This is a genomic window from Serratia sp. BFP-2025 (assembly GCF_050880365.1).
Taxonomy (GTDB): domain Bacteria; phylum Pseudomonadota; class Gammaproteobacteria; order Enterobacterales; family Enterobacteriaceae; genus Serratia; species Serratia surfactantfaciens.
In genome coordinates this window covers 1,194,877-1,250,579 of record NZ_JBPAFV010000001.1, presented here as the reverse complement: position 1 = coordinate 1,250,579, position 55,703 = coordinate 1,194,877, and the positions used below count along the sequence as shown (strand labels likewise).

Here is a 55,703-nt window from a genome sequence, read left to right as displayed (position 1 = left end):
CGGCGGTGGCGACGTCACCGCCGGCCCCGGCGGTGATATCGACAAACTGGACGTGACGCAAATCACCCACCTCAACTATTCGTTTGGCCTGATCTACAACGGTGAGAAGGATGAAACCAATGCGGCGTTGAAAGATCCCGCGCGCCGGCACCAGATCTACCTGTCGCCGAAGGTAACGGCCGATCTGCAACGGCTGCCGGTGTTGCGTAAACAGAACCCCGAGTTGAAAGTCCTGTTGTCGGTCGGCGGCTGGGGGGCTCGCGGCTTCTCCGGCGCGGCCGCCACCGCAGAAAACCGGGCGATATTCATCCGCTCCGCGCTGCAGGTGATTGCACAGCATCAGTTGGATGGCATCGACCTGGACTGGGAATACCCGGTGAACGGCGCCTGGGGGCTGGTGGAAAGCCAGCCGGCAGACCGCGACAACTTCACCCTGCTGCTGAAAGAGCTTCACCAGGCGCTGGGTAAAGGTAAACTACTGACCATCGCCGTCGGTGCCAACGTCAAAAGCCCGCAGGAATGGGTCGATGTGAAAAGCATTGCCCCTCACCTCAACTACATCAATCTGATGACCTATGACATGGCTTACGGCACGCAGTACTTCAATGCCAACCTGTACGATTCAAAGCGCTGGCCAACCGTGGCCGCCGCCGACCGCTACAGCGCCGATTCCGTGGTAAAACATTATCTTGCCGCCGGATTAAAACCGGCGCAGATGAACCTCGGTATCGGTTTTTATGGCCGGGTGCCGAAACGAGCGACCGAAGCGGGCATCGACTGGGACAAGCCGGACGCCGCCAAACATCCGGTGACGCAGCCTTATTTCAGTGCGCGAGAAACCGCTCTGTTCAACGCGCTGGGGCTGGATCTCAGCAAAGACACTTACTTTAAATACCACGACATCGTCAGCAAACTGCTCAACGATCCGCAGCGCCGTTTCCGCGAGCACTGGGATGACGACGCCAAAGTGCCTTATCTGACGCTGCAATCCGCCACAGGCAAACCGCTGTTCGCTATCTCCTACGAGAACCCGCGTTCGGTGGCCATCAAAGCCGAATACATCAAAAGCCAGGGATTGGGCGGTGCGATGTTCTGGGAATACGGCGCGGACGACAACAACCGGCTGGCGCAACAGCTGGCGGAATCGCTGGGGATTAAGGGCGAGAAACGGTAAATCGACGGGGCGATGGCGACATCGCCCCGCTTTAGGAACAGCTTACTGCGGTTTGAGTTTGACCAGCGGCTCAGCAACGAACTGCTGCTTCAGTTCTTGCTTGCTCTTCATCACGATCTGCCCGTCGGTGCCGATGCTCATGTGCTGCGGATCGACGTTGTTCATCGACTGCCACAGCATCACCGCCTGCAGGCTGTTTTCCTTCTGCTCAGGCGTCAGCGCCACGCCGTCCGGCCACTTGCCCAGCTCAACCGCCTGCACCAGGCGCTGGTATATCTCGGGCGTCATCGCCGCAATCAGATCTTTCACGTCCATCAGAGCCCTTCTCGCTTACGGATGAATAATTAGCTGAATCGATTTTGTTGGTTAAATTACCACTTAACCGGCCGTTTGGTCGCCATTCTCACCGTCGGTGAAGCTCAGCGAAGCGGAGTTGACGCAGTAACGCTCGCCGGTCGGCTGCGGGCCGTCGGGGAAAACGTGCCCCAGGTGCGCGTCGCAGTGGCCGCAGCGGATTTCAACACGATGCATATTATGAGAGTTATCATCGAGATAACGAATCGCATCGGCGGAAACCGGCTCATAAAAGCTCGGCCAGCCGCAGCCGGAATCGTATTTGGTTTCGGAATAGAACAGCGGCTGGTTACAACACAGACAATGGTACACGCCCTCACGCTTATTGTGCAGCAATTTGCCGCTGAACGGCGCTTCGGTGCCGCGCTGTTGCGTCACATAACGTTGGATTTCATTCAGTTCCGTGACCGGATGACCGGGGGTTGTCTCTTTAGCCATTTGTGCTTATCTCTGAATGTGGATAATGTCAACGAAAACAATGATTAATAATAACAAAAAATTAACACCGCTGCAGGGTTTTTTGGCCTAAACTGTAGCCCATAAAGGCCACGTCACGATGATATGTGATAACGATCACACATCTTGCGCATGCTGACTTTATACTTGGCGGCTTGTCCCCATATAACGGATAAGGCCGAGCGCAAATGGACTGTGCAATAAGCGTGCAAAACCACCCTTCCGGTTTGACTTGCCGCAAGAATTGACACGATTCCGCTTGACGCTGGGTAAGGTTTTTGTAATTTTACAACCAACCTTTTATTCACTAACAAATAGCTGGTGGAATATATGACTATCAAAGTAGGTATCAACGGTTTTGGCCGTATCGGTCGCATTGTTTTCCGTGCTGCTCAAGAGCGTTCTGACATCGAGATCGTTGCAATCAACGACCTGTTGGATGCAGAGTACATGGCTTACATGCTGAAGTATGACTCTACTCACGGCCGTTTCAACGGTACTGTAGAAGTTAAAGACGGCCACCTGGTTGTTAACGGCAAAACCATCCGTGTTACCGCAGAGAAAGACCCGGCTAACCTGAAGTGGAACGAAGTGGGCGTTGACGTGGTTGCTGAAGCGACCGGTATCTTCCTGACCGACGAAACCGCACGTAAACACATCACCGCTGGCGCTAAGAAAGTCGTTCTGACTGGCCCATCCAAAGATGCGACCCCAATGTTCGTGCGCGGCGCTAACTTTGACAAATATGCCGGCCAGGACATCGTGTCCAACGCCTCTTGCACCACCAACTGCCTGGCGCCACTGGCTAAAGTCATCAACGACAACTTCGGTATCGTTGAAGGCCTGATGACCACCGTTCACGCGACCACCGCTACTCAGAAAACCGTTGATGGCCCGTCCCACAAAGACTGGCGCGGCGGCCGCGGCGCATCCCAGAACATCATCCCTTCTTCTACCGGCGCAGCGAAAGCGGTTGGCGTGGTTCTGCCAGAGCTGAAAGGCAAACTGACCGGTATGGCGTTCCGCGTACCAACTCCTAACGTATCCGTTGTTGACCTGACCGTGCGTCTGGAAAAAGCGGCTACCTACGAAGAAATCAAGAAAGCCATCAAAGACGCCGCTGAAGGCTCGATGAAAGGCGTTCTGGGCTATGTTGAAGACGACGTGGTTTCCACCGACTTCAACGGCGAAGTGCTGACTTCCGTATTCGATGCCAAAGCCGGTATCGCACTGAACGACAACTTCGTGAAACTGGTTTCCTGGTACGACAACGAAACCGGTTATTCCAACAAGGTTCTGGATCTGATCGCTCACATCTCCAAGTAATGGCATGATGTTAAGCTGATAATAAGGGCGACATTTTTGTCGCCCTTTTTTATTTGTCTCTCCGGCAAACAATAAGGTAATGAAATGAACGAGAAAATTTTCACCCTGCCCGTTTCCGAACAGATTTCTCCTTACATCAGCCAACGTCAACTCGACGAGCTGGGTGTGGTTGTGGTGTCGCATCCGAAAGTGCGCGCAGCCGTCGCGCTGCAGGGCGCCCATTTGCTAGCCTGGCAGCCCAGCGGCGAGCAGCCGGTGATTTGGCTCAGCAGCAATACCCCTTTCGCTAAAGGCAAGGCCATCCGCGGCGGCGTGCCGATCTGCTGGCCGTGGTTCGGCCCAGCCGGGCAACCTTCGCACGGTTTTGCCCGCAACCAGCCCTGGAGCCTGACGGCGCACGATGAAGATGACAACGGCGTCATCCTGACCTTTACGTTGAAAGACAACGAACAGACCCGCAAACTGTGGCCGCACGCCTTCACGCTGATCGCCCGCTTCAAGCTGGGTGCAGAGTGCGAGATCGAACTGGAATCGCACGGCGATTATCAAGCCACTGCGGCGCTGCACAGCTACTTCCAGGTCGGCGACATCGATCGAGTCAGCGTAGCGGGCCTGGGCGAGCCGTATATCGATAAGGTGGCGGGCGGCGCCGAAGCGCGCCAGACCGGTGAAGTGACCTTCGTCGGCCAAACCGACCGCGTCTATACCCGCCCCGAGGCCTTCAGCCTGATCCGCGATCCGGCGCTCGCTCGCACCATCGAGGTTCACCACCACCATATGAGCGACGTTATCGCCTGGAACCCCGGCGTAGAGCTCTCTTGCAGCATGGGGGACATGCCGAACGACGGTTATAAAACCATGGTTTGCGTAGAGACCGGGCGCGTGAGCAAACCGCTGATCGCCGCCGGCGAACAACCTGCTCGATTGGGCGTCACCTTCCGCAGCCGCAAGAAGGCCTAATACACCGAGCGCGGCGGCGCACTACAGATGTGCAAAAGGGGCGCCAGCGCCCCTTTTTGATGCACGCGATGCACGATAATCGTGCAATGCATGATTAGAAGGTGTAGCTCACACCCGTCATCAACAAACCGGTGTAGGATTTATCCACCATCGGGCTGTCTTTCACTTCATCCGACAACTTCACATAGCGACCGACGAAGAAGGCGTTCCAGCTCTTGTTGATCTGGTAATTGGCGCTCAGCTCGAGGTACGGCGCCCAGCTATCGCCCGGGGTGTAGCTGTCAAGGCCGCTGCGACGGGATTCATTGGCGCTGACGCCGTAGTAATATTTGTTCTGGTTCTTGCTGTTCCACATCACGCCTACGCCCGGTACCAGCGTCAGCGCGTCCAGATCAAACTTGTACAGATAGGCCACATCGCCCACCAGCCCGTTGCTGTTGTTCAGCGTGTCGCCGGTAAAGGTGGTGCGGAGGGTACCCCACTCGGCGTTGTGCGAATAGGCCAGGCCAGCCATCAGCGTGCCGCGGCGCTTGTCGAGACGCTTCATGCGATCGTCGTCGCTGTCGCCCGGACGGTAGCCCCATGGCGTGTAGTAGCCCATGATGCTCAGCTGGTTTTCCTGATCTTTCCACAGGTAGTAACCGGCGGTCAGCGTACGGAAGTAGAAGTCGTCACCTTCATAGTCGATGACGGGCACCGGATAAACGCGGTCCTGATAACCACGATACGCGTCCGGGCTAACCAGCGCGGCAGCGCCGAGTGACCAGGTTCCCGCCTGAGCACTTTGCGCACAAACCATTGCGGAAGCGATAATTGCTAGCGTTTTGAGTTTTGAAATCTTCACTGGTTCTTTTTCCATAAATTACAGGGTTAATAGCCGCAACAGTTTATGTGAAAATTTAGTTACGCGCCTAATCTTTACAATAGAAAACGACCAAGATCGAATAACTTATAGCGGAATTATGAATTAATCATGGCGGAACGATGACGATTCAAGCCGCAGGCCGCGCCAGACAAGGCATTTGGCTCCCAGAGTAATAACTGAGTCATTGATATGACTTAAAAAAAGCTTTTTCTACGGCAGGAAATTTTCCGGCAAGCAAACTAAGCTTAAATCAGAAGGTGAATTTATCCTGAGCCCAGTGGCATACAGCGCAACTCGCGATAATAAGCGCACCAAGTTGGCATACGGGTTGCTGTACTTAGGCGTATTCTCATCTTTCGGGAGCCAGAACACTATCACACGCTCTCTTTAACCTGTGCTAATAACGAAAGGACGGGCATCATGAACATATTTGACCACTATCGCCAGCGCTATGAAGCTGCCAAGGACGAAGAGTTCACACTGCAGGAATTTCTTACCATTTGCCGGCAAGATCGCAGTGCCTATGCCAACGCGGCCGAACGTCTGCTGATGGCTATCGGTGAACCTGTGATGGTCGACACTGCGCTAGAATCACGCCTGTCGCGCCTGTTCTCCAACCGCGTGATCGCACGCTATCCGGCCTTCGAAGAGTTCTACGGCATGGAAGAGGCTATCGAACAGATCGTCTCTTACCTGAAACACGCCGCGCAGGGCCTGGAAGAGAAGAAACAGATCCTTTATCTGCTGGGCCCGGTGGGCGGCGGTAAATCCTCGCTGGCGGAACGTCTGAAGGCGTTGATGCAGCGCGTGCCTATCTATACCCTTAGCGCCAATGGCGAACGCAGCCCGGTCAACGATCATCCGCTGTGCCTGTTCAATCCGCAGGAAGACGCCACGATCCTGGAAAAAGAGTTCAATATCCCCAGTCGCTACCTCGGCACCATCATGTCGCCGTGGGCGGCGAAACGTCTGCATGAGTTCGGCGGCGACATCACCAAGTTTAAAGTGGTGAAAGTGCGCCCTTCCATTCTGGAACAGATCGCCATCGCCAAAACTGAGCCGGGCGATGAAAACAACCAGGACATCTCGGCGCTGGTCGGTAAAGTGGATATCCGCAAACTGGAGAACCACGCGCAGAACGATCCGGACGCCTACGGTTACTCCGGCGCCCTGTGCCGCGCCAACCAGGGGATTATGGAATTCGTCGAGATGTTCAAGGCGCCTATCAAGGTGCTGCATCCGCTGCTGACCGCAACCCAGGAAGGCAACTACAACGGTACCGAAGGCATCTCCGCCCTGCCGTTCAACGGCATTATTCTGGCGCACTCCAACGAATCCGAGTGGGTGACCTTCCGCAACAACAAGAACAACGAAGCGTTCCTCGACCGCGTCTATATCGTCAAGGTGCCTTACTGCCTGCGCGTGTCGGAAGAGATCAAGATCTACGATAAGCTGCTGGATCACAGCGAGTTGACCCACGCGCCGTGCGCGCCGGGCACCCTGGAAACGCTGGCGCGCTTTAGCGTGCTGTCGCGGCTGAAAGAGCCTGAAAACTCGAGCATTTACTCGAAAATGCGCGTGTACGACGGCGAAAGCCTCAAAGACACCGATCCGAAAGCCAAGTCTTATCAAGAGTACCGCGACTATGCGGGGGTTGACGAAGGCATGAACGGCCTCTCCACCCGTTTTGCCTTTAAAATCCTCTCGCGGGTGTTCAACTTCGATCACGCCGAGGTGGCGGCTAACCCGGTTCACCTGTTCTATGTGCTGGAGCAGCAGATAGAACGCGAGCAGTTCCCGCAAGATTTGGCGGAGAAATACCTGGAACACCTGAAAGGCTATCTGATCCCGAAATACGCCGAGTTTATCGGCAAAGAGATCCAGACCGCCTATCTGGAATCCTACTCGGAATATGGCCAAAACATTTTTGACCGCTACGTGACCTACGCAGACTTCTGGATCCAGGATCAGGAGTATCGCGATCCCGACACCGGTCAACTGTTCGACCGCGAGTCCCTGAACGCCGAACTGGAAAAAATTGAAAAACCGGCCGGCATCAGCAACCCGAAAGATTTCCGCAACGAAATCGTGAACTTCGTGCTGCGCGCCCGCGCCAACAACAACGGCCGCAATCCGAACTGGACCAGCTACGAGAAGCTGCGCACCGTGATCGAGAAGAAAATGTTCTCCAATACCGAAGAGCTGTTGCCGGTGATCTCGTTCAACGCCAAAACCTCGACGGACGAGCAGAAAAAACACGACGACTTCGTCGATCGCATGATGGAGAAAGGTTATACCCGCAAGCAGGTGCGCCTGCTGTGTGAATGGTATCTGCGGGTCAGAAAATCCTCATAACGCCTCAGGTAAGCGGCATTATCAGGGCCATGTCCGCAGTCATGGCCGTAGCAGCGCAGCCCACGGAGGGGCTGCACATTACGCTGTCGCGGTCGGGACATGAAGAGTTGGCAACGTCGTTTGGGGGAAGTATGGCCTATTTCATTGACCGACGGCTGAACGGCAAAAACAAGAGCATGGTGAATCGCCAGCGCTTCTTGCGCCGTTACAAGTCGCAAATCAAACAGTCGATTGCCGAAGCCATCAACAAGCGTTCGGTCACCGACGTGGACAGCGGGGAGTCGGTATCCATCCCCACTGACGATATCAACGAACCGATGTTTCATCAGGGGCGCGGCGGCACGCGCCATCGGGTTCACCCGGGCAACGACCACTTTGTGCAGAACGATCGCGTCGAGCGGCCTCAGGGCGGATCGGGCGGTGGCGGCGGCCAGGGTAACGCCAGCCAGGACGGTGAAGGCCAGGATGAATTCGTTTTTCAGATCTCCAAAGATGAGTATCTCGATCTCTTGTTCGAAGATCTCGCCCTGCCCAACCTGAAAAAGAACCAGTACAAACAGCTGACCGAGTTCAAAACCCATCGCGCCGGTTATACCGCTAACGGTGTGCCGGCCAACATCAGCGTCGTACGTTCACTGCAAAATTCGCTGGCGCGGCGTACCGCCATGACCGCCGGCAAAAGACGCGCGTTGCACGAGCTGGAAGACGCGCTGACCCAGCTGGAAAACACCGAGCCGGTGCAACTGCTGGAAGAGGAGCGGCTGCGTAAAGAGATTGCCGAGCTGCGCAAGAAAATCGAAAGCGTGCCGTTTATCGACACCTTCGACCTGCGTTACAAAAACTACGAGCGCCGGCCGGAGCCCTCCAGCCAGGCGGTGATGTTCTGCCTGATGGACGTGTCCGGCTCGATGGATCAGGCCACCAAAGACATGGCGAAACGTTTTTACATTCTGCTCTATCTGTTCCTGAGCCGAACCTACAAAAACGTCGACGTGGTGTATATCCGCCATCACACTCAGGCGAAAGAAGTGGACGAGCAGGAGTTCTTTTATTCGCAGGAAACCGGCGGCACCATTGTCTCCAGCGCGCTGAAGCTGATGAGTGAAGTGGTCGAAGAGCGTTACGACCCGGCGCAGTGGAATATCTACGCCGCGCAGGCGTCTGACGGGGACAACTGGGCAGACGACTCACCGCTGTGCCATGAGCTGTTGGCGAAGAAGCTCCTGCCGATGGTGCGTTACTACAGCTACATCGAAATCACCCGTCGCGCCCACCAAACGCTGTGGCGCGAATACGAGGATCTACAGGCGAAATTCGACAACTTCGCCATGCAGCATATCCGTGAACCGGACGATATCTATCCGGTATTCCGCGAACTGTTTCGCAAACAGACCGTGTGAATAATCTGCAATAACGCCACCACAGCCGGAGAACCACGTTTTCCGGCTGTTTCTTTTTCGCCATGATATATCGCCGAGCCTGAGCGTATAATTTTTGACCGCCATCCGAGAAATAATAAGCCGCGTTATCCCGAATGGCGCTGCCTATTATTCTTTCTTCTGAGGTTATTCCTAAACATTCGCCGCCGCGTCCGCACGGCTTGATGGGAATATTCCCATTCAGTTATCGTTATCTTATCGCTTAAGCCCTTTCCTAAGCGAAATTTGCCTTACTTTATTTTTCTATGGCTTCTCTGTCCGCCGTGGCGGGCTTTTACCGGTCAGCAGGTTAGACATCATGATCGATTACACCCTCTATGGCCTCAACCAGCACGATGTTGACGAATACCATAAGCAAATATGCTGCCTGCTCGGCAAAAGCGTGTTGCTGGCGCTGATCGCCAACAAACCGATAACCAAACAGAACCTGCTCAGCTGTCTTGTTCAGGAGGCGGAAAAGCAACCCGATGATTATTTCCAGCGGTTGCACCGCGCAGCCATCGAAATGATCGGCGTTAACGGACGCTAGGGCGATATGCGCAAGGCGGAAATCTACGCCATTATTGCCACCGTCGTGGTGTTGATTGCGCTGTTAATAATTAGCTACGATAGCGATATCCCTGTTTATCCCTGACGGCCAACCTGCTTGCGCCGGTTTTTCACCCGGCGCAAGCAGGATGCGCAGAAACAATTTGCCACCAGAACCGCTTTACAGCCCGGATAACATTCCCGCCCTGGCGTTATTTCGAACCGGCCGCTTCGTCAATCAACCTCGCCACCTCATCGGCGTGGGAGGCCAGCGAGGCGTGACTGGCATTCAAGGTCAACACTTTCCTGGCCTGCAACCGCTGCGCCATTCGCCGCTGATTCTCCGGCGCTATCATGCGATCGTCGCTGGAGAGTTGATACCATGACGGTTTATGTTTCCAGGCGGGGTCGCCGATAGCGTTGCCAAAGGTGCCGGCCAGCGGAGCCTTCTGCGCCACCGCCATCACCAGCGCCTCGTCAGCAGTCAGATCCTGGCAAAAGCTTTCATGGAACTTGTCGGCCTTGATCCACAGGTAACCGTCGCTGTCCGGCGCCAAATTCGCGACTGCCGCCGGAGGATGTTCTTGCGTAATGCCGCCGGGACTTTCACCGGCATCCGGCGCAAACGCGGCGATATAGACCAGCCCAATCACGTTGGGCTGGTTGCCCATTTCCGTGATCACCGCCCCACCGTAAGAGTGCCCGACCAACAAGACCGGCCCCGCTTGTTGCGCGACCATCTTGCGCGTGCGCTCCGCATCTTCGGCCAGTGACGTTAGCGGCATTTCCACCGCATGGATCGCCGAATATCCCCTGCGCGACAACGCGATAATGACTTTACTCCAGTGCGCCGCACCGCCCCAGAATCCATGTACCAGCACGATAGTTGGTTTTAAGCTCATTGCCGACTCCTTTATCTCATAGGGAAGCGCGGTACACCGATAGGCAGGCGCCCTTTACGCAGGCGCCGTACTGCCAGCGACGCTGCGCGCACTCCCCATTTTATATAGTCAGCCTCGCGACGTTCGACAATAGCTACGACGGGTTAACACGCCCGATTTTCCGGCATCGCCGTGAACGGCCGCAGCGGCGCAGGCCGCAATGGCCGAGCGAAAGATGGGATTAAAACTAGGATTTTTACCCATGACGATCTAAAATCTCGCGCAAAAACAAAGAGAAGTAAATTTGAATCACCGGGAAAAGGAATGAAGTTGTGAAGGAAATGATCTCCATCGTATTGATGACGTGCCTGCTGGCGCTGCTGTTTTCGTGGCTGTTCGTCTACGGTCTTAACATTCATTAAACCTACGGCGGCTACCCACGCCCCTTCCTGACTGGCAGGCAGCGCATCCGCACGGTGCGCTCAAAACCGCCGAATCGCGTCATGCTTTCATCCAACAACACGCCCCCCTGCACCTGCAAGAACACGCGCCCACCGAACCCGGCTTCCTCTCACCCAAGCCCTTCGCAAATACATCATAAATTTTTATCAATTACAGTTTCACCGCGTTCCTCTGTGACTCACCACCCCTTTTCTTGCCTAACCGTGTCTCACTCTGGTGTAGGCTTGTTCACTCACCAATGTTACCGGTAACTATATTGTTGATTTCTTTTCGAAATAAACAGAAAGCCGTTAATAACCCTACGTTCTTTATAGAAATAAATTATGTATTCTTATGGATAAAGGTTTGAATTAACGGCCGTGGGTCATTGATTATCGTCCGCCAAGCTCCTAGAATTCGCGCGTAAAAATACAACTGGGATCGGGTTTCATGTCGTCGCTGTGGGTTGCAACGCAATACTGTTATTTTATTGGTCTGTTAGTTTCTATGGTTTTCACCTATCTGGTTAGCAGGGACACCGTCAAGATTCGATGCATCAGCGCATTGACCATCGGGTTGACCTGGCCGTTGAGTCTGCCGGTCGTGTTGCTGTTTTCGCTGTTCTAACGCCTCGCTGCGCTTTCGCTTTAAACAGCCTGCTCATGAAAATAGATTGATCGCCGCGGTTGCGGCTGCTGGCGTGGAATAAAAAAACGCCAGCACGAAGGCTGGCATGAAAAAATTGGAAGCAATGTGAGCAATGTCGTGCCGGCTTGGGGGGCACAGAAGGAGACAACCCTTTTCCCCTCACCGGCGAAACGGATGATAATACGTCTCATTATTAAATGTAAAGTCATTTCCCTGCGCAACTTTTTCCGTTTGGTAAAATATCAGCCGCGCGGCGTTCGCCAGCGCCGATACATCCGCACCGCCCCCCATACCAGCAACCACAGCAAAATATTCACCCCCAACCACAGCATCAGCAAGTAGCAGAAGGTCTGGTAACCGGGTATGCCCCGATCGGCCAAAAACGGGTTAAAGTGAAAAAATTTGACGATCGCGAACGGATTAAGATTGAAACGGTTGAATACGGCCGCCGTCAACAACGGTGGCAACAGGGTGTAAAACGCCAGGCTGAACAGCAGCAGGATCTTTGTACCCGAAGTGTTTTTATAATCTTTCATATCAATGTATTACGTCTTTCGCTGTGATGTAAAAACCGCCGAACATTCGCACGTCAATCGACCCCGAGCGCGAAAAAGAGTTCCCGGCCAACGCGGAAATAAAGCCGATCCTGTGTTTAATCGTCATTTAGCGCCCGGGTGATATATACCCTGTGGATTTTAAATTACGATGCCGGCGCACCGCCCTCATTCGCAACATTTGCGTGGCGTCATCAGGAGGCCTTAATGAAACCGGACGCACTCTCCCTGCCGCCGAACTCAAAAAAACTTAAAGTGATCTACGGCTGGTATATTTACGTAGTCTATATCCTGCTGGTTTTTAACATCTACATGGCGGTTTACAACGTCTGCGTTCGGCATCCGTTCGAAGCCCCGCTGCTGTCGCTGTTTCACAGCCTGTTCCTCGCGCTGATGCTGCAGCAGGTGCTCAAGAAAAACGTCATTTTCGCCTGGATCTTGCTGAGCTATTTTATTCTGATGCGTCTGTATTACGCCAATGTGCTGCATGTCGAGTTTACGCTGCTGAGCCGCAGCCTGGTACTGCTGATTCTGACGCTGTTGCTGACCGGCTCCGTGGCCGTCGGGCAACTGGCCACGCCCCCGCAGCGGCATGACTGGCTGGCGCGGTTGGGCTGGCGTCAGTGGGCTGCGCTCACGGCGCTGGCGGCGATTCTGACCCCGCTGATTACCACCGACTATCTGGGGTAAACAGGGCGTTATTTGGGGATATGAGGCTCGGATATGTCTACGATGCGGCATATTTTGGTGTAGTTACCCGCCTTCTCACAGATCTTGTCTGTGACGAACACGCTAAGGTAGCCCAGCAACAGCAAGTAGCCGACCATGCACAAAATAAAGATAAGCGTTCTCACCGATAGCGACCAACCAGACAAGAGTATCCCGAGCATCATAACCTGAACGCGGCGCTTTAAAAGGATTTCATGTGCGCACCAGCCGCATCAACGCACGTTCTGTAGTAAGATTAGGCAACCTCACCCACCACCGGAAACGCCGATGCACCATCTGATGTTAGACATTGAAACCCTGGATATAAAACCCAGCGCCGTCATTTTGGTGGTTGCGGCAGTGTTTTTCGATCCCCGCACCGGGGAACTGGGCGCCGAATTCGAAACCGCCGTCAGCAGTCAGAAAGACCAACCGGGCAGAACCATCAGCCTGGATACGGTCGCCTGGTGGGCGAAACAGTCCGATGAAGCGCGCAAGCAGGCCTTCGGCGGCACCGAGAGCCTGAAACGCGTGCTGAGCAGCCTCAGCCGCTTTATCCATATGAACAGCACCGACACGGTGAAAGTCTGGGGCAACGGCAAAGAGTTCGATTGCGCGATCCTCGAACACGCCTTCCAGCAGTTGGAAATGCCCTGCCCGTGGAAATTCTGGGATACACAGGACGTGCGCACAGTGATCACGCTGGCGGAACTGCACGGCTTTAACCCGAAAAAGAACCGCCCATTCGAAGGCATGCCGCATCGCGCGCTGGACGACGCCCGCCATCAGGCCCGCTACGTGGCCGACACCGTCTCGGCGCTCTATTACCGCCCGGCAGCGCAGCGTTGACCGCGCTTTGCCCCTTTTCATTTGCCGCCAGAATCTCTACTCTAGCCCTCTTTGTCACTCGGACGTGCCTTTCTTGTTATGCAAAAGTTTCTGTTTCTGCTTCTCAGCCTGGTGCTGCTTGGCCCATTAGGCATCGATCTTTATCTGCCGACCATTCCCGCCATCGCCGTCGGTCTGGGCAGCAGTGAAGCGCTGATACAATCCACCATTTCACTGTTTATTTTGGTGCTCGGCCTCGGCCAGGTCATCGCCGGTCCGTTGGTGGATAACTACGGCCGCAAACCGGTGGCGCTGGCCGGCATTATTCTCTACATGCTCGGTGCGGCGATGGCGGCGCTGGCCAGCAACCCGACCGTTTTCATCGCCTCGCGTCTGCTGCAAGGGGTAGCGGTCTGTTGCACCGCCGTCGTCGCCTTCAGCGGCGTACGCGATCGCCTGAATGGTGACGATGCCGCTCGCGCGTTCGGCTTCCTCAACGGCACGCTGAACATCATCCCGGCGCTGGCGCCGCTGCTCGGCGGTCTGCTCGCCGAGGCCTTCGGCTGGCGCGCGCCTTTCTGGTTCCTGGTCGGCTACGCGCTGCTGGTATTGGCGATCATCGCGCTGTATCTGCCTGAAACCCGCCCCGTCGATACCGTGCCGGTCAAAGGGCTGCCGGTGCGCCAATACGCACGCATCCTCAGCGAACGGCGTTTCTTCTCCTTTGCCGTGGTGAATTCCGGGGCGATGGGCATGGCGTTGACCTACGTTTCCCTGGCCCCCAACGTGCTGATGGGCACCGCCGGCCTGACCCCGCTGCAATTCTCGCTGGTGTTCGGCGCCAACGGCTTCTGGATCATGTTGGTCAGCTTCTTCGCCAACCGCATCATCCATAAAGTCGGCCGTCCGGTTTGCCTGGCGATCGGCGGCATGCTGATGGGATTGGGCTGTCTAGGGCTGCTGCTGGGCGTCATGCTGCTGCCTGCGGCGGCGCAAGCGCATTGGCTGGCATATATGCTGCCGGTCGCCAGCGCCTGCGCCGGATTGGCGTTCGTGATGGGCCCGGCCACCAGCTATGCGCTGGAACCCTACTCCAATGAGGCCGGCGTCGCGTCTGCGCTGGTCGGCTTCGTGCAGATGGCGGGCGGCGCCGCGCTGGGTCTGGTGGCGATGGCGTTGCCGCTGCAACCGAAACTGTCGCTGGCGTTGGTCATGCTGGTAGGCTGCCTGCTGGCGCTGCACGCGCGGCGTCTCAGCAAGCAGATTAAAGGACAGATCAGAAAAGTCGCCTGAGCCCGGCTCAGGCTTCGGTGACGACCGGCACCCGCGCCGCTAACGCCGACAACAGCTCATAACCTAACGTCCCTGCCGCCGTGGCTACTTCGTCCACCGGCAGGCGTTTCCCCCACAGCTCGACTTCGTCGCCCAATTCGGCTTGTGGACAGGGCGTTAAATCTACCGCCAGCATATCCATCGATACCGTTCCCAGGGTGCGCGTCAGTACGCCATCCACCCATACCGGCGTACCGGTCGGCGCATGACGCGGATAGCCGTCGGCATAACCGCAGGCCACCACGCCGATACGCTGCGCGCCGGCGGCGCTGTAACGGCCGCCATAGCCGACGCGATCGCCAGACTTCAATTGCTGAATGCCGATGATTTCACTGCTCAGCGTCATCGCCGGCTGCAACCCCGTCGACGCCACATCACTCCAGCAACCGCTCGGCGAGGCGCCATAGAGAATGATCCCAGGGCGCACCCAGCTGCCGTGGGTCGAAGGATACCACAGCGTGGCGGCCGAGTTGGCCAGGCAGCGCGGCAGCGGTATATCGGCGGCGGCCGCCTCGATGGTGGCCATCTGCCGGGTCACTCCTTCCGGGCCGTCGGCGGTGGCGAAATGGCTCATCAGCGTCAGCTCGGCGATGTTGGCAACCGCCTGCGCCCTGCGCCACACCTCGTGCAGCCGTTCGGGTGCGAATCCCAGCCGGTTCATGCCGCTATTCACTTTCAAATAGACGTCGAGCGGCGCGCTCAGCCTGGCGTCGGCGATCGCCGCCAACTGCCAGTCGCTGTGCACCGCCGTCGTCAGGTGATAACGGTCGAGCAGCGCCAGATCCTGCGGCTGGAAAAAGCCCTCCAGCAGCAGAATCGGCCCCTGCCAGCCGGACTCACGCAGCAGCACCGCTTCGGCCAGATCCAGCATGGCGAAACCGTCGGTTTGCGCCATGCTGCGCCAAACGTGTTTGATGCCGTGGCCATAGGCGTTGGCTTTAACCACCGCCCAGACTTTGGCGCCGGGGGCAAAACGGCGCACCACCTGCAGGTTGTTTTCAATCGCGCCGAGATGCATCGTGGCGGTTATCGGACGGGGCATCGTTTCTCCTTGGGGCAGCATACAGCGGCCACGCGCGCCTGCGCGTGGCCAGGAAAGTCTATAATCGAATCGGACGATTAGCGTGCGGGATGCACGTCGCTCAGCGGAACCGCGTGTTGCTGGCGAAACCCGGCGCTGTAGCGCGCCACCGCCAGATCATCGGAAGGGATCGCCGGTGTAATGCCGGACATCAGATCGGACAGCAACTGCCCGGAACCGCAGGCCATCGTCCAGCCCAACGTGCCATGCCCGGTGTTGAGGTACAGATTCTTCAGCGAAGTGCGGCCGACGATCGGCGTTCCGTCCGGCGTCATCGGGCGCAGCCCGGTCCAGAACGTCGCGTCCTCCACTCTGCCGCCGTTCGGATAGAGATCGCGCACCACCATCTCCAGCGTTTCGCGCCGTTTTTGCTCCAGCTGAGTATTGAAACCGACGATCTCCGCCATACCACCGACGCGAATACGCTGGTCGAAACGGGTAATGGCGATTTTGTACGTCTCATCCAGTACCGTAGAGAATGGCGCCGCCGTTTCATCAGCGATCGGGATGGTCAGCGAATAGCCCTTCAACGGGTAAACCGGGATAGACACCAGGCCGCGCAGCAGCGCCGTAGAGTACGACCCGAACGCCACCACGTAGCTATCGGCTTTGAACACCTCTTCACCGCACTGCACGCCGGCGATCTTGTCGCCCTCCACCAGCAGGCGATCGACGCTGCGGTTGAACAGGAAGGTCACGCCCGCCTGCTCTGCCATCTTCGTCAATTGCTGCGTGAACAGCTGACAATCGCCGGTTTCGTCGTTAGGCAACTGCAAACCGCCCGTCAGCTTGTGCGCCACCTGCGCCAGCGCCGGTTCGACGCTGGCGAGCTGGTTGGCCTCCAGCAACCGGTAAGGCACCCCGGCATCTTCCAATACCGCGATGTCTTTCGCCGCGTTTTCAAACTGTTGTTGGGTACGGAACAGCTGCAACGTGCCGCCCTGACGCCCTTCGTACTGGATGCCGGTTTCCTGGCGCAGCGCTTTGATGCAATCGCGGCTATATTCCGCCAGGCGCACCATGCGGCCTTTGTTGGTCATGTAGTGTTCGGTATTGCAGTTTTTCAGCATCTGCCACATCCAGCTCAGCTGGAAGCTGCTGCCGTCGAGGCGGACCGCCAACGGCGCATGGCGCTGGAACATCCACTTGATGGCTTTCAGCGGCACGCCCGGCGCCGCCCAGGGGGCAGCATAGCCCGGTGAGATCTGCCCGGCGTTCGCCGCGCTGGTCTCCAATGCCGGGCCGGGCTGACGATCGATCACCGTCACCTCATGCCCCGCTTTCGCCAAATACCAGGCACTGGCTACGCCCACCACTCCACTACCTAAAATTACCACTCGCATCGCTGACTCCAGCTCAAGGCTTCACAAAGCATAATCTTCTGCTCACAGGAAATTAACTCAGTGAAAAAATCCGTCCAACAACTTCATCATCAAACGTGACAATATTCACAATTAATTTATCGTCGATAGGCCAGGCATTTGCAATAGCCGCCAGTAAATAGCGATAAGATGCGGTTCATGGGGGATTATAACGTGAGGTCGACGCTGAATCGCTAGCAATGCTGTCACTGACAGCACCAAAAAAAGGCGTGATAAGCAACATGGTTTTAACAGAATATAAAAATATCAGCCAACACATAAACAGAATAAAACACCAACAAAACACATAAAACCAACACAACAGACAAACCCGGGTCATTGTCTTCACAGCAGAAAAGTCGCGTAAAATTTCAGCCAATAATAGCCCCATTATTGCTATTGAATTGAGCAGCCGCACACCCTGGCGCCAATCCCTCCTTTTCATCGCTCAGCACGATATGAACCGTTATGCCGTCGAGCAGATCCTAGAGTTCACATTATCGCTATTCTGGAGTGCCTGTTATGTTTATCGCTATCTACCGATTCTCAGTCAAAACCGGACACGAATCAGCCTTTCGCCAGGCCTGGCTTGAGTTGACTCAGGGTATCTATCTGCAGCGCGGCAGCCTCGGTTCGCGTTTGCATCGCGATGCGGGCGGGCAGTTTATCGGCTATGCGCAGTGGCCAAGCCGCGCCGCATGGGAAAGCGCCGGTGCCGTTCAATTGGAGGAACGCTATCGGCAAGCCCGGGAGCGAATGCGCGCAGCGTTGTTGACGGATGAAACGTTATTTGAACTGGAGGTTACGGATGATTATCTGCAAATCAGGCCGTTTGACTGAGCACAAGCCCACCCGTGCGGGCTTGTGACTGTGGGACAGACCGGCGTCAGTGATGCAGCATCTCGTCCACGACCTCTTTGGTCTGTAGCTGGAACGGGTAGTAGGTCGGCCAGTTATCCATTTCTTTCAGCAGCGCCTCCTGCGACGTGTTGCCCATAAAGATATGGAAATGCGCCGATTTGCGCGGGCCGATAATATGATCGCTGAACTGCACGAATTTCGGTGCCTGGCTGTCGGCATCCTGGCATTCGAACAGATAGCGCACGCCCTTTTTACCGGAGACATAAGTCAGGATCTTATGCCCGGCGTACTTATACTGACAGGCGCTGGATTGATCTCCGCGGTGAAACTCCATGACGCCGTTCTCAATGCCGATGGTATCCACATCAGTGGCGTACCCTTTGCGGTAATACGCCTTCACTTCGGCGAAGCTCTTGCTGTTATCCTGCGTCGCTTTCTTCTTGAACACCGGGTCAAGCTCCCCATTGAGCAAATAAGGATAGACGGATTGCCATACCCCCTCCCAGTCGGCCAAGTCGCGATCTTTGACGTCCTTATCGTCGAACACGCCCGCTTCCGCCCTTTTTTCCACTTCCGTCAGCGGTTTGCCATGTGAATGATGCCCGTGGGCGACCGCCTGTCCGCTTATGAACATCGCCGCCAGCGCCACCGCCAGTTTGCCAAAATGCCTCGCCAAAATGCGCTCCTTGTCCGTCATTGAGAATTAAGAAAACGAAAAGTTACAATATAACATAACACTTCAAATCTCAACGCTCATTGCAGGCGAGGCATTTTACTGTAACAAGCGACAAAGAAATGGCGGATGCGCGGGTGGCGAGAGGTATTGATAGACAGGAAGGTTTCTTGAGAACGTTATGCTAGAATCCCGGCCATTGATTTGCCAGTGATTGTCCGAGATAACATTAAAGCTTTATGAAAAAAACGCTAAACCCATGGCTTGACCTGTGCCGGTCCGCTGCAATTATCATGGTCATTTTCTCCCATGGCAGAACATTTCTACTTGCAGCGTTCCCGTCAGCACAAACCTTTAAGTTCGGTGGTTTCTTAGGGGTAGAACTGTTCTTTGTCTTATCCGGGTTTCTGATCGGCAGAATCATATTCGAGAAGGTGAAAGAATCCAGTACGCCACTTGGCTGGATCCCCGCTTTTTGGTTTCGTCGCTGGATGAGAACCTATCCCAGCTATCTGCTCTTTTTATTGCTGAATTTATTCTTAATTAACAATATCAGACCTGAAGCGCCGCCTAATATACTGGCCTTCTCCACGTTCACGCAAAGTTTGGTCCATCCACACCCGGCCTTCTTCGGTGAGGCCTGGAGCCTCGCTGTCGAGGAGGTTTTTTATTTCTTGTTCCCCATCGTGATCGCCGTTTTTTTATTCATAGTCAGAGATAAGAAAGTCAGCATCCTCTTGGCAATCGCCGCGATGATACTGTTTTCCTTCCTCTTTAGAGTGAACGCCACCATGAATGCGCAACAGACGTTTAACGAAATTCGTTCAACATCGTTGTACCGCCTCGACTCACTCATGATTGGCGTCATTTTTTCTTGGTTATTCGTATCAAATAAAATCAACAGACTCTCCTGGATAGGGTTATTACTCATCCCGATCGCGATAGCTATCGCTTCCCAACCTGACGTTTTCATGGATGAAAGCCGGTTCTTGAAGATCTTTCTGTTCGATATTGCCAATGTTGGTTTCGCTTGCCTGATAACCACGTTCTATCACGTCGACTTGCCCAACCTCATGAAAGCGGTAACAGCCAGAATTGCGCGCTGGTCGTACGCCGCCTATCTCACCAACCTGCCTGTTTTGATTGCCCTCAATCACTACTTGCCGAAACCCGACTCTACTGTCGGATGCCTGGCGATGTGGTCACTGTTTATCGCTTTGACAATGCTCAGCGCCAAGCTGGTTTATGAACTCTTTGAGGTGAAAATCCTACGGTTGAGGGATCGCCTGAAAAGCGCATGAAATCTCTGCGGCAAGTCCCGTCTTTTCCCATTGACGGCAGTCCGTTTGAATGCCAGAACGGCTCCGCCCTCGAGGCTCGTGCAACGCTTGTATCCAGGACTACGCTGTGTGTTTTCAGCTATTGCGCCCCCATGCCGCAGGGCTATACTCGGAGAAGAAGCGCGAGGCTTCAGCCGGGACGGACGCGGCACCAGATTGACCGCCGTTCGCTCCCTTGCGTACCGGCATTTTTATTTCACTGATTTGCAACGGTTAATTATGACTTGAACTATGCTTGTTACAGGGCCTGCCGTTTGAGCGAGGCCCGTGAATAATGAGGGTGCGCTGATGACTACTTCAACACATGAAAAGGTTAAGGATGATAAACGTCTGAGCGATGGACCGGACTGGACGTTCGAACTGCTGCAGGTGTATTTGGAGCAGATCGACCGCGTCGCCAAGCATTACCGGCTCGACACCTACCCCCATCAGATCGAGGTGATCACCTCCGAGCAGATGATGGACGCTTATTCGAGCGTCGGCATGCCGATCAACTATACCCACTGGTCCTTCGGCAAAAAGTTCATCGAAACCGAGCAGCGCTACAAGCAAGGCCAGCAAGGGCTGGCGTATGAAATCGTCATCAACTCCAATCCCTGCATCGCCTACCTGATGGAAGAGAACACCATCACCATGCAGGCGCTGGTGATGGCGCACGCCTGCTATGGCCACAACTCATTCTTCAAGAACAACTACCTGTTCCGCAGCTGGACTGATGCCAGCTCTATCGTCGATTATCTGCTGTTTGCCCGCCACTACATCAGCCAGTGCGAAGAGCGCTACGGCGTCGATGAGGTGGAACGGCTGCTGGATTCCTGCCACGCGCTGATGAATTACGGCGTCGACCGGTACAAACGCCCGCAAAAAATTTCATTGGTGGAAGAGAAAGCGCGCCAGAAAAGCCGCGAAGAGTATCTGCAGAGCCAGGTGAACACGCTGTGGAAGACCTTGCCGCGCGTCGAGCGCGAAGAGTCGCCGGAGCAGGCGCGCCGCTATCCGAGTGAACCGCAGGAAAATATCCTCTATTTTATCGAGAAGAACGCGCCGCTGCTCGAGCCTTGGCAGCGTGAGGTGTTGCGCATCGTGCGCAAAGTCAGCCAATATTTCTACCCGCAAAAACAGACTCAGGTGATGAACGAGGGTTGGGCCACCTTCTGGCACTACACCATTCTCAATCATCTGTACGACGAAGGCCGGGTGACCGAACGCTTTATGCTGGAGTTTTTGCACAGCCACACCAACGTGGTGTACCAGCCGCCGTACAACAGCCCGTACTATAACGGTATCAACCCTTACGCGCTGGGCTTCGCCATGTTCCAGGACATCAAGCGCATCTGCCAATCGCCGACCGAAGAAGATCGCTATTGGTTCCCGGACATCGCCGGCAAAGACTGGCTGGACACGCTGCATTTCGCCATGCGCGACTTCAAGGACGAGAGCTTCATCAGCCAGTTCCTGTCGCCCAAAGTGATGCGCGACTTCCGCTTGTTCACCGTGCTGGACGACGATCGCAACAACTATCTGGAAATCGCCGCGATCCACAACGAAGCCGGCTACCGGGCGATCCGCCAGGAGCTGTCGGCGCAATACAATCTGAGCAACCACGAACCGAACATTCAGATCTGGAACGTGGATCTGCGCGGCGACCGCTCGTTGACCCTGCGTTATATTCCGCAGGAACGCGCACCGCTGGATAAAAGCCGCCGCGACGTGTTGAAACATCTGCATCGCCTGTGGGGCTTCGACGTGATCCTCGAGCAGCAAAACGAAGACGGCAGCGTAGAGCTGCTCGATCGTTGCCCGCCGCGGCCTACGCCGCAGTAACCGCTGTGCCATAACGACAAAGGGCGCCGAAAGGCGCCCTTTATTATTTCGCTCGCACGCGATCAGCGGCGCGCTTCGGTCAGATCGCTTGGCATGGTGCCCTGCATGCTCTGCCAAATCGCCCCGCTGTCTTTACCGTAATTACGCACGGTATCCATCACCTGGTCGTACATCTTCTCATGGCACAGCGTGGACAGTTTGCTGTAGAAGGTCAGCGCCAGCTTGCGCGCTTCCGGGTTGGAGAAGTAGTAACGGCCAACGCGGGTATACAGCCCTTTCAACCCGTTGAAGATCAGGCCGTAGATCGGGTTGCCGGAAGCGAACGCCAGACCGCGGAAGATTTCATAATCCAGCACATTGAACGCATCCGCCTGATCTTCGACTTCGGCAGCCTTCGCCAGCACTTCCTGCGCCTGCTCCGGATGATTGCGCACCGCGGCGCGAATAAAGATCGACGCGATATTGGTGCGTACCGACAGCAGATTATCGATCAGCTGCGGGACACTTTTGTGATCGAGACGGGCTACGGTCTCAAGGATGTTGAGGCCGGACGTTTCCCAGAAATTGTTCACTTTGGTCGGTTTGCCATGCTGAATGGTCAACCAGCCATCGCGGGCAAGACGTTGCAACACTTCACGTAATGTGGTGCGCGTGACGCCAATCAACTCCGAAAGCTCACGCTCCGCGGGCAAAATAGAGCCAGGGGGGAAGCGATTATTCCAAATACTCTCAATAATGTACTCTTCCGCGAAACCGGCAGGACTCTGCGCCTTTATGACCATGTGTTTGACGTTCCGTTGCGACGATAAATTCAGTAAAAGTAATCAGCTCATCATACCAGATCACACAGACATGACATAGCGTGAGCGAAAAACAATAAACGAAAGTGTGCATAAAGTGGCAAAAAACGCGCAAAAACACCGGTTGCAAGAAATTTACCGCCGTAAAACAAGCTCCGGTTGCGCCCGCCCCCGCCGCGTTGTTAGGGTACGTGCTACGACTGATTTAAGGATGCATAAAGGACAATGGAAACAACCTTGCGCAGCGCCCTGCTCAAAAACTTCCTGGGGCAATCTCCCGACTGGTACAAACTGACCATTATTATTTTCCTGGCGATCAACCCGCTGGTGTTCTTTTTCGCCAGTCCGTTTATCGCGGGTTGGCTGCTGGTGGTGGAGTTCATCTTTACCCTGGCGATGGCGTTGAAGTGCTACCCGTTGCTGCCGGGCGGCCTGCTGGCGCTGGAGGCGGTAGCCATCGGCATGACCAGCCCGGCCCAGGTCTCGCAGGAAATCGAACATAATCTGGAAGTGCTGCTGCTGCTGGTCTTTATGGTAGCCGGCATCTACTTTATGAAGCAGCTGCTGCTGTTCGTATTTACCAAACTGCTGCTCAACATCCGCTCGAAAACGCTGTTGTCGCTGGCATTCTGCCTGGCCGCCGCCTTCCTTTCCGCTTTCCTCGACGCGCTGACGGTCGTGGCGGTGGTGATTAGCGTCGCCACAGGGTTCTATTCCATCTATCACAACGTGACCTCAAATCGCCCCGACGGCGACATCGGCGACGACAGCGATTTCACCGGCGAAGAGCGCAAACAGACGCTGGAACAATTCCGCGCCTTTCTGCGCAGCCTGCTGATGCATGCTGGCGTCGGCACCGCGCTTGGCGGAGTCATGACGATGGTGGGCGAGCCGCAGAACCTGATCATCGCCAAGAGCGCGGACTGGGGCTTCATCGACTTCTTCCTGCGCATGGCGCCGGTCACCTTGCCGGTGCTGGTGTGCGGCCTGCTGGTCTGCTGGCTGGTAGAGCGTTTTCGTCTGTTTGGCTACGGCGTGCAGTTGCCGGACGCAGTGCGCGAGGTGCTGAAAGAGTATGACCGCAAGGCCACTGCAGGCCGCAGCAAGCAAGAACGTCTCAAGCTGGTGATGCAGGCGTTGATCGGCGTTTGGCTGGTGTTGGCACTGGCCTTCCACCTGGCCGAGGTCGGGTTGATCGGCCTGTCGGTGATCATTCTCGCCACCTCGCTGTGCGGCGTGAACGATGAACACGCCATCGGCAAAGCGTTCCAGGAAGCGCTGCCGTTCACCGCCCTGTTGACGGTGTTTTTCACCGTCGTTGCGGTGATCATCGAACAGCACCTGTTCAGCCCGGTGATCCAGTTTGTGCTGCGCGCCGAGCCCGCCTCTCAGCTTTCGCTGTTCTACCTGTTCAACGGTCTGCTGTCGTCGGTTTCCGACAACGTGTTCGTCGGCACGGTTTACATCAACGAGGCGCGTGCCGCGCTGGAGTCTGGCGCCATTGCGCTGAAACAGTTTGAACTGCTGGCGGTCGCCATCAATACCGGCACCAACCTGCCTTCTGTCGCTACCCCGAACGGCCAGGCGGCGTTCCTGTTCCTGCTGACGTCGGCGCTGGCGCCGCTGGTGCGCCTGTCGTATGGACGCATGGTGTGGATGGCCCTGCCGTATACGGTGGTGCTGACCGTGGTCGGCCTGCTGTGCGTACAGTTCACGCTGGAGCCGGCGACCGAACTGTTGACGCAGTGGCACTGGCTGACGCTGCCTCCTCTCGACGCTATCGGCCACTGATGCGGCGCCGGCAGAGTAAACCGACTATTTTTACGCGGAAACCGGCCCAGGTGGCTGGCAGCGAAGATGAATTGGTTTACACTGCCGGTTCAATTGCTTACTGCATGGAAGAATCTAGATATGTTGCAATTCTTTAACCGCTGTTCACAAGGACGCGGCGCCTGGCTGCTGATGGCCCTGACAGCGTTGGTGTTGGAACTGGTCGCGCTCTATTTCCAGCACGTGATGCTGCTGCAGCCCTGCGTCATGTGCATTTACGAGCGTTGCGCACTGTTCGGCATCCTCGGCGCCTCGCTGGTGGGCGCCATCGCGCCGAAAACCCCGCTGCGCTACGCGGCGATCTTGCTGTGGATCTACAGCGCCTGGGAAGGCGTTCAGCTGGCGTGGAAGCACACCATGATCCAACTGCACCCTTCGCCGTTCAATACCTGCGATTTCTTCGTCAGCTTCCCTTCGTGGCTGCCGCTGGACAAATGGCTGCCGGCGGTGTTCCACGCCTCCGGTGACTGTTCCGTGCGCCAATGGCAGTTCCTGACCCTGGAAATGCCGCAATGGCTGGTCGGCATCTTCGGCGCCTACCTGCTGGTGGCGCTGATCGTGTTGATCGCACAGTTTGTTCGCCCACGCCGCCGCGATCTGTTCGGCCGCTGATCGGTACATAAACCAAAAACGGCGCCTGAAGGCGCCGTTTTTTTTAGGGTATTGCTGTCAAATTCAGAGATAACCCCATTTCAGGTATGTGTGAGGAAATAAACGAGCACGATCAGCGCTCCAGCCACGGCAAACAGACGAACCATTTTCATTGTTATGCTCTCGAACTTGCGGGAGAGCGGCCAAATTACCCAACTTATCGCTTAAAAAGAAGCATCCTGGCTCGATTACGCGCGTAATTTACATAACATTAAACTTCTGTGATACCAGCAGGCAAAAACAGGCGATGTCGGCGCAATCCTCTCGGCTTTCGGCCGACAATAAATTACCGTTATTTATGAACGACTGCGCCTTTGTCACATTCAGAGCACAATATTTTGGTGAACTTTGCCCATAAAATCCTTATAGTATCGGCAAAGTGAGTACTACCGATTTCCCTGGTGTTGTTGTGTGTCTTGCCCCTCATCTATGTAGGGGCTTTTTTCCCCCTTCCCCCTGACTTGCAAAAATTCTCCCTTATCCCGCAATGCTGATAGCGCGCATCGAGTCTCGACTCACCGTTCGCGCACTAATGATTAAAATCGTTCCTGATTCTTTACCTATGCTGATGACGTTTGGATTTCCACACTTTTTCTCTAGTAAGCCGGGCCCAGTCTTTGGCTGACTACAGCAAATGATATCAAGGACACGATCTATGCCGGATACCGCATTGCCTCCCTCGTCTCAGCGCCCGTTCCTGCGTCGCCTGCTGCTTAAAACAGGGAAAAGATTCCTGCGCTGGAACGGCGAGTTTCAGACTCGCCATTCGCTAATCTCCACCACGCCGCAGATCGGTAATCATGAATTTAATTGGGTGACGGCGCTGGAAGCCCGTTGGCCCGCCATTCGGGAGGAGTTGGATCGCCTGTTGGAGCATCCTGAAGATATTCCCGCATTCCACCAAATATCACCGGATCAGAAACGCATCTCCAAAGGGGATAACTGGAAAACCTTCGGGCTGTTTGTCTATGGGCAACGCGTTGATGAAAACTGCGCCATTTGCCCGCGTACCGCGCAAGCGGTCAGCGAGATCCCCGGCATGCGCACCGCCATGTTCTCTATCCTTAAGCCGCACTATCATATCGTGCCGCACAAAGGCCCGACGCGTGCCGTGGTACGCGCTCATCTGGGATTAATCGTGCCAAAGGATCGGGAAAAGCTGTGGATCCGCGTTGACGATCAAATCCTGCACTGGGATGAAGGCAAAGTGATTTTGTTTGACGACTCTTATGAGCACGAAGTGCGTAATGATACCGACGAGCTGCGCGCGGTGTTGTTTCTCGATATCGACCGGCCGATGGACAAGGTGGGTACGGCGGTGAATAAGCTGCTGTTCAGCCTGATCAAAGCCAGCCCTTATGTGAAACAACCGCTAAAAAACCTGGCGAACTGGCACCGGCGCGATAAAAAAGAGTGAAATGACGGCTTATGCCATGAGCCTCACGCCAGCGGGTTAGCTCAACAACGCAAAGGGGGAGTGCCCAACCACTCCGCCCTCTTGCATCGCGCCCCGCCTTGATCCGCAAGGGTTCCGATTTTACCTGGCCCAGTCCGGCTTGTTGAGGATATGGTCCTGCCAGTCCACCACTTCGCTCTCACGCACCGCGATATGCCGCACCGTGATGCGCTCGCCGTGCATCGCCGCCTTGGAGCCGCTCAGCAACGGGTGCCAGGGGAACAGCGGTTTACCTTCGCCAATCAGACGGTAGGCGCAGGTAGGTGGCAGCCAATCGAAGGTGGTGAGGTTCTCGCGCGTCAGTTTGATGCAGTCTTCTTCCAGCTCGAAGCGCCGCTCGTAGTTGCGGCATTGGCAGGATTTGATGTTGAGCTGGTTGCAGGCTACGTTGGTAAAATAAATCTCGTCGGTATCTTCGTCGATCAGCTTATTCAAACAGCATTGCCCGCACCCGTCGCACAACGACTCCCACTCTTGTTCTGACATTTCCGCCAGCGTTTTCTGTTGCCAAAAAGCGAGTTGTGACATGTTAGCGTCCGGTTTAGGTAAAGGGAAAAGTCACCTGCGCACAGGTTCGAGGGGGGACTATATAGACATTTTAGCCGCGAGATGCAAGTTTTGCCGCCGACGATGCCGGCGGCGAGGAGAAATCAGATCGCCCGGGTGCTGAGGGTTTTGCCGTTCAGGCTGATTTTCAGCATGTCGCCGGAAGCCATCGGGCCCACGCCCTGCGGCGTGCCGGTCAGAATGATGTCGCCGGCGCGCAGCGTGAAGAAACGGCTCATGTAGCTGATAAGCGGCAGGATCGGCGTGATCATGTCACGCGTATTGCCCTGCTGGCGCAGCTGGTCGTTAACGGTCAACGACAGCTCGGCGTTTTGCGGATCGCCGAACTCGGCTACCGGGATAAATCCCGACATCGGGCAGGAACCGTCGAAGGCCTTGGCCTTTTCCCACGGCTGGCCGGCTTTTTTAAAACCCGCCTGCAGATCGCGCAGCGTCAGATCGAGCGCCACGCCGTAACCGGCGATCGCCCGCGCCACGCGGTCTTCGTTGGCCTGTTTCAGCGGCGTGCCGATCAGCACCGCCAGCTCGACCTCATGGTGCACTGAACCGAACTCTTTAGGGATGGCCACCGGCTGGCGGATATCGCACAGCGCCGTTTCCGGTTTGATAAACACCACCGGCTCGACGGAAACCGCGCTGCCCATTTCCTTGATGTGATCGGCGTAGTTGCTGCCGACGCAAACCACCTTGTTCACCGGGAAATCGAGCAACGAACCCTGCCAGTCTCTATGTTGATACATACCGCTTCTCCCAAACTGTAGAGGCTTGGCGCGCCAAGCCGATTATTGGTGTGTCGAATCAATGTCCGATCGCGTCCGCCATCATACCCACGGCGATAGCGAAATAGTAAGAGCGATTCCAGTGCATCAGGGTGCGGAAATTATCATAGACCAGGAACGTCCGCCCCTGCAGATCGTCCGGCGCAATGATCCAGCCGCGCTGAACGGCGTGCGGCAACGCACTGCCATCCGCACGCCGCACGCCGCGTTGTTGCCAGGCGTTGACGCTGCGCGCCTGCGCGTCCTTCAGCCCCAGTTCGGCCCGGTTGAAACCGGCGGGCAGCTTGACCTCGCGCCCCCAACCGATGCCGGGCTGCCAGCCCTCTTTGGATAAATAGCTGGCGGTAGAGGCAAATACGTCATCGATGTTATTCCAGATATCGATGCGCCCGTCACCATCGCCATCCGCCGCATAGCGCAGGAAGGAACTCGGCATAAACTGGCATTGCCCCATCGCGCCGGCCCAGGACCCTTTCAGCGACGCATCGCCAACGTGTCCCTGCTCGATTATCTGCAGCGCCGCCAGCAGCTCCTGACTGAAAAAGGCCTCGCGGCGCCCTTCGAACGCCAGCGTCGCCAGCGCAGACACCACGTCTTCCCGCCCCTGAATCTTGCCATAGGCACTCTCCATGCCCCACAGCGCGATGATATAGCGCCCCGGCACCCGATAACGCTCGCTGGCCCGCGACAATTGCGCATGGCGCTGCCGGTACAGTTCGCGCCCCTGGCGCACCTTGACGGGCGACATCACCCGCCGCAGGTAGTCGTCCAGGGTTACCTTCTGCTCCGGCTGATTGCGATCGGCCTTGATCACCCGATCGACGAAATGGATTTGCGCAAAAGCGCGGTCGAGCGTGCCCTGACTGATGCCCTGCTCCCTCGCCCGCCGCTTAAGCTGCTCGACATACGCCGGAAACTGCGCCGGATCGCGGCCGCTCGCCGCCAGCGTCGTCTCCTGCGCCGCGTGTGACGAGCCCGGTATCAGCGCACCGCCCAGCGCCAGCCAAACGGCCAGCGCGGTTGTTCTCACCGAACGTGTCATCGCGCCTCCCCTGGCCGCAGCGCCTGCCTCAGGACTTGTCGCCCGCCAGATGCTGGTTGAGCAGATTTTCAACTGGCGGCGGGAACTGCAGGTAATAGCCTTCGTCTTTCAGCGCCTGCTTCACCTTTTCGATATCCGCCGAAGCCAATTTCTTGCGTTCATCGAGCGAAAGCATCATGGCGAATTGCGGCACGCCGAAACTTTTCATCAGCTCTTCCGGCACACGAGAGAAATCGTCTTTTTTTTCGACATAAAGATAAGTTTGATCGCGTTTCGGGCTTCTATAGATCACACAAAGCATTTTTTTAACTCTATTTAATTGAGGGAGCGTCTTGCCTGGATATAACTCTGACTATAACATGCTTATAGTACATCGGAATATCGCACCCCGAGTGGTATTCCGGGGATTTAAAGTTGCTGAGACTGAGTCAGGATAGATGTCACAATCGCCAATTGAGCTAAAAGGCAGCAGTTTTACCCTATCGGTTGTTCATTTGCATAATTCGCAGCCCGAGGTAATACGTCAGGCGTTACAAGAAAAAGTTGAGCAAGCGCCCGCTTTTCTGAAAAACGCCCCTGTTGTTATCAACGTCGCAACGCTGGATGGCGATGCGAACTGGAAAGAACTTCAACAGGCTGTCGCGGCGGCAGGTCTGCGCGTTGTGGGTATCAGCGGTTGCAGAGATGAGCGACAAAAGCGCGCGATAGCCCGCGCCGGGCTACCGCTGCTGAGCGAAGGCAAAGGCCAGAAAATGGCGGCGCCGGAACCTACCCCTGCGCCAGTGGCGGCGGATAACGCCCCCGCCAAAACGCGCATCATCAGCACGCCTGTCCGTTCCGGCCAACAGATTTACGCCCGCAACTGCGATCTTATCGTGACCAGCAGCGTCAGCGCCGGCGCCGAATTGATTGCCGACGGCAACATTCACGTCTATGGCATGATGCGCGGCCGCGCGCTGGCTGGCGCGTCAGGCGACACGCAATGTCAGATTTTTTGCACCCACCTGGCGGCTGAGCTAGTCTCTATCGCAGGGCAGTACTGGTTGAGCGATCAAATCCCGTCCGATTACGTCGGGCAGGCCGTACGACTCAGCCTGTTGGATAACGCTTTAACCATACAACCTTTAAACTAAGCCCTTTTGACAAGGAATCCATTTCATGGCACGCATTATTGTTGTTACATCGGGTAAAGGGGGCGTTGGCAAGACCACTTCGAGCGCGGCCATCGCTACCGGCCTGGCCCAGAAAGGCAAGAAAACCGTGGTGATCGATTTCGATATCGGTCTGCGTAATCTTGACCTGATTATGGGCTGCGAACGTCGGGTAGTTTATGATTTCGTGAACGTGATTCAGGGCGACGCCACGCTGAATCAGGCGTTGATCAAAGACAAACGCACTGAAAACCTCTATATCCTGCCGGCTTCGCAGACGCGCGACAAAGACGCGCTGACCCGAGAAGGCGTTGAAAAGGTCCTCAACGATCTCGGTGAGATGGATTTTGACTTCGTGGTGTGCGACTCGCCGGCCGGTATCGAAACCGGTGCGCTGATGGCGCTGTACTTCGCCGACGAAGCTATCATCACCACCAACCCGGAAGTCTCTTCGGTACGTGACTCCGACCGTATTCTGGGGATCCTTTCTTCCAAGTCGCGCCGTGCCGAGAAAGGCGAATCGCCTATCAAGGAACACCTGCTGCTGACCCGTTACAACCCGGGCCGCGTCAGCCGTGGCGACATGCTGAGCATGGAAGACGTGCTGGAAATCCTGCGCATTCCGCTGGTGGGTGTGATTCCGGAAGACCAGTCAGTGCTGCGCGCTTCCAACCAGGGTGAGCCTGTCATTCTGGATGCCGAGTCAGACGCCGGTAAGGCGTATGACGATACCGTTTGCCGCTTGTTGGGGGAAGAACGCCCATTCCGCTTCATTGAAGAAGAGAAGAAGGGTTTCCTGAAACGCCTTTTTGGGGGATAAACCATGGCCTTATTAGACTTCTTTCTGTCCCGCAAAAAACAGACAGCCAATATAGCCAAGGAACGGCTGCAGATTATCGTCGCAGAGCGTCGTCGCGGGGACAGTGAGCCCCCGTATCTGCCTGATCTGAAACGCGATATTCTGGCGGTTATTTGCAAATACATTCAGATCGATCCTGAAATGCTGCATGTGCAGTTCGAGCAGAAAGGGGACGATATTTCGGTACTTGAACTTAACGTGACATTACCGGAATCGGAAGAAGCAGCTAAATGATTGCGACGCATTAATTACCCCCTGTATATTTTATGCAGGGGGTAACTGTATGTGCATCCAGTTAATAAGCATCATCGGCAGCAAAAAAGCGATTTTTCCCTTTGGGACAATTCCCAATTAACTTTGCCGCCACCTCGTTTAAAGTAAATTCTGGCCAGATTTACCTTCAACGCATTATTTCCTGCCTATATTCACCCGAGCAGAGTTTCCTTACCCTGCCCTGGTGAGTGCCAGCGATTAATATTCTTTCAGGATCTCCTGCAACGGCGCCATTAATAAATCGCCACGCCAGCCGCTGATTAATTCAGGGCGACTCTCGCCGTCCTTCAGTTTCCAATGCCAGTTCAGCAGTTGGTTAATTTGGCGACGGGACGCCAGCAGCTCGCTGCTCAACCCGCTTTGCTCGCTGACGGTGGCGATCGCCGCCTTGATGTCTTTAAACACCTTCTTGTAGCCCGGCTGATCGATAAGGTTGGCCAACGGCGCCGGCAGCTCGGCTTCGTCCAAGGCTTCGGCCTCGGCCACCAGCGCCAGCAGCGTTTTACCGTGATAACGGATCTCCGGACCGCTCAGGCCCAGCGAATCCAGTTCTCCCAGCGAAGAAGGCATATAGCGCGCCACCTGCCACAGGTTTTCCTCCCGCACCACGAAGTTCACTGCCAAATCGCGCTCGCGCGCCTGGCGCAACCGCCACTCCGCCAGCTTCTGCAGACAACCCAGCTGGCGCGGACGCAGCTGCCAGGCATTGCTGATTTCACGATAGGCCAATTCCGGCGCCAGCGTCTCGCTGCGGCGTTGACACAACAGCAGGCACTCGTTATTGGCCGCCGCGGTCCAACCGGCCTCTTCGGTCTCCTGCACCAGCTGTTTGGCCATCGGCAGCAGATAGAACACGTCGGCCGCCGCGTATACGCACTGTCTTTCGGTCAGCGGGCGCGCCAGCCAGTCGGTGCGCGACTCGCTTTTGTCCAGCTCAACCTTCATGTACTCCGCCACCAGCGTCGCGAAACCGCAGGAGAGCGGCCGACCGGTAAAGGCCGCCAGGATCTGGGTATCGACCATCGGCGTCGGCAGCGTTTTAAAGGCGTTGAGAAACACTTCGAGATCTTCGCTGCCGGCATGCAGGAATTTCACCACGGCGGTATCGGCCAACAGGTCGACAAACGGCTGCCACTGCTTGATCGGCAAAGGATCGATAAGGGAGAGTTGTTCACCGTCGTAGAGCTGGATCAGGCCCAGCTGCGGATAGTAGGTGCGCGTTCTGACAAACTCGGTGTCCAGCGCTATCTGGGCATGCTTTCTCGCCTGCTCGCAGACCTGCTGCAATCCGGCATCGGTAGTGATCAACTGATAATTCAAAACATCATTCTCTTGTAGGATTCAAACACAACAACGCCGGCATTCACCGGCGTTGTCGATAGTCAGGCGCAAAGGCAAAACCTAGGCGGCATCGGCCGGCTTCGGCGTTTTTTGCTCCTCGCGCAGTTCTCGCCGCAATATCTTGCCGACGTTCGACTTCGGCAGCTCATCGCGGAACTCAACAATTTTAGGCACTTTATACCCGGTCAGGTGACGGCGGCAATGGGTCAACAGCTCTTCCTTGGTCAGCGAGGCGTCTTTCTTCACCACGCAGATCTTCACCGTTTCACCGGAAACCTCACTGGGCACGCCGATCGCCGCACATTCCAGCACTTTCGGGTGCTGGCTGACCACATCCTCGATCTCGTTCGGATAGACGTTGAAACCAGAGACCAGGATCATGTCTTTCTTGCGGTCGACGATGCGCACAAACCCCTGCTCGTCTACGGTAACCACATCGCCGGTCGCCAGCCAGCCGTCTTTCAGCACTTCGTCGGTGGCTTCCGGGCGCTGCCAATAGCCTAACATAACTTGTGGCCCTTTGACCCACAGTTCGCCCGGTTCACCCGGCGGCACATCCTGACCGTTGTCATCCACCAGTCGAATATCCGTCGACGGCACCGGCAGGCCGATGCTGCCGCTGTAGTGTTTCAGATCGTAAGGGTTGCCGGCCACCAGCGGTGCGCACTCCGTCAGGCCGTAACCTTCCAGCAAATGCTTGCCGGTGGTTTTCTCCCATTTCTCGGCCACCGCCTTTTGCACCGACATGCCGCCGCCAACCGAGAAGCGCAGCGTAGAGAAATCGAGCTTGTGGAAATCTTCGTTGTTCAGCAACGCGTTGAACAGCGTATTCACCCCGCTCATGGCGGTGAACGGATATTTGCCCAGTTCTTTCACCAGCCCTGGAATGTCGCGCGGGTTGGTGATCAGCAAATTGCGCCCGCCCAGGTCGATAAACAGCAGGCAGTTCACCGTCAGCGCGAAAATGTGATACAGCGGCAACGCCGTCACCACCAGTTCCTGCCCTTCACGGAACAGCGGCGAATAGGCGGCTTTGGCCTGCTCGAGGTTGGCCTGCATGTTGCGGTGCGTCAGCATCGCGCCCTTCGCCACGCCGGTCGTGCCGCCGGTGTATTGCAGGAAGGCCAGATCGGCATTAATGATGTCCGGTTTTACATACTGCAGGCGGCGGCCACGCTGCAGCGCGCTGCGGAATGAAATGGCATCCGGCAGGTTGTATTTCGGCACCAGACGCTTGACGTACTTGACCACGAAGTTGACCAGCGTGCCTTTGGCAGCCGAAAGCTGATCGCCCATGCGCGTCAGAATCACGTGCTTGACCTGGGTGTTGAACACCACTTTTTCCAGCGTATGGGCGAAGTTGGACACGATGACAATGGCGCTGGCGCCGCTGTCGTTTAACTGGTGCTCCAGCTCGCGCGGGGTATACAGCGGGTTGACGTTGACCACCACCATACCGGCGCGCAGAATGCCAAACAAGGCGATGGGATATTGCAGCAGGTTAGGCATCATCAGCGCGACGCGGTCGCCCTTCTTGAGGCCCAGCTCATTTTGCAGGTAAGCGGCGAAAGCCCGGCTGCGTTCTTCCAGTTTGCGGAAGGTCATCACCTCACCCATATTGATAAAGGCGGGCTGATCGGCATAGCGCTGCACGGCATGCTCAAACATTTCGATCAACGACGAATAGCGATCGGCATCAATCTCTGCGGGCACATCTGCCGGATACCGTTTTAACCAGACCTTATCCAAGGTATTACTCCTGAAATCATTACTAATTATCATCGCAGCCCTCAAACTCGCAGCCTAACCATAACAATATTTTAACTCAGCAGACCAGTTCGGGTTTTAAACATTATTCAGGTTGCGATGTACGTCACTAATTGTCGGATATTCCTTATCCCAAAAAGCAAAAGGGCGGCCTGAGCCGCCCTGTCAAATTTGTTCACATCAAGCGTATGCTACTCGGTTACGATGGTTTGCACCTGTGCCGGGCCAGGGTTGTACCAGCCATAGCCAGCCCCCCAACCGGGTCCCCACGGACCACCGCGCCAGCCCCAGGGCCCCATCGGCGCCGGCGGCATCACCACCTGCTGCACCAGATGCCAGCGTTTGAAACCGGTGACGTTCATCGTCACGAAGCGATACGGCGTCATGCCGATCCGCCCCTCTTTCAGGCCGGTAATGGGGCCGACAACGGTCACCAGTTGGCCTTTGAAATCAACCGGCTCGAGGAAGCCGTTTACCGTGGCCAGCAAGCGGCCGCGCGAGGGTTCACCCAATATCGGCCGCGCACCGCTGTCGAGCGGCACTGCCGCGATCTCCAGCACCGTACGCCCCTGTTCGTTGGCGACGTTCACCACGGTGCCGCCGAAGCGGGCTTCCGCGCCGGTAAACAGGTTCGGTGCATTTTGTACCGAGGAAAGCTGAGTCACCGGCGAAGGGCTGGAGCCTTTGATCGCATCCGGTACGGTGACGCACCCGGTCAGAACCAGCGCGCCGCAGGCGATGGCCAGCAGCGACAGCTTTTTACTTGCAGTGCGGATTAACATGGTCGCAATCTCCTGAAATGCCTGTAACTTTGACCGCGTTTCATCGTTCAAGTTGCAGGCCTTCATCGCCCGGCATCAACAACAGCACAATACGCCGCGATTACTCACGGCCCGGCAGCTTTTTCCAGGTCACTTCATTGCGCAGGTAGGTCGGCTCGGCGTTTTCTACCGCCACCGCCAGCCCCTGTTGCCAGGCGTGCAGCGCCAGCGGCAGCATGTCTTGCGCCTGCGGCAACAGCATCTGGCCGTCACGCACGCTCAGAGCGGAACCCTTGACCAGATCGGGATAGGTTTGCCAGCCGGTGCCGACGTGGGCCCATTCCCCCTGCAGGCGCTGCGCGCGCTCCAACGCCTGAACCGGCGACAGCACCGCCTCGCCTTCGCTTTCCAGCCAGCGGCCGTCAGCCTGACGCTCGAACTGCCCCCAGTAGACCTCGCCCATGCGCGCATCGATCGCCGCCAGCACGCGTTCAGCGCCGCTGACGCGCCAGGCGCCCTGCGCCATGGTTTGCAGCGTGGAAACGCCAATCATCGGCAGATCGGCGCCCAGCGCCAGGCCCTGAGCGATGCCGATGCCGATGCGCACCCCGGTAAAACTGCCGGGGCCGCGGCCGAAGGCCAGCGCATCGAGCTGGTTGAGCGCCAGACCGGATTCCGCCAGCACCTGCTGCACCATAGGTAAAATACGTTGCGTATGCTCGCGTGGGCACAGCTCAAACAGGGCGTGGATTTCGCCTTGATTCCAGACGGCGACGGAACAGGCTTCCGTCGCGGTATCGATCGCTAAAATTCGCGTGGACATGCCAACCTCTGGCGGGAATAAAACTGGGTTTTTCATACAGGGCGCGCATTGTAGCACAGCCCCGTAAGCCCTTCATCTTTCACGTAGCCGACGTCTCGGCGGCCTGCAGGAAGGCGATGGCCTGCTTCAGATCGCGGGTGCGCGGCGTGGGCGGCAGGCTGTTGAGGAACACCTCGCCATAAGGACGCATCACCAGACGATTATCGCAAATCACCAGCACGCCGCGATCGTCGGTATCGCGGATCAAACGCCCAACGCCCTGCTTCAGGGTGATGACCGCATCCGGCAACTGCACGTCATTGAACGGATCGCCGCCGCGCAGGCGGCAATCTTCAATGCGTGCCTTCAGCAGCGGATCGTCCGGTGACGTGAACGGCAGCTTATCGATGATGACGCAAGACAGCGCATCACCGCGCACGTCCACCCCTTCCCAAAAACTGCTGGTCGCCACCAACAACGCGTTACCGGCGGCAACGAACTGCGCCAGCAACTGCCCTTTGCTGGTTTCCCCTTGCAATAATACCGGCAGCGTCATCGTGGCGCGGAACTCTTCCGCCAGCTCGCGCATCATCTGATGCGAGGTGCATAAGAAGAAGCAGCGGCCGTTGTTGGCTTCGATTAACGGCCGCAGCATGCGCGCCAGCTGGCGCGCTCCGCCCGGTTGATTCGGCGAAGGCAAAAAGCGTGGCACGCACAGCAACGCCTGTTTGGCATAGTCGAATGGGCTCGGCAGCAGCAACGTTTTAGCCTTGGTCAGCCCCAACCGTTCGGTGAAATGGCCCAACCGATCGTTGACCGACAGCGTGGCCGAGGTAAAGATCCAGCTGCCCGGCTTCTCGTCCAGCATTTCGCGGAACCGATCGGCCACCGTCAGCGGCGTCAGCGCCAACACGAAGTGGCGTGAATTGCATTCATACCAATAGCTGTAGCCCGGCTCCGTCACCGCCTTCAGCCGTTTGAGGCGCGCGCGATACAGCGTGGCGCGCTCAAAAGCGGCATCCAGCAGCGCCGAACGCCCCAGCGACAGTTTCATGACGTCATAACACAGCTCCAGCGCGTCATCGAGCAACAACAGAGCGCGCTGTACGTTCGGTTCGCCCAGCACGTCGCGCAGATTGCCGCGAAAGCCCGGCTCCCCCAGATTCAGGCGAAAATCTTGCGTACTCAGGCTGAGACGGTCAGCGCTTTTTTGCAGTTGGGCGGCGTCGCGCACCTCGGTGCGGTAGGCGATGGTGATGTCCTTCGCCAGATCCAGCAACTGGCGGCTGGTGAGCTGCTGGCCGAAATACTGGCTGGCGATGTCGGGAATTTGGTGCGCTTCATCGAAAATCATCACCTCGGCTTCCGGGATCAGCTCGGCGAAACCGCCCTCTTTCACCACCATATCCGCCAGGAACAGGTGATGGTTCACCACCACCACATCCGCATCCATCGCGCGGCGGCGCGCCTTGACCACGAAGCAATCCTGATACAGCGGGCAGTCGCTGCCCAGACAGTTGTCATTGGTGCTGGTCACCAGCGGCCAGACGAAGCTGTCTTCCGCCACTTCGCTGCAGGTGCTGATATCGCCCTCTTTGGTCTGCGACGACCACTTGCGCAGCTGCACCAGGTCGATCAGCGTCTGGCCCGCCAACTCGCCGCCGGCCATCGACTGCTGCTCCAGTCGCTCCAGACACAGGTAGTTGGAACGCCCCTTGAGCAGCGCCAGCTTGCCTTTGTACTTCAGCGCCTTGGCGACGGTGGGCAGATCGCGCGCATACAGCTGATCCTGCAACGCTTTCGAACCGGTAGAGATGATCACTTTGCGATCGGCGCGCAATGCCGGCGCCAGATAAGCGAAGGTCTTGCCGGTGCCGGTGCCGGCTTCCACCACCAGTTCCTGCTTGAAATTGATCGCCTCGGTGACGGCTTGCGCCATCTGCCGCTGCGGCTCACGCGGTTTGAATCCCTTGATAGCCTGCGCCAATGCGCCGTCTGTTGCAAAATCGTCTGTCACGCTGTCTCTCTGCCGGTGTCATTCAGCGGTGATTATGCCAAGCCTGCCGCCCGGCTACCACCCACTTTATCGCCGCGCTTTTTCATCACCGGCTGTGCTACCCTTAGCGGGACGATGATATGGAGATAAGCAAATGAATATTGAAAGAATTGATCCCGATAAGCGCTGGTCCGAAGCCGTGGTGCACAACGAGACCGTTTACTACACCAGCGTGCCGGAGAACCTGGACGATGACGCGACCGCGCAGACCGCCAACGCCCTTGCCGCCATTGACGTGCTGCTGGCGCGCGTAGGTTCGGATAAGAGCCGTATTCTTGACGCCACCATTTTCCTGGCCAACACCGCCGACTTCGCTGCGATGAACGCCGCCTGGGACGCCTGGGTGGTCGCCGGCAGCGCGCCGGTGCGCTGCACCGTGCAGGCGCAGCTGATGAATCCGAAGTACAAGGTGGAAATCAAAATCATCGCCGCGCTGTAAGCCTGAGCGCAGACGAAAAAAAACCGCAGGCGGCTATGCCTGCGGTTTTTTTATTGCCCGCTATCAGGACAGTTTGAGGATCACCATCCCCGCCAGCAACAGCGCCAGGCCGATCCAGCCTTTGGCGTTTAACCGCTGACCGAACATGATCCAGCCCGCAGCGATAGTGGCGGCGATACCGAAACCGCCCCACAGCGCATAAGCGATCGACAGATCGATGCCCTTTACCGCCTGCGCCAGCGCGCTGAACGCGCCGAGTACCGACAGCAGCGACAACAGCCCCAACCAAAATTTACGGAAGCCATCCGACATCTTCAGGAAGATGTTGGCGACGATTTCCAACACGATCGCCAGACCCAGGAACCCGATGTGGTACAACTCAAACTGTTGCATGGTTGTCACCTCGCGGGCTGACCTGTTTTCGCTCTTTGCGGGTGCCGGATTTCACCAGCATGATGCCGGCGATCAACGTCGCCAGACCCAGCACCTTCAGCACAGAGATTGGCTCGTCGAACCACAGCACGCTGAACAGGGTGATGAACAGAATGCCGATCCCTTCCCACAGCGCATAGGCCACGCCCAGCGCCACGCGTTTTACCGCGACAGACAGCAACACGTAAGACGCGGTAATCATCACATACATCACGATATGCCCGCTCATGCCGCCATTGACGCTGGCGTATTTCATCGACAAGGTGCCGATGATTTCGGTCATGATGGCCAAACCTAAAAAGATCCAATAAATCATAATTTTTCTCCCAAACGGCGAATAACGCGCGCCAAGGCATATTTATCCCGATTTATCTCGTCAACGGCCGCCGTGCGGCGCGCAAGACGCAGAGATCCCTGGGGATAAACTGACCCAAACGCAAAAAGAATGTTTGCCCGGCTGAACGATAGCGTGAAGGCGTAAGCCCGCTACCTGCACCGGTTAAGGGAGAAAGACGCTATAGCTCGCTGCACCAGTGATGCTCACTGGCAAGGATCGCAGACAGGAAGAGTTGGCAAGTAGAGGTTCTGAGGGTAGTTCCGTTAATAGTCATCATAATAGTTCTCTATTATCAGCCGCACACCGTGCGATTTGCCCAATATCCTCATAAAAGTAAAATTTTCAACTAAGATATTTTTACCACAGCCAAAATAAGAAAGCAAACTGCCGTTTTCATAAAAAAGCAGAAAAAAACGGGTTAAAAATAATAAAGTTAATTGCAATGAAAATTAAAAAAGGCCCAACGGAGCGTTGAGCCTTGCGATAATCCAGGATGTGCAAATAAGCGCCAACCTCAGGCGCGGCGCGGGTTACGACGCGGCGCCGCTGACGGCATTGCGCGCCAGTTCGGTGATGCGCGCGTAGTCGCCGCTGTCGAGCGCGTCCGCCGGCACCAGCCAGGAGCCGCCGATGCAGAGCACGCTTTTCAGCGCCAGATAATCGCGATAATTGTTCGGCGTAATGCCGCCGGTCGGGCAGAAACGCACCTGCGGGAACGGACCGCCGATCGCCTGCAGCGCCTTCACTCCGCCGTTGGCTTCCGCCGGGAAGAATTTGAACTCGCGCAGGCCGTAATCCATCCCCTGCATCAGTTCAGAAACGGTGCTGATGCCCGGAATAAGCGGGATCGTCCCCGCCGTCGCCGCCTGCAGCAAGGCTTCGGTCAACCCCGGGCTGATGGCGAACTGCGCCCCCGCCTCGGTCACCTCCCGCAGCTGCTGCGGATTGATCACCGTACCGGCGCCGATAATCGCCTCCGGTACCTCTTTAGCGATAGCGCGAATCGCCTCCAGCGCACAGGCGGTGCGCAACGTCACCTCCAGCACCCGCACGCCCCCGGCAACCAGCGCTTTCGCCAGCGGAACCGCCTGTTCCAGCTTGTGGATCACGATAACCGGCACCACCGGTCCCGCCGTCAGGATCTGTTCGGCGCTGGTTTTCCAGTTTTTCATCGTTATTTCTCCATTACTCGCGGTTAACAATGGCACGCCCCTGCCACAGGGTTCCGCGCAAACGCGCGGACGCCGGCCGTACCGTAAGTGATGTGGCCCACGTGCAGATCGCAGGCAAAAAAAAGCCGGCAGACAGGCTGCCGGCATTGCGCATTACTCGAACTCGTTCCAGGAACGGCCGTCGCGGGTGATCATCGCCACCGAGGCCACCGGCCCCCAGGTGCCCGCCTGATAAGGCTTAGGCGCTTCGTTGTCGGCTTTCCACGCGTCCATGATGGAGTCGACCCACTTCCAGGCCTCTTCCACTTCATCACGGCGCACGAACAGCGCCTGGATGCCGCGCATGGTCTCCAGCAACAGGCGCTCATAGGCGTCCGCCACGTGCTCCTGGTTGAAGGTTTCCGAGAAGCTCAGATCCAGCTTGGTGGTCTGCAAGCGGTGCTTGTGATCCAGCCCCGGCACCTTGTTCAGCACCTGAATTTCGATGCCTTCGTCCGGTTGCAGACGGATGGTCAGCTTGTTCTGCGGCAGCTGCTGATACGAGTCGCTGAACAGGTTAAGCGGCGGGTTTTTGAAGTACACCACCACTTCCGAACATTTGGTCGGCAGACGTTTACCGGTGCGCAGGTAGAACGGCACCCCGGCCCACTGCCAGTTGTCGATATCCACGCGGATGGAGACGAAGGTTTCGGTGCTACTGCTCTTGTTCGCCCCCTCTTCTTCCAGATAACCCGGCACTTTCTTGCCCTGGACGAAGCCGGCGGTGTACTGACCGCGCACGGTGGTTTCCCGGACATTGGTCTGATCGATGCGGCGCAGCGAACGCAGTACCTTGACCTTCTCGTCGCGGATGCGGTCTGTGGTCAGATCCGCCGGCGGCGACATGGCGATCATGGTCAGGATCTGCAGCAGGTGGTTCTGGATCATGTCGCGCATCTGGCCGGCCTGGTCGAAGTAACCCCAGCGCCCTTCGATGCCCACCTCTTCCGCTACGGTGATCTGCACCGAGTCGATGGTGCGGTTATCCCAGTTGGACGCGAACAGCGAGTTGGCGAAGCGCAGCGCCAACAGGTTCAACACCGTCTCTTTACCGAGATAGTGGTCGATACGGTAAACCTGGGACTCATTGAAGTACTCAGCCACCTGATCGTTGATCACGCGGGAGGACGCCAGATCGGTGCCCAGCGGTTTCTCCATCACCACACGCGCCGGCTCGTGGTTCAGCTTGGCTTCGCCCAACCCTTTGCAGATGGCGCCGAAGGTGCTTGGCGGCATAGCGAAGTAGTTGATGGTGGTGCGGTGCTTCTGATCCAGCATTTTACCCAGTTTGGTAAAGTTCTTGCTGTCGTTGACGTCCAGGTTGCAGAAGTCCAGGCGCGCGCTCAGCGTGGCCCAGAGTTCGTCATCCAGTTTTTCCTTCATGAAGGTGCCAAGCGCTTCCTTGACCACTTCGGTATAGGCTTTTTTATCCCACTCCGCGCGGCCGACGCCGATGATCCGCGTATCCGGGTGGATGTGTCCGGCTTTCTCTAACTGGTACAGGGAAGGCAGCAGTTTACGGCGCGCCAAATCACCTTTCGCGCCGAAAATAACCAGGTCACACGCCTGGGCTGTAGAGGTTACCGCCATGTTCATCTCCTCGTTGCAGGATATTTGTAATTTTCTTACATTACTAATGTACTCTGTTTGACTACGGCCAGCAAACCCGGTGCAAAAGCAGAAAAAAAGCCCCAAAGATTCCAGTGGTAAGCGCCACTGCGCGGCAGAGCCGTTGCAGGTGGACAAAACTGTAATTTTTCGTCTTTTTTGACGCTCTGTTACCATTATGAAAGTTAGACACAGGTCATATTCTGGTGAAAAAAGCCTGCATACGCCCTGTCGAGACTGCCAACGGTTACCAGCACGTAGTATATTTTCACTAAACCGGCATTGATTTCTCCTTTATTTGAAATCGACATACCCTATCGATTTCAGGTTACAGCCGCTCGTTTGGCGTCTGCTTGCACGGCGTACACGGACGAAATTCGACGCTGTCGCTTGAAAGCCACAGGGATAAAACCATGAGTGACTCTCGTTATATGAATACGCTGGACAAAATCCAGAGCCATCTGGAACTCCTGAGCAAATCTGAAAGGAAAGTCGCCGAGGTGATCCTGGCCTCCCCGCAGACCGCCATTCACTCCAGCATCGCTACGCTGGCGCGCATGGCCGACGTCAGCGAACCCACCGTCAACCGTTTTTGCCGCCGCCTTGATACTAAAGGCTTTCCCGACTTCAAACTGCATCTCGCCCAGAGCCTGGCCAACGGCACGCCTTACGTAAACCGTAACGTCGAGGAAGATGACAGCGTCGATGCCTATACCAGCAAGATCTTCGAGTCGGTGATGGCCAGCCTGGATACAGTAAAGGCAAATTTGGATATTGCCGCAATCAATCGTGCGGTTGACCTGCTCACCCAGGCAAAAAAGATCTCTTTCTTCGGCCTGGGCGCCTCTGCGGCGGTGGCGCACGACGCGATGAACAAATTTTTCCGCTTCAACATCCCGGTGGTCTACTTCGATGACATCGTCATGCAGCGCATGAGCTGCATGAACTCCGGCGAAGGCGACGTAGTGGTGTTGATCTCGCACACCGGCCGCACCAAGAATCTGGTGGAGATGGCCCAGCTGGCGCGCGAAAACGACGCCACGGTGCTGGCCATCACCTCGCGCGATACCCCGCTCGCTCAGGCGGCGACCCTCGCTTTACTGCTCGACGTGCCCGAGGACACCGACGTTTATATGCCGATGGTGTCGCGGATCGCGCAATTAACGCTCATTGACGTGCTCGCCACCGGATTTACCTTGCGCAGAGGGGCTAAATTCAGAGATAACTTGAAGCGGGTCAAAGAAGCGCTCAAAGAATCGCGCTTTGATAAAGGCGTGGTCATTCCCAACAGTTTTGACTCGTAACCTTACGAAGAAAAAATCGCCGTTCAACAGACATTTGAATGGCGGCATCAGAGGCTGTACCCTGTTAACACGCTCATGCGGGTAACCCGGGTGAAATATCAGTGTTGTAAAATTACATTTCACGCCTGGTTTCGTTATCCGACGTTATCGCAACACCAATATTTGCTTCACCAGTCAACGGAGTAATACATGTCCAGACGGCTCAGAAGAACCAAAATCGTTACCACCCTGGGTCCGGCTACAGACCGCGACAATAATCTGGAAAAGATCATTGCCGCCGGCGCCAACGTAGTTCGGCTCAACTTCTCCCATGGCAGCCCGGAAGATCACCAGGCTCGCGCTGACAAAGTGCGCGAAATCGCTGCCAAACTGGGGCGTCACGTCGCTATCCTCGGCGACCTGCAAGGGCCAAAAATCCGCGTATCCACCTTTAAGGAAGGCAAGATTTTCCTCAACGTGGGCGATAAATTCCTGCTGGACGCCAACCTGTCCAAAGGCGAAGGCGACAAAGAAAAAGTCGGTATCGACTATAAAGGCCTGCCTGCCGACGTGGTGCCGGGCGACGTCCTGCTGCTCGACGACGGCCGCGTTCAGCTGAAAGTGCTCGAAGTTCAGGGCATGAAAGTATTTACCGAAGTGACCGTTGGCGGCCCGCTGTCCAACAACAAGGGCATCAATAAACTCGGCGGTGGCCTGTCGGCCGAAGCGCTGACCGAAAAAGACAAGGCGGACATCGTTACCGCCGCCAAGATCGGCGTCGACTACCTGGCGGTTTCCTTCCCGCGCACCGGCGAAGACCTGAACTACGCCCGCCGTCTGGCGCGCGACGCAGGCTGCAACGCCAAGATCGTATCCAAGGTTGAGCGCGCCGAAGCGGTGTGCAGCGACGAAGCGATGGACGACATCATTCTGGCCTCCGACGTGGTGATGGTCGCCCGTGGCGATTTGGGCGTCGAAATCGGCGATCCGGAACTGGTCGGCATTCAGAAGAAACTGATCCGCCGCGCTCGCACCCTGAACCGCGCGGTGATCACCGCGACCCAGATGATGGAGTCGATGATCACCAACCCGATGCCGACCCGCGCCGAGGTCATGGACGTGGCCAACGCCGTGCTGGACGGCACCGATGCCGTCATGCTGTCGGCGGAAACCGCTGCCGGCCAATACCCGGCGGAAACCGTCGCGGCAATGGCGCGCGTTTGTCTCGGCGCCGAGAAGATCCCGAGCATCAACGTTTCCAAACACCGTCTGGACGTGCAGTTCGACAACATCGAAGAGGCGATCGCCATGTCTTCGATGTATGCGGCCAACCACCTGAAAGGCGTCACCGCGCTGATCGCCATGACCGAATCCGGCCGCACCGCGCTGATGATGTCACGCATCAGCTCCGGCCTGCCGATCTTCGCCATGTCCCGTCATGAACACACGCTGAACCTGACCGCACTGTATCGCGGCGTAACGCCGGTGTACTTCGACAGCCACAAAGACGGCGTGATCGCCGCCAACGAAGCCGTCAATCGCCTGCGCGACAAAGGCTTCCTGGTTTCCGGCGACCTGGTGATCGTCACCCAGGGCGACGTGATGGAAACCGTCGGCACCACCAATACCAGCCGTATCCTGCGCGTCGAGTAATCCACGCCGCAGACGAAATGCCGGCCGTCCCACGATGGCCGGCATTTTTTTTGCCCTGACATCGCCATAAACGACGGAGAACGCCATGCTCCACCAACACAATCCCGCCTCGACCGGTGATGCGCTCGATCTCGATGGGCGCGGCCTGACGCAGCTCGACGAATCGCAGCTAACCGGCCATGCGCTGCGCAAAATCAGCCTGTACGACAATCAGCTGACGGCCTTCCCCGCCTCTATCTTGCAACACCGCAACCTGCAGGTGCTAAACATCTCCTGCAATCAGATCTGCCACCTGCCGCCGGAGATTGGCCAGTTACAACAGCTCGAGATGTTCGACTTTGGCCACAATCGCGCCAGCGAGCTCCCCGAGGCGCTGGGCCAACTGCATCGGTTGAAATACCTCTATTTGAGCGATAACGGCTTTTGCTGTCTGCCGCACTCGCTGGCGCAGCTGCAACAGCTGGTCTATCTCAACGCGACCGACAACCATCTGACCGCGTTGCCACAGGCGATACCGAGGCTTGCGGCATTGCAGGAGCTGCGTTTATACAACAATCGCATCCGCAGCCTGCCGGCCGAAATCGGGCAACTGCGCGCGCTGCGGGAACTGCATATCATGAAAAACGCCCTGACCACGCTGCCGGCGGAGATCGTCCTGCTCAGCGAGCTGGAGGTTCTCGATGCGACGAACAACGCCATCGCCGCGCTGCCGAAAGCCTTCTGCCGCCTGCCGCGATTGAGCGAGCTGAGCCTGCGTTTCAATCAGCTGACGCAGCTGCCGGATAATATCGGTGAGCTGACGGCGCTAAGAAGCCTGGATCTGCGGGCCAATCGCCTAAGCGACCTGCCGGAAAGCCTTGGCGAACTGAGCCGGCTGCGCAAGCTGGACCTGCGTTGGAACGATTTCACCCACACGCCGAAAGTCGTCGACATCCTGCGGGCGCGCGGCTGTATGGTGCACATTTGAAGAGACGCCGGTCGGGTGAGACCCGGCCGGCGTTAGCGACAGAAGAAATTAACGGTACAGATCATCGCGCGAGTAAGGTTCAATCTCCCCTTCCTTACGCGTTTTCAGCAGTTTGAGGATCCAGGTGTACTGCTCCGGGTTCGGGCCCACCAGATTTTCCACCTCTTCGTTCATGCGGCGAGCAATGCGCGGATCGTCGGCTTCGGCCAGGTCATCCATCGGCTCGCGAATATAGATATCCAGCATGCTGGTTTTGCCGTCGTACACCGGGAACAAAGGCACGATAGCCGCACGACACACCTTCATCAGCCGCCCCACCGCCGGCAGCGTCGCCTTATAGGTCGCGAAGAAATCGACGAACTCGCTGTGCTCCGCGCCATGATCCTGATCGGGCAGGTAATAGCCCCAATAACCCTGCCGCACCGAACTGATAAAGGGTTTGATGCCGTCGTTGCGCGCGTGCATACGGCCGCCGAATTTGCGGCGCACGGCGTTCCATAGGTAGTCGATCAGCTGATTACGCTGATTGTGGAACATCGCCGCCATCGGTTGGCCGCGCGCGGCCATCAACATCGCCGGCACATCCACCGCCCAGCCGTGCGGCACCAGGAAGATCACGTTGCGCCCTTCCGCCCGGATCCTGTCCAACACTTCTTCGCCGTGCCAGCGCACGCGCTTGAGCACTTTCTCCGGCTTGGTGCAGGCCAGTTCCGCCATCAGCACCATCGACTGCGGCGCGCAGGCGAACATCTGGTCGATGATGTGTTCGCGTTCGCTTTCCGGCAGCTCCGGCAAGCAATAAAGCAAGTTGATGCGGGCGCGGCGGCGCGCCCCCTTCGCCAGCTTACCGGCCAGTTTGCCGACCGCGCCCAGCACCGGATCGCGCAGGCGCGCAGGCACCAGCGAAATGCCGGCCATCAGACCGGTTCCCAACCACACGCCCCAGTAGCGTGGAGATAAAAAGGCTTTCTGAAACTGCGGGATGAACTCTACGTTCGATTTCTTCTCGTTTTGCATGCACATGCTCTTGGCTTAGCGATTCGGCTAATCATAATTGCCATCACCGATTTTGCAATTAACAACCGCGAACCGCCCAGATAAAACAGCATCGGCCCGCAATCAGGCCGATGAAATTAGCGGCGCCGAAGCGCCGGAAAAGGGGGACGTTAATCCAGCTGCAGTTGAGGAACGACTTCCTTCACCTGCGCCAGATAATCGCTGCGGTCTTTGCCGCTCAGCCCTTCGGAACGCGGCAGCTTGGCCGTCAGCGGGTTCACCGCCTGCTGGCCGGTCCACAGTTCAAAGTGCAGGTGCGGCCCGGTGGAGCGCCCGGTGTTGCCGGAAAGCGCAATACGATCGCCGCGTTTCACTTTCTGGCCGGGTTTCACCAGCAACTTTTTCAGATGCATATAGCGCGTAGTGTACTGGCGGCCGTGGCGGATCGCCACATAGTTGCCCGCCGCGCCGCTGCGCTTGGCGATCACCACTTCACCGTCACCGACCGCCAGCACTGGCGTGCCGACCGGCATGGCGAAATCGACGCCCTTATGCGGCGCCACGCGCCCGGTCACCGGGTTCACGCGGCGCGGGTTGAAGTTGGAGGAGATGCGGAACTGTTTCATGGTCGGGAAACGCATGAAGCCGCGCGCCAGGCCAGAGCCCTGGCGATCGTAGAATTTGCCGTCTTCGGCGCGGATCGCATAGTAATCCTTGCCGCCGGTGCGCATACGCACGCCCAACAGCTGACTTTGCGATTTCTTGCCGTCGAAATGTTCACGCGACATCAGCACGGAGAATTGGTCGCCTTTGCGCAGCTTGCGGAAATCGAGCTGCCACTGCAGCGCCTTGATCACCGCATTGATTTCGTTACGATTCAACCCAGCATCACCGGCGCTACTGACGAAGCTGCCGTTGACCCGGCCGCTGATCACGTTGTTGCGCCATTCGCCCTGCTGCGCCTCTTTCGATTCTTTGAAGCTGTTGCCGACGCGGTCATAGGTGCGGGTTTCACGGCGAGAAACCTCCCAGGTCAGCTGTTGCAGGTCGCCCGCGTCGTTCACGGTCCACGACAGTTGCTGGCCGATCTTCAGGTTACGCAGATCGCGGTTTTGCGAAGCCAACAGAGTGACATCCGACATGTCGATGCCATATTGCGTCAGAATGCTGCCGAGGGTGTCGCCGGTAGAAACCACATATTCATGCACGCCGTCATCGCCGGCATCCTTCTGATCCAGTTCATCCTGCGGGATTTCGTCATCGGGGGTGGGTTGGTCGGCATCGATCGGCTCACTGGCTTCGGGAAGCAATGACCGCAACTGGCTGGATTCTAACTCGACGTTCTTGGCGATGGGATTATGTTCTGGGTGATAAACAAAAGGCCGCCAAACAGCGACGGCCAATGTGACGACTGTCAGCGACCCCAGCATGACGCGGTGGGGCCGTGGCAGGTTGTTATACGCCAGAGCGATAGTTCGGACTATCTGCTGCACTCGATATTATCCTCATAAGCTTTACTTCAGGCAGCTCACGTACTGGTTTGACAGCGCTGTCAGGAATTTCCCGTAGCTGTCCTTCCCCAGCGCGATGCCGATGCCCAGCGGGTCCAGCGTTCCTGAACGCACTTTGGTACCCTTGGCGACGGCATTGATTACGGCCGGCCTGAATTGTGGCTCAGCAAAAACGCATACCGCTTTCTGCTCAACCAACTGTGTTCGAATTTGGTGTAGGCGCTGTGCTCCAGGCTGAATTTCGGGATTGACGGTGAAATGGCCCAGCGGACTCAAACCGTAGTGTTTCTCAAAGTAGCCGTAAGCATCATGAAAAACAAAATAACCCTTACCTTGCACAGGCGTAAGCATGTTACCAACATTTTTGTCAGTTTGCGTCAGCAGATTCTCGAACTGGCGCAGGTTTGCGTCTAATTTGTCCTTATTTTGCGGCATAAGTTCCAATAATCTGTCGTGAATCGCGATCGCCGTCACTTTTGCCACCTCCGGCGACAACCAAACGTGCATATTGTACTCGCCGTGATGATGCCCGTGATCGTCATCGGCATGATTATGCGCTTCACCTGCATGATCATGATCGTCGTCATCTTCGCCTTTCATCAGCAGCGGTTTCACCGCCGGCAGTTCGCTGATGGCCAGTTTGCGGTCTGCCGAAATCGGCACCAGCGCCTTGGTCAGGAACGCTTCCATATCCGGCCCGACCCACAGCACCAGGTCTGCGGAGCGCAGGCGCTGGATATCGGAGGGACGCAGCGCGAAATCGTGCGGCGAAGCGCCATCCGGCAGCAGCACCTCGGTCGGCGTCACGCCGTCGGCGATCGCCGCAGCGATAAAGCCCAGCGGGCGAATCGAGGTCACCACTGCAGCGGAAGCGCTGCTCAGCGGGCCGGCCATCAACAGTGCGCTGGCCAGCAGCGTGCGCTGCAGCCATTTATTTTTCTGTGCCATCATCAGTAATCCCATCGTTTTCATCAACAAGGCGTGATATTATAACATCCGCTTCGTTCTGCAACCTGTAATCTCGAGATGTCCACACTGATAACGCTAAAAAATATCTCCGTCGCCTTCGGCAGCCGCAAGGTGCTGTCGAATATTTCCCTCAGCCTGCAGCCCGGCCGCATTCTTACGCTGCTTGGCCCGAACGGCGCGGGCAAATCCACGTTGGTGCGCGTGGTGCTCGGATTGGTCAAACCAACCGCCGGCACGCTGGACAGGGAGCCCGATCTGCGCATCGGCTACGTGCCGCAAAAACTCCACCTCGACGCCACCCTGCCGCTGACCGTCAGCCGCTTTATGCGATTGAAGCCCGGCGTAAAGAAAGCCGACATTCTGCCGGCGCTCAAGCGCGTGCACGCCGCGCACCTGCTCGACCAGCCGATGCAAAAACTCTCCGGCGGCGAGAACCAACGCGTACTGTTGGCGCGGGCGCTGCTGAATAAACCGCAACTGCTAGTGCTGGACGAACCCACGCAAGGGGTGGACGTCAACGGCCAGTTGGCGCTGTACGACCTCATCGATCAGCTGCGTAAAGAGCTGGGCTGCGCCGTGCTGATGGTCTCGCACGATCTGCATCTGGTGATGGCCAAAACCGACGAGGTGTTGTGCCTCAATCAGCATATCTGCTGTTCCGGCGCGCCGGAGGTGGTCTCAATGCATCCCGAATTCATCGCCATGTTCGGCAACCGCGGCGCAGAACAGCTGGCGGTGTATCGCCACCATCACAATCACCGCCACGACCTGCAGGGAAGAATTGTCTTGAAGAAAACCGGGAGCCGCGAAGCATGATCGAATTGTTACTTCCCGGCTGGCTGGCCGGGGTTTTGCTGGCTAGCGCCGCCGGGCCGCTGGGCTCCTTCGTGGTCTGGCGCCGCATGTCCTACTTCGGCGATACCCTGGCGCACGCCTCGCTGCTCGGTGTCGCCTTTGGTCTGCTGCTGGACATCAATCCTTTCTATGCGGTGATCGCCATTACCCTGCTGCTGGCCCTGGCCCTGGTGTGGCTGGAACGCCGCCCGCAGCTTTCGGTGGATACCCTGCTCGGCATTCTGGCCCACAGCGCCCTGTCGCTGGGGCTGGTGGTGGTGGCGCTGATGTCCAACGTGCGGGTCGATCTGATGGCCTATCTGTTCGGCGATCTGCTGTCGGTCACGCTGAGCGATATTGCGATGATCGCCGGTGGCGTCGCCGTGGTGCTGCTGGTGCTGTGGTGGCAGTGGCGCGATCTGCTGTCGATGACCATCAGCCCGGAGCTGGCGCACGTCGACGGCGTCAATCTGGCGCGGGCTCGCACCGTGCTGATGCTGATTACCGCATTGACCATCGGTCTGGCGATGAAATTCGTCGGCGCCCTGATCATCACCTCGCTGCTGATCATTCCGGCGGCCACCGCTCGCCGCTTCGCGCGTACGCCGGAGCAAATGGCCGGCGTCGCCGTGTTGCTCGGCATGGTGGCGGTCACCGGCGGCCTGACCTTCTCGGCGTTTTACGATACGCCGGCCGGCCCTTCGGTGGTGCTCTGCGCCGCCGTGCTGTTCACGCTGAGCCTGTTCAAAAAACAGCAGGCCTGATTTAAAACCGGGATATGACAAGGGCCGCATTAGCGGCCCTTTTTCATTGAGGATGGAAAACTTACTCTTCGCGTTCGAGCCCGAAGTGCCGGTAAGCATGCTGCGTCGCCAAACGGCCGCGCGGCGTGCGCTGAATAAAGCCCTGTTGGATCAGGAACGGTTCGATCACGTCTTCGATGGTTTCGCGTTCTTCGCCGATCGCCGCCGCCAGGTTGTCCAACCCGACCGGGCCACCGGTAAACTTGTCGATAATCGCCAGCAGTAGCTTGCGATCCATATAGTCGAAGCCCTCGGCATCGACGTTGAGCATATCGAGCGCCTGCGCCGCCACCCCGCCGCTGATCACGCCGTTGGCGCGCACCTCGGCGAAGTCGCGCACCCGGCGCAACAGGCGGTTGGCGATACGCGGCGTACCGCGCGCGCGACGGGCCACCTCATGGGCACCCTCATCGGACAGTTCCAGCCCCAGACAACCGGCGCTGCGAGAAACGATGTGCTGCAAATCCGCTACCTGATAAAACTCCAGCCGCTGGACAATGCCGAAACGATCGCGCAGCGGTGAGGTCAGCGAGCCGGCGCGGGTGGTGGCGCCCACCAGGGTAAACGGCGGCAAATCGAGCTTAATCGAGCGCGCCGCCGGCCCTTCGCCGATCATGATATCCAGCTGGTAATCTTCCATCGCTGGATACAGCACCTCTTCCACCACCGGTGACAGGCGGTGGATTTCGTCGATGAACAAGACGTCATGCGGTTCGAGGTTGGTCAGCATCGCCGCCAGATCGCCCGCCTTCTCCAGCACCGGGCCGGAGGTGGTACGCAGATTCACCCCCATTTCGTTGGCCACGATATTGGCCAGGGTAGTTTTCCCCAGCCCCGGCGGGCCGAAGATCAGCAGGTGGTCAAGCGCGTCACCGCGCTGTTTGGCCGCCTGGATGAAGATCTCCATCTGTTCGCGGACGTGCGGCTGGCCGACATATTCGGTCAACAGCTTGGGGCGAATGGCACGATCGAGGACGTCTTCCTCGTTGATCGGTTCGGCGGAGATCAGGCGATCGGCTTCAATCATTATCTACCTCTTAGCGGCCTTACAAAGCAGCGCGCAACGCGTCGCGGATCAACGTCTCGCAGTCGGCACCCGGTTTGGCAATTTTGCTGACCATGCGGCTGGCTTCCTGCGGCTTGTAGCCCAACGCCACCAGCGCCGAGACGGCTTCGGCTTCCGCGTCCGCTTCCGGCGTTTTGTCGGCGGCGGCCGGCAGGCTGATCTCGCTGCTGTTGTTGAACAGATCGCCGTTGAGCCCCTTGAAGCGGTCTTTCATCTCTACCACCAGGCGCTCGGCGGTTTTCTTGCCCACGCCCGGCAGCTTGACCAGCGCAGTGATCTCTTCGCGCTCCACCGCACTGACGAACTGCTGTGCGGACATGCCCGACAGGATCGCCAGCGCCAGCTTCGGCCCGACGCCGTTAACCTTGATCAGCTCGCGGAACAGCGCACGCTCTTGCTTGTCGTTGAAACCGTACAGCAGCTGCGCGTCCTCACGCACCACGAAGTGGGTAAACACGATGGCCTCTTGCCCCAGTTCCGGCAGCTCGTAAAAGCAGGTCATCGGCATGTGCACTTCATAGCCCACGCCGTTTGCCTCCAGTAACACCAGCGGCGGCTGCTTTTCCAGAATATTTCCTCTGAGACGACCTATCATTTACCCTCCTGCAGAATTACCGGGCATGGCGCCCTGCCATGCCGTTGCTGGTAAAGCTTATAACATAAAAAAGGCTGGATGAATATCCAGCCTGAGTAATCACCGCTTTGCGTCAGCGCAAACGCCCGCGCGCCAGGTTCAGCCGCCCTTCGCTCATCCGCAGCACGTTCTGGCTAAGGTGGCAGTGGGTAATGGCGATGGCCAGGGCGTCGGCGGCATCCGCCTGCGGGTTGGCCGAGAGTTTGAGCAGCGAGCGCACCATGTGTTGCACCTGCGCCTTTTCGGCTGCACCGGTGCCGACCACGGTTTGTTTGACCTGCCGCGCCGCATACTCGAACACTTCCAGATTCTGATTCACCGCCGCCACGATCGCGACGCCGCGCGCCTGACCGAGCTTGAGCGCCGAATCCGGGTTCTTGGCCATGAACACCTGTTCGATGGCGAAGAAGTCGGGCTGGAACTGGGTGATGATCTCACTGACGCCGGCATAAATCAGCTTCAGCCGCGTCGGCATGTCGTCCACCACCGTGCGAATGCAACCGCTGGCGATATAGCTCAACTGACGCCCCTGCTGGCGAATAAGGCCATAGCCGGTGACGCGTGAGCCGGGATCGATACCGAGTATGATCGCCATATCTACATCCACCTTGCATGCACGGCGCCGCCGAGTGGCGGCGCCCGTTTTACCGGATTACAGCGTCGCCGCCACTTCGTCGGAGATCTCACCGTTATGGTAAACTTCCTGCACGTCGTCGCAGTCTTCCAGCATATCGATCAGGCGCAGCAGCTTAGGCGCGGTTTCCGCATCCATGTCGGCCTTGGTCGATGGGATCATCGACACTTCCGCCGCTTCGGCTTCGAAGCCCGCCGCGGTCAGCGCGTCTTTCACCGCGCCCAGGCTTTCCCAGGCGGTGAACACGTCGATGGCGCCATCGTCATAGGTCACGATGTCTTCCGCACCGGCTTCCAGCGCCGCTTCCATCACGCTGTCTTCATCCAGGCCTGGTGCGTAAGTGATCACGCCCTTCTTGGTGAACAGGTAGGCAACGGAACCGTCGGTGCCGAGGTTGCCGCCGCATTTGGTGAAGGCGTGACGCACTTCCGCCACGGTGCGGTTGCGGTTGTCGCTCAGGCATTCGATCATGACGGCGGTGCCGCCAGGGCCGTAGCCTTCATAGATGATGGTTTCCATGTTGGTATCATCATCACCGCCCACGCCGCGCGCGATTGCACGGTTCATGGTGTCGCGCGTCATGTTGTTCGACAGCGCCTTGTCCATCGCCGCGCGCAGACGCGGGTTGGAATCCGGATCGCCGCCGCCCAGCTTGGCGGCCGTGACCAGCTCACGAATAATCTTGGTGAAAATTTTACCGCGCTTGGCGTCCTGCGCCGCTTTACGGTGCTTTGTGTTGGCCCACTTACTATGACCTGCCATAAAAAAATCTCCGAAAAAAACTACTGGACTGAATTGATCACGAACTCTTCAATCGCCTGCTGATTGCTCCACGACTTGGTCAACTTCACGGCCTCTGCCGCCTCAAGCCATTGGTAAGCGTGATGCTCGGTAATCACCGGATCGCGCTCCTCGGGCAACGCCAGACAGAACCAGTGCTCTTTATTGCGCGTGGTTCCCGGCGCATAGCGATGTCGCAAATGGACAAAGAGTTCAAACTCCACGCAGCGCTGGCAATCGAACAACGGCAGGTGCTCTGCTTCGATATCGATGCCGACTTCTTCCATGACTTCACGCTGCGCGGCATGCGGCGGCGACTCATCCTGCTCCAGGCTGCCGGTGACCGACTGCCAGAACTCGGTATCGTCGCGCCGCTGTAACATCAGCACCCGACCACTGGATTTCGCGTAAATCACTACCAGGATAGATTCAGGGCGCTTATAACTCATCACTCGCTCTCTTGTTCCGCACCGGCTTTCTTTACCACGCTGATCGCCAGCTCCTGCAGCGACGCCGGGTTGGCGAAGCTCGGTGCGTCGGTCATCAGGCAGGCCGCCGCGGTGGTTTTCGGGAAGGCGATGACGTCGCGGATGTTGTCGGTGCCGGTCAGCAGCATCACCAGACGGTCCAGGCCGAAGGCCAGACCGGCGTGCGGCGGCGTGCCGTACTTCAGCGCGTCCAACAGGAAGCCGAACTTCTCGCGCTGTTCGTGTTCGTTAATGCCCAGAATGCTGAACACCGTCTGCTGCATTTCGCTGCGGTGAATACGCACCGAACCGCCGCCCACTTCGTAGCCGTTGATCACCATGTCATAGGCGTTGGCGATGGCGTTGACCGGCGCAGCGGCTAGCTCTTCCGGGCTCATGTCGCGCGGTGAAGTGAACGGGTGGTGCATAGCCGCCAGGCCGCCCTCTTCGTCTTCTTCGAACATCGGGAAGTCAACCACCCACAGCGGCGCCCAGCTGTCGAGTTGGGTCAGTGCCAAATCGCGACCCAGCTTCAGGCGCAGCGCGCCCATCGCATCTGTGACAATCTTGAAGCTGTCGGCGCCGAAGAACAGGATATCGCCGGTCTGCGCATCGGTGCGCGCCAGGACGGCTTCCAGCACGTCCGCGCTGAGGAATTTGGCGATCGGGCTCTGCACGCCTTCCATACCTGCGGCGCGGTCGTTGACCTTCAGCCACGCCAGGCCTTTGGCACCGTAGATGTTGACGAAAGCGCCGTACTCGTCGATCTGCTTACGGGTCAGCTGTGCACCGCCCGGTACGCGGATCGCCGCCACGCGGCCTTTGGCGTCATTGGCCGGGCCGGAGAACACTTTAAACTCGACGTCTTTGACCAGGTCAGCCACGTCCACCAGCTCCAGCGGGTTACGCAGGTCCGGCTTGTCGGAACCAAAGCGACGCATCGCTTCGGCGAAGG

56 protein-coding genes (2 of these 56 only partly in view) are annotated in these 55,703 nt (G+C 57.3%); 25 read left to right on the top strand and 31 right to left on the bottom strand.

From position 1 onward, the window contains the following. On the top strand, nt 1–1,174 hold the 3' portion of the coding sequence (locus tag ACRAWE_RS05860; RefSeq protein WP_019452763.1) for a glycoside hydrolase family 18 protein. 104 nt of this gene lie to the left of the window's left edge; the window shows 1,174 of its 1,278 coding nt (coding positions 105–1,278); its start codon lies beyond the left edge, outside the window; its stop codon occupies nt 1,172–1,174. A 42-nt stretch (nt 1,175–1,216) separates the two neighbouring features. Here ACRAWE_RS05860 and ACRAWE_RS05855 read toward each other — a convergent pair whose 3' ends face one another. Next, a complete protein-coding gene (locus tag ACRAWE_RS05855; RefSeq protein ID WP_004932218.1) occupies nt 1,217–1,489 on the bottom strand; it encodes a YeaC family protein in 273 nt (90 codons plus the stop codon). Between the two features lie 63 nt (nt 1,490–1,552). Next, a complete protein-coding gene (gene msrB, locus ACRAWE_RS05850) occupies nt 1,553–1,966 on the bottom strand; it encodes a peptide-methionine (R)-S-oxide reductase MsrB (RefSeq protein ID WP_019452764.1) in 414 nt (137 codons plus the stop codon). A 348-nt stretch (nt 1,967–2,314) separates the two neighbouring features. On the opposite strand from msrB, the gene gapA reads away from it, so the two are divergent. Together gapA and ACRAWE_RS05840 are read left to right on the top strand one after the other, a co-directional pair. After that, complete coding sequence (gene gapA / locus ACRAWE_RS05845; protein WP_004932222.1) at nt 2,315–3,310, top strand: glyceraldehyde-3-phosphate dehydrogenase; 996 nt, start codon at nt 2,315–2,317, stop codon at nt 3,308–3,310. 84 nt (nt 3,311–3,394) lie between these two features. After that, nucleotides 3,395–4,270 carry a D-hexose-6-phosphate mutarotase gene (locus ACRAWE_RS05840; RefSeq protein ID WP_019452765.1) on the top strand — a complete coding sequence of 292 codons (876 nt, stop codon included), beginning with the start codon at nt 3,395–3,397 and terminating at the stop codon, nt 4,268–4,270. A gap of 94 nt (nt 4,271–4,364) precedes the next feature. On the opposite strand, the gene ACRAWE_RS05835 is transcribed toward ACRAWE_RS05840, so the two are convergent. Next, entirely contained in the window at nt 4,365–5,129 is a 765-nt protein-coding gene (locus tag ACRAWE_RS05835) for a MipA/OmpV family protein (RefSeq protein WP_015378103.1), read from the bottom strand. Nucleotides 5,130–5,555: 426 nt separating this feature from the next. On the opposite strand from ACRAWE_RS05835, the gene yeaG reads away from it, so the two are divergent. The 3 genes from yeaG (at nt 5,556) to ACRAWE_RS05820 (ending at nt 9,458) form a co-directional block, all read left to right on the top strand. Next, complete coding sequence (gene yeaG / locus ACRAWE_RS05830; RefSeq protein ID WP_019452766.1) at nt 5,556–7,490, top strand: protein kinase YeaG; 1,935 nt, start codon at nt 5,556–5,558, stop codon at nt 7,488–7,490. A 131-nt stretch (nt 7,491–7,621) separates the two neighbouring features. After that, nucleotides 7,622–8,890, top strand: coding sequence for a YeaH/YhbH family protein (locus ACRAWE_RS05825; protein ID WP_154746326.1), 1,269 nt, complete (start codon nt 7,622–7,624; stop codon nt 8,888–8,890). A 337-nt stretch (nt 8,891–9,227) separates the two neighbouring features. Further along, on the top strand, nt 9,228–9,458 hold the full coding sequence (locus tag ACRAWE_RS05820) for a hypothetical protein (RefSeq protein ID WP_019452768.1): 231 nt from the start codon (nt 9,228–9,230) through the stop codon (nt 9,456–9,458). A 211-nt stretch (nt 9,459–9,669) separates the two neighbouring features. Here ACRAWE_RS05820 and ACRAWE_RS05815 read toward each other — a convergent pair whose 3' ends face one another. After that, nucleotides 9,670–10,359 carry an alpha/beta hydrolase gene (locus tag ACRAWE_RS05815; protein ID WP_063918466.1) on the bottom strand — a complete coding sequence of 230 codons (690 nt, stop codon included), beginning with the start codon at nt 10,357–10,359 and terminating at the stop codon, nt 9,670–9,672. A gap of 870 nt (nt 10,360–11,229) precedes the next feature. Here ACRAWE_RS05815 and ACRAWE_RS05810 point away from each other — a divergent pair. Further along, entirely contained in the window at nt 11,230–11,406 is a 177-nt protein-coding gene (locus tag ACRAWE_RS05810; protein ID WP_025159799.1) for a GhoT/OrtT family toxin, read from the top strand. A 263-nt stretch (nt 11,407–11,669) separates the two neighbouring features. Here ACRAWE_RS05810 and ACRAWE_RS05805 read toward each other — a convergent pair whose 3' ends face one another. Continuing rightward, on the bottom strand, nt 11,670–11,963 hold the full coding sequence (locus tag ACRAWE_RS05805; RefSeq protein ID WP_063918467.1) for a hypothetical protein: 294 nt from the start codon (nt 11,961–11,963) through the stop codon (nt 11,670–11,672). Between the two features lie 225 nt (nt 11,964–12,188). Here ACRAWE_RS05805 and ACRAWE_RS05800 point away from each other — a divergent pair, with 225 nt between their 5' ends. From ACRAWE_RS05800 to ACRAWE_RS05790, 3 genes are all read left to right on the top strand, one after another. Next, complete coding sequence (locus ACRAWE_RS05800; RefSeq protein ID WP_063918468.1) at nt 12,189–12,671, top strand: hypothetical protein; 483 nt, start codon at nt 12,189–12,191, stop codon at nt 12,669–12,671. Nucleotides 12,672–12,977: 306 nt separating this feature from the next. Further along, the gene (locus tag ACRAWE_RS05795; protein WP_432525092.1) at nt 12,978–13,538 is read left to right on the top strand and encodes a 3'-5' exonuclease; all 561 of its coding nucleotides are present in this window, start codon (nt 12,978–12,980) and stop codon (nt 13,536–13,538) included. 78 nt (nt 13,539–13,616) lie between these two features. Further along, nucleotides 13,617–14,810 (top strand): multidrug effflux MFS transporter, encoded by a 1,194-nt coding sequence (locus ACRAWE_RS05790; protein ID WP_063918469.1) that lies wholly within the window; start codon nt 13,617–13,619, stop codon nt 14,808–14,810. A gap of 7 nt (nt 14,811–14,817) precedes the next feature. On the opposite strand, the gene dadX is transcribed toward ACRAWE_RS05790, so the two are convergent. Continuing rightward, the gene (gene dadX / locus ACRAWE_RS05785; protein WP_432525091.1) at nt 14,818–15,891 is read right to left on the bottom strand and encodes a catabolic alanine racemase DadX; all 1,074 of its coding nucleotides are present in this window, start codon (nt 15,889–15,891) and stop codon (nt 14,818–14,820) included. 77 nt (nt 15,892–15,968) lie between these two features. Next, nucleotides 15,969–17,273 carry a D-amino acid dehydrogenase gene (locus tag ACRAWE_RS05780; RefSeq protein WP_432525090.1) on the bottom strand — a complete coding sequence of 435 codons (1,305 nt, stop codon included), beginning with the start codon at nt 17,271–17,273 and terminating at the stop codon, nt 15,969–15,971. 540 nt (nt 17,274–17,813) lie between these two features. On the opposite strand from ACRAWE_RS05780, the gene ACRAWE_RS05775 reads away from it, so the two are divergent. After that, entirely contained in the window at nt 17,814–18,131 is a 318-nt protein-coding gene (locus tag ACRAWE_RS05775) for an antibiotic biosynthesis monooxygenase family protein (RefSeq protein ID WP_019452779.1), read from the top strand. Between the two features lie 46 nt (nt 18,132–18,177). Here the strand turns inward: ACRAWE_RS05775 and zinT are convergent, their stop codons facing one another. Beyond that, the gene (gene zinT, locus ACRAWE_RS05770; RefSeq protein ID WP_063918472.1) at nt 18,178–18,828 is read right to left on the bottom strand and encodes a metal-binding protein ZinT; all 651 of its coding nucleotides are present in this window, start codon (nt 18,826–18,828) and stop codon (nt 18,178–18,180) included. A gap of 236 nt (nt 18,829–19,064) precedes the next feature. Here zinT and ACRAWE_RS05765 point away from each other — a divergent pair, with 236 nt between their 5' ends. Further along, complete coding sequence (locus tag ACRAWE_RS05765; RefSeq protein ID WP_432525089.1) at nt 19,065–20,126, top strand: acyltransferase family protein; 1,062 nt, start codon at nt 19,065–19,067, stop codon at nt 20,124–20,126. A 327-nt stretch (nt 20,127–20,453) separates the two neighbouring features. Then, on the top strand, nt 20,454–21,989 hold the full coding sequence (locus tag ACRAWE_RS05760) for a SpoVR family protein (RefSeq protein WP_019452781.1): 1,536 nt from the start codon (nt 20,454–20,456) through the stop codon (nt 21,987–21,989). Nucleotides 21,990–22,051: 62 nt separating this feature from the next. Here ACRAWE_RS05760 and fadR read toward each other — a convergent pair whose 3' ends face one another. After that, nucleotides 22,052–22,771, bottom strand: coding sequence for a fatty acid metabolism transcriptional regulator FadR (fadR, locus tag ACRAWE_RS05755; protein ID WP_025159802.1), 720 nt, complete (start codon nt 22,769–22,771; stop codon nt 22,052–22,054). A gap of 243 nt (nt 22,772–23,014) precedes the next feature. Here fadR and nhaB point away from each other — a divergent pair, with 243 nt between their 5' ends. The 3 genes from nhaB (at nt 23,015) to ACRAWE_RS05740 (ending at nt 26,687) form a co-directional block, all read left to right on the top strand. After that, complete coding sequence (gene nhaB / locus ACRAWE_RS05750; RefSeq protein WP_063918474.1) at nt 23,015–24,580, top strand: sodium/proton antiporter NhaB; 1,566 nt, start codon at nt 23,015–23,017, stop codon at nt 24,578–24,580. Nucleotides 24,581–24,700: 120 nt separating this feature from the next. Beyond that, the gene (gene dsbB, locus ACRAWE_RS05745; protein WP_004932277.1) at nt 24,701–25,231 is read left to right on the top strand and encodes a disulfide bond formation protein DsbB; all 531 of its coding nucleotides are present in this window, start codon (nt 24,701–24,703) and stop codon (nt 25,229–25,231) included. 694 nt (nt 25,232–25,925) lie between these two features. Then, nucleotides 25,926–26,687, top strand: coding sequence for an aspartyl/asparaginyl beta-hydroxylase domain-containing protein (locus ACRAWE_RS05740; RefSeq protein ID WP_154746329.1), 762 nt, complete (start codon nt 25,926–25,928; stop codon nt 26,685–26,687). A gap of 120 nt (nt 26,688–26,807) precedes the next feature. Here ACRAWE_RS05740 and ACRAWE_RS05735 read toward each other — a convergent pair whose 3' ends face one another. The 4 genes from ACRAWE_RS05735 to ACRAWE_RS05720 form a co-directional block, all read right to left on the bottom strand. Then, entirely contained in the window at nt 26,808–27,254 is a 447-nt protein-coding gene (locus ACRAWE_RS05735) for a YcgN family cysteine cluster protein (RefSeq protein ID WP_025159803.1), read from the bottom strand. A 122-nt stretch (nt 27,255–27,376) separates the two neighbouring features. Next, the gene (locus ACRAWE_RS05730) at nt 27,377–28,033 is read right to left on the bottom strand and encodes a fumarylacetoacetate hydrolase family protein (protein WP_432525088.1); all 657 of its coding nucleotides are present in this window, start codon (nt 28,031–28,033) and stop codon (nt 27,377–27,379) included. A gap of 58 nt (nt 28,034–28,091) precedes the next feature. Then, nucleotides 28,092–29,114, bottom strand: a complete 1,023-nt coding sequence (locus ACRAWE_RS05725; RefSeq protein ID WP_432525087.1) for a lytic murein transglycosylase — start codon at nt 29,112–29,114, stop codon at nt 28,092–28,094. A gap of 28 nt (nt 29,115–29,142) precedes the next feature. Then, nucleotides 29,143–29,415, bottom strand: coding sequence for a YcgL domain-containing protein (locus ACRAWE_RS05720; protein WP_019452788.1), 273 nt, complete (start codon nt 29,413–29,415; stop codon nt 29,143–29,145). A 136-nt stretch (nt 29,416–29,551) separates the two neighbouring features. Here ACRAWE_RS05720 and minC point away from each other — a divergent pair, with 136 nt between their 5' ends. The 3 genes from minC to minE are packed head-to-tail and all read left to right on the top strand — an operon-like array spanning nt 29,552 to nt 31,358. Beyond that, complete coding sequence (gene minC / locus ACRAWE_RS05715; RefSeq protein ID WP_019452789.1) at nt 29,552–30,247, top strand: septum site-determining protein MinC; 696 nt, start codon at nt 29,552–29,554, stop codon at nt 30,245–30,247. A 25-nt stretch (nt 30,248–30,272) separates the two neighbouring features. Further along, complete coding sequence (gene minD, locus ACRAWE_RS05710) at nt 30,273–31,085, top strand: septum site-determining protein MinD (RefSeq protein ID WP_004932300.1); 813 nt, start codon at nt 30,273–30,275, stop codon at nt 31,083–31,085. A gap of 3 nt (nt 31,086–31,088) precedes the next feature. Then, nucleotides 31,089–31,358, top strand: a complete 270-nt coding sequence (gene minE / locus ACRAWE_RS05705) for a cell division topological specificity factor MinE (protein WP_004932303.1) — start codon at nt 31,089–31,091, stop codon at nt 31,356–31,358. 237 nt (nt 31,359–31,595) lie between these two features. Here the strand turns inward: minE and rnd are convergent, their stop codons facing one another. The 5 genes from rnd to ACRAWE_RS05680 form a co-directional block, all read right to left on the bottom strand. Beyond that, nucleotides 31,596–32,717 carry a ribonuclease D gene (rnd, locus tag ACRAWE_RS05700; protein ID WP_432525086.1) on the bottom strand — a complete coding sequence of 374 codons (1,122 nt, stop codon included), beginning with the start codon at nt 32,715–32,717 and terminating at the stop codon, nt 31,596–31,598. Nucleotides 32,718–32,798: 81 nt separating this feature from the next. Continuing rightward, a complete protein-coding gene (fadD, locus tag ACRAWE_RS05695; RefSeq protein ID WP_019452791.1) occupies nt 32,799–34,487 on the bottom strand; it encodes a long-chain-fatty-acid--CoA ligase FadD in 1,689 nt (562 codons plus the stop codon). A gap of 209 nt (nt 34,488–34,696) precedes the next feature. After that, nucleotides 34,697–35,287 carry a Slp family lipoprotein gene (locus tag ACRAWE_RS05690; protein WP_063918637.1) on the bottom strand — a complete coding sequence of 197 codons (591 nt, stop codon included), beginning with the start codon at nt 35,285–35,287 and terminating at the stop codon, nt 34,697–34,699. A gap of 100 nt (nt 35,288–35,387) precedes the next feature. After that, on the bottom strand, nt 35,388–36,089 hold the full coding sequence (gene tsaB / locus ACRAWE_RS05685) for a tRNA (adenosine(37)-N6)-threonylcarbamoyltransferase complex dimerization subunit type 1 TsaB (protein ID WP_019452793.1): 702 nt from the start codon (nt 36,087–36,089) through the stop codon (nt 35,388–35,390). A gap of 79 nt (nt 36,090–36,168) precedes the next feature. Further along, nucleotides 36,169–38,085 (bottom strand): ATP-dependent DNA helicase, encoded by a 1,917-nt coding sequence (locus ACRAWE_RS05680; RefSeq protein ID WP_063918479.1) that lies wholly within the window; start codon nt 38,083–38,085, stop codon nt 36,169–36,171. 133 nt (nt 38,086–38,218) lie between these two features. Between ACRAWE_RS05680 and ACRAWE_RS05675 the strand changes: the two genes are divergently transcribed. Next, a complete protein-coding gene (locus tag ACRAWE_RS05675) occupies nt 38,219–38,563 on the top strand; it encodes a RidA family protein (protein ID WP_019452795.1) in 345 nt (114 codons plus the stop codon). A gap of 63 nt (nt 38,564–38,626) precedes the next feature. On the opposite strand, the gene mdtI is transcribed toward ACRAWE_RS05675, so the two are convergent. From mdtI to zwf, 4 genes are all read right to left on the bottom strand, one after another. Further along, nucleotides 38,627–38,956, bottom strand: coding sequence for a multidrug/spermidine efflux SMR transporter subunit MdtI (mdtI, locus tag ACRAWE_RS05670; RefSeq protein ID WP_432525085.1), 330 nt, complete (start codon nt 38,954–38,956; stop codon nt 38,627–38,629). Next, complete coding sequence (gene mdtJ, locus ACRAWE_RS05665) at nt 38,943–39,311, bottom strand: multidrug/spermidine efflux SMR transporter subunit MdtJ (protein WP_019452797.1); 369 nt, start codon at nt 39,309–39,311, stop codon at nt 38,943–38,945. Before mdtJ ends, mdtI begins: the two co-directional genes overlap by 14 nt. A gap of 551 nt (nt 39,312–39,862) precedes the next feature. Further along, nucleotides 39,863–40,504, bottom strand: a complete 642-nt coding sequence (locus ACRAWE_RS05660) for a bifunctional 4-hydroxy-2-oxoglutarate aldolase/2-dehydro-3-deoxy-phosphogluconate aldolase (RefSeq protein ID WP_432525084.1) — start codon at nt 40,502–40,504, stop codon at nt 39,863–39,865. Between the two features lie 153 nt (nt 40,505–40,657). Continuing rightward, nucleotides 40,658–42,133 carry a glucose-6-phosphate dehydrogenase gene (gene zwf, locus ACRAWE_RS05655; protein WP_019452799.1) on the bottom strand — a complete coding sequence of 492 codons (1,476 nt, stop codon included), beginning with the start codon at nt 42,131–42,133 and terminating at the stop codon, nt 40,658–40,660. 449 nt (nt 42,134–42,582) lie between these two features. Here zwf and ACRAWE_RS05650 point away from each other — a divergent pair, with 449 nt between their 5' ends. The 3 genes from ACRAWE_RS05650 to ACRAWE_RS05640 all read left to right on the top strand — a co-directional run bounded on the left by ACRAWE_RS05650 (nt 42,583) and on the right by ACRAWE_RS05640 (nt 46,054). Continuing rightward, a complete protein-coding gene (locus ACRAWE_RS05650) occupies nt 42,583–43,455 on the top strand; it encodes a MurR/RpiR family transcriptional regulator (protein ID WP_019452800.1) in 873 nt (290 codons plus the stop codon). Between the two features lie 189 nt (nt 43,456–43,644). Beyond that, nucleotides 43,645–45,087, top strand: coding sequence for a pyruvate kinase (gene pyk, locus ACRAWE_RS05645; protein ID WP_019452801.1), 1,443 nt, complete (start codon nt 43,645–43,647; stop codon nt 45,085–45,087). An 85-nt stretch (nt 45,088–45,172) separates the two neighbouring features. After that, nucleotides 45,173–46,054 carry a leucine-rich repeat domain-containing protein gene (locus ACRAWE_RS05640; protein ID WP_019452802.1) on the top strand — a complete coding sequence of 294 codons (882 nt, stop codon included), beginning with the start codon at nt 45,173–45,175 and terminating at the stop codon, nt 46,052–46,054. A gap of 48 nt (nt 46,055–46,102) precedes the next feature. Here ACRAWE_RS05640 and lpxM read toward each other — a convergent pair whose 3' ends face one another. The 3 genes from lpxM to znuA all read right to left on the bottom strand — a co-directional run bounded on the left by lpxM (nt 46,103) and on the right by znuA (nt 49,509). Then, nucleotides 46,103–47,071: a lauroyl-Kdo(2)-lipid IV(A) myristoyltransferase gene (lpxM, locus tag ACRAWE_RS05635; protein ID WP_019452803.1), complete on the bottom strand. Its 969-nt coding sequence runs from the start codon at nt 47,069–47,071 to the stop codon at nt 46,103–46,105. A gap of 149 nt (nt 47,072–47,220) precedes the next feature. Then, nucleotides 47,221–48,543, bottom strand: coding sequence for a murein DD-endopeptidase MepM (gene mepM / locus ACRAWE_RS05630; RefSeq protein WP_063918482.1), 1,323 nt, complete (start codon nt 48,541–48,543; stop codon nt 47,221–47,223). A gap of 21 nt (nt 48,544–48,564) precedes the next feature. Then, nucleotides 48,565–49,509 (bottom strand): zinc ABC transporter substrate-binding protein ZnuA, encoded by a 945-nt coding sequence (gene znuA / locus ACRAWE_RS05625; protein WP_198636076.1) that lies wholly within the window; start codon nt 49,507–49,509, stop codon nt 48,565–48,567. Nucleotides 49,510–49,587: 78 nt separating this feature from the next. Here znuA and znuC point away from each other — a divergent pair, with 78 nt between their 5' ends. Together znuC and znuB are read left to right on the top strand one after the other, a co-directional pair. Then, complete coding sequence (znuC, locus tag ACRAWE_RS05620; protein WP_346403103.1) at nt 49,588–50,346, top strand: zinc ABC transporter ATP-binding protein ZnuC; 759 nt, start codon at nt 49,588–49,590, stop codon at nt 50,344–50,346. Further along, on the top strand, nt 50,343–51,128 hold the full coding sequence (znuB, locus tag ACRAWE_RS05615) for a zinc ABC transporter permease subunit ZnuB (protein WP_019452806.1): 786 nt from the start codon (nt 50,343–50,345) through the stop codon (nt 51,126–51,128). The genes znuC and znuB overlap by 4 nt, the downstream gene beginning before the upstream one ends. 61 nt (nt 51,129–51,189) lie before the next feature. On the opposite strand, the gene ruvB is transcribed toward znuB, so the two are convergent. From ruvB to aspS, 6 genes are all read right to left on the bottom strand, one after another. Further along, nucleotides 51,190–52,194 carry a Holliday junction branch migration DNA helicase RuvB gene (gene ruvB / locus ACRAWE_RS05610; RefSeq protein WP_019452807.1) on the bottom strand — a complete coding sequence of 335 codons (1,005 nt, stop codon included), beginning with the start codon at nt 52,192–52,194 and terminating at the stop codon, nt 51,190–51,192. Between the two features lie 19 nt (nt 52,195–52,213). Then, a complete protein-coding gene (gene ruvA, locus ACRAWE_RS05605) occupies nt 52,214–52,828 on the bottom strand; it encodes a Holliday junction branch migration protein RuvA (RefSeq protein ID WP_004932365.1) in 615 nt (204 codons plus the stop codon). Between the two features lie 112 nt (nt 52,829–52,940). Further along, entirely contained in the window at nt 52,941–53,462 is a 522-nt protein-coding gene (gene ruvC, locus ACRAWE_RS05600; RefSeq protein WP_004932367.1) for a crossover junction endodeoxyribonuclease RuvC, read from the bottom strand. A gap of 57 nt (nt 53,463–53,519) precedes the next feature. Next, a complete protein-coding gene (locus tag ACRAWE_RS05595) occupies nt 53,520–54,263 on the bottom strand; it encodes a YebC/PmpR family DNA-binding transcriptional regulator (protein WP_004932370.1) in 744 nt (247 codons plus the stop codon). A gap of 20 nt (nt 54,264–54,283) precedes the next feature. Next, complete coding sequence (gene nudB, locus ACRAWE_RS05590) at nt 54,284–54,730, bottom strand: dihydroneopterin triphosphate diphosphatase (protein WP_019452808.1); 447 nt, start codon at nt 54,728–54,730, stop codon at nt 54,284–54,286. Continuing rightward, nucleotides 54,730–55,703, bottom strand: the 3' portion of a protein-coding gene (gene aspS, locus ACRAWE_RS05585) for an aspartate--tRNA ligase (RefSeq protein WP_019452809.1). 811 nt of this gene lie beyond the right edge of the window; only the last 974 of its 1,785 coding nucleotides appear in the window; its start codon lies off the right edge, out of view — the gene reads right to left on this strand; its stop codon occupies nt 54,730–54,732. The genes nudB and aspS overlap by 1 nt, the downstream gene beginning before the upstream one ends.

Excerpts from the sequence above, each read along its gene's own strand:
- yeaG (WP_019452766.1), top strand. The coding sequence starts at position 5,556 with ATGAACATATTTGACCACTATCGCCAGCGCTATGAAGCTGCCAAGGAC.
- ACRAWE_RS05740 (WP_154746329.1), top strand. The coding sequence starts at position 25,926 with ATGCCGGATACCGCATTGCCTCCCTCGTCTCAGCGCCCGTTCCTGCGT.
- ACRAWE_RS05840 (WP_019452765.1), top strand. The coding sequence starts at position 3,395 with ATGAACGAGAAAATTTTCACCCTGCCCGTTTCCGAACAGATTTCTCCT.
- ruvA (WP_004932365.1), bottom strand. The coding sequence starts at position 52,828 with ATGATAGGTCGTCTCAGAGGAAATATTCTGGAAAAGCAGCCGCCGCTG.
- ACRAWE_RS05720 (WP_019452788.1), bottom strand. The coding sequence starts at position 29,415 with ATGCTTTGTGTGATCTATAGAAGCCCGAAACGCGATCAAACTTATCTT.
- ACRAWE_RS05725 (WP_432525087.1), bottom strand. The coding sequence starts at position 29,114 with ATGACACGTTCGGTGAGAACAACCGCGCTGGCCGTTTGGCTGGCGCTG.
- ACRAWE_RS05795 (WP_432525092.1), top strand. The coding sequence starts at position 12,978 with ATGCACCATCTGATGTTAGACATTGAAACCCTGGATATAAAACCCAGC.
- minC (WP_019452789.1), top strand. The coding sequence starts at position 29,552 with ATGTCACAATCGCCAATTGAGCTAAAAGGCAGCAGTTTTACCCTATCG.
- ACRAWE_RS05675 (WP_019452795.1), top strand. The coding sequence starts at position 38,219 with ATGAATATTGAAAGAATTGATCCCGATAAGCGCTGGTCCGAAGCCGTG.
- ACRAWE_RS05790 (WP_063918469.1), top strand. The coding sequence starts at position 13,617 with ATGCAAAAGTTTCTGTTTCTGCTTCTCAGCCTGGTGCTGCTTGGCCCA.
- ACRAWE_RS05855 (WP_004932218.1), bottom strand. The coding sequence starts at position 1,489 with ATGGACGTGAAAGATCTGATTGCGGCGATGACGCCCGAGATATACCAG.
- ACRAWE_RS05810 (WP_025159799.1), top strand. The coding sequence starts at position 11,230 with ATGTCGTCGCTGTGGGTTGCAACGCAATACTGTTATTTTATTGGTCTG.
- dsbB (WP_004932277.1), top strand. The coding sequence starts at position 24,701 with ATGTTGCAATTCTTTAACCGCTGTTCACAAGGACGCGGCGCCTGGCTG.
- ACRAWE_RS05650 (WP_019452800.1), top strand. The coding sequence starts at position 42,583 with ATGAATACGCTGGACAAAATCCAGAGCCATCTGGAACTCCTGAGCAAA.
- ACRAWE_RS05595 (WP_004932370.1), bottom strand. The coding sequence starts at position 54,263 with ATGGCAGGTCATAGTAAGTGGGCCAACACAAAGCACCGTAAAGCGGCG.
- pyk (WP_019452801.1), top strand. The coding sequence starts at position 43,645 with ATGTCCAGACGGCTCAGAAGAACCAAAATCGTTACCACCCTGGGTCCG.
- msrB (WP_019452764.1), bottom strand. The coding sequence starts at position 1,966 with ATGGCTAAAGAGACAACCCCCGGTCATCCGGTCACGGAACTGAATGAA.
- ACRAWE_RS05815 (WP_063918466.1), bottom strand. The coding sequence starts at position 10,359 with ATGAGCTTAAAACCAACTATCGTGCTGGTACATGGATTCTGGGGCGGT.
- ACRAWE_RS05690 (WP_063918637.1), bottom strand. The coding sequence starts at position 35,287 with ATGTTAATCCGCACTGCAAGTAAAAAGCTGTCGCTGCTGGCCATCGCC.
- dadX (WP_432525091.1), bottom strand. The coding sequence starts at position 15,891 with ATGCCCCGTCCGATAACCGCCACGATGCATCTCGGCGCGATTGAAAAC.
- ACRAWE_RS05765 (WP_432525089.1), top strand. The coding sequence starts at position 19,065 with ATGAAAAAAACGCTAAACCCATGGCTTGACCTGTGCCGGTCCGCTGCA.
- ACRAWE_RS05800 (WP_063918468.1), top strand. The coding sequence starts at position 12,189 with ATGAAACCGGACGCACTCTCCCTGCCGCCGAACTCAAAAAAACTTAAA.
- tsaB (WP_019452793.1), bottom strand. The coding sequence starts at position 36,089 with ATGTCCACGCGAATTTTAGCGATCGATACCGCGACGGAAGCCTGTTCC.
- lpxM (WP_019452803.1), bottom strand. The coding sequence starts at position 47,071 with ATGCAAAACGAGAAGAAATCGAACGTAGAGTTCATCCCGCAGTTTCAG.
- ACRAWE_RS05825 (WP_154746326.1), top strand. The coding sequence starts at position 7,622 with ATGGCCTATTTCATTGACCGACGGCTGAACGGCAAAAACAAGAGCATG.
- ACRAWE_RS05780 (WP_432525090.1), bottom strand. The coding sequence starts at position 17,273 with ATGCGAGTGGTAATTTTAGGTAGTGGAGTGGTGGGCGTAGCCAGTGCC.
- nhaB (WP_063918474.1), top strand. The coding sequence starts at position 23,015 with ATGGAAACAACCTTGCGCAGCGCCCTGCTCAAAAACTTCCTGGGGCAA.
- mdtI (WP_432525085.1), bottom strand. The coding sequence starts at position 38,956 with ATGCAACAGTTTGAGTTGTACCACATCGGGTTCCTGGGTCTGGCGATC.
- ACRAWE_RS05805 (WP_063918467.1), bottom strand. The coding sequence starts at position 11,963 with ATGAAAGATTATAAAAACACTTCGGGTACAAAGATCCTGCTGCTGTTC.
- znuA (WP_198636076.1), bottom strand. The coding sequence starts at position 49,509 with ATGGCACAGAAAAATAAATGGCTGCAGCGCACGCTGCTGGCCAGCGCA.
- ruvC (WP_004932367.1), bottom strand. The coding sequence starts at position 53,462 with ATGGCGATCATACTCGGTATCGATCCCGGCTCACGCGTCACCGGCTAT.
- minD (WP_004932300.1), top strand. The coding sequence starts at position 30,273 with ATGGCACGCATTATTGTTGTTACATCGGGTAAAGGGGGCGTTGGCAAG.
- ruvB (WP_019452807.1), bottom strand. The coding sequence starts at position 52,194 with ATGATTGAAGCCGATCGCCTGATCTCCGCCGAACCGATCAACGAGGAA.
- ACRAWE_RS05730 (WP_432525088.1), bottom strand. The coding sequence starts at position 28,033 with ATGTATCAACATAGAGACTGGCAGGGTTCGTTGCTCGATTTCCCGGTG.
- ACRAWE_RS05760 (WP_019452781.1), top strand. The coding sequence starts at position 20,454 with ATGACTACTTCAACACATGAAAAGGTTAAGGATGATAAACGTCTGAGC.
- ACRAWE_RS05640 (WP_019452802.1), top strand. The coding sequence starts at position 45,173 with ATGCTCCACCAACACAATCCCGCCTCGACCGGTGATGCGCTCGATCTC.
- znuC (WP_346403103.1), top strand. The coding sequence starts at position 49,588 with ATGTCCACACTGATAACGCTAAAAAATATCTCCGTCGCCTTCGGCAGC.
- znuB (WP_019452806.1), top strand. The coding sequence starts at position 50,343 with ATGATCGAATTGTTACTTCCCGGCTGGCTGGCCGGGGTTTTGCTGGCT.
- minE (WP_004932303.1), top strand. The coding sequence starts at position 31,089 with ATGGCCTTATTAGACTTCTTTCTGTCCCGCAAAAAACAGACAGCCAAT.
- nudB (WP_019452808.1), bottom strand. The coding sequence starts at position 54,730 with ATGAGTTATAAGCGCCCTGAATCTATCCTGGTAGTGATTTACGCGAAA.
- gapA (WP_004932222.1), top strand. The coding sequence starts at position 2,315 with ATGACTATCAAAGTAGGTATCAACGGTTTTGGCCGTATCGGTCGCATT.
- ACRAWE_RS05735 (WP_025159803.1), bottom strand. The coding sequence starts at position 27,254 with ATGTCACAACTCGCTTTTTGGCAACAGAAAACGCTGGCGGAAATGTCA.
- mdtJ (WP_019452797.1), bottom strand. The coding sequence starts at position 39,311 with ATGATTTATTGGATCTTTTTAGGTTTGGCCATCATGACCGAAATCATC.
- ACRAWE_RS05660 (WP_432525084.1), bottom strand. The coding sequence starts at position 40,504 with ATGAAAAACTGGAAAACCAGCGCCGAACAGATCCTGACGGCGGGACCG.
- fadR (WP_025159802.1), bottom strand. The coding sequence starts at position 22,771 with ATGGTCATAAAGGCGCAGAGTCCTGCCGGTTTCGCGGAAGAGTACATT.
- ACRAWE_RS05820 (WP_019452768.1), top strand. The coding sequence starts at position 9,228 with ATGATCGATTACACCCTCTATGGCCTCAACCAGCACGATGTTGACGAA.
- zwf (WP_019452799.1), bottom strand. The coding sequence starts at position 42,133 with ATGGCGGTAACCTCTACAGCCCAGGCGTGTGACCTGGTTATTTTCGGC.
- ACRAWE_RS05775 (WP_019452779.1), top strand. The coding sequence starts at position 17,814 with ATGTTTATCGCTATCTACCGATTCTCAGTCAAAACCGGACACGAATCA.
- ACRAWE_RS05835 (WP_015378103.1), bottom strand. The coding sequence starts at position 5,129 with ATGGAAAAAGAACCAGTGAAGATTTCAAAACTCAAAACGCTAGCAATT.